General features: G+C 69.1%; 55 protein-coding genes (2 of these 55 running past the window's edge). 24 read left to right on the top strand and 31 right to left on the bottom strand.

Features of this window, described 5'->3' with window-relative positions; genetic code table 11:
* The 3 genes in view from AC07NI_RS02920 to AC07NI_RS02930 are tightly spaced (each overlapping or abutting the next) and all read right to left on the bottom strand, a layout consistent with a single transcriptional unit that may run on beyond the window.
* Positions 1 to 825 carry the 5' portion of an LptF/LptG family permease gene (locus AC07NI_RS02920; protein ID WP_494616053.1) on the bottom strand. Its footprint begins 237 nt before the window's first position, so the window shows 825 of its 1,062 coding nt (coding positions 1–825); it begins with the start codon at positions 823 to 825; its stop codon lies off the left edge, out of view.
* Entirely contained in the window at positions 822 to 2,042 is a 1,221-nt protein-coding gene (locus tag AC07NI_RS02925; RefSeq protein ID WP_494616057.1) for an LptF/LptG family permease, read from the bottom strand. The genes AC07NI_RS02920 and AC07NI_RS02925 overlap by 4 nt, the downstream gene beginning before the upstream one ends.
* Complete coding sequence (locus tag AC07NI_RS02930; RefSeq protein WP_494616060.1) at positions 2,039 to 2,470, bottom strand: HIT family protein; 432 nt, start codon at positions 2,468 to 2,470, stop codon at positions 2,039 to 2,041. Before AC07NI_RS02930 ends, AC07NI_RS02925 begins: the two co-directional genes overlap by 4 nt.
* 92 nt (positions 2,471 to 2,562) lie before the next feature.
* Between AC07NI_RS02930 and AC07NI_RS02935 the strand changes: the two genes are divergently transcribed.
* The gene (locus AC07NI_RS02935; RefSeq protein WP_494618222.1) at positions 2,563 to 3,030 is read left to right on the top strand and encodes a DUF2141 domain-containing protein; all 468 of its coding nucleotides are present in this window, start codon (positions 2,563 to 2,565) and stop codon (positions 3,028 to 3,030) included.
* Here AC07NI_RS02935 and AC07NI_RS02940 read toward each other — a convergent pair.
* Complete coding sequence (locus AC07NI_RS02940; protein ID WP_494616063.1) at positions 3,027 to 3,926, bottom strand: metallophosphoesterase family protein; 900 nt, start codon at positions 3,924 to 3,926, stop codon at positions 3,027 to 3,029. The genes AC07NI_RS02935 and AC07NI_RS02940 overlap by 4 nt on opposite strands.
* A 158-nt stretch (positions 3,927 to 4,084) precedes the next feature.
* Here AC07NI_RS02940 and AC07NI_RS02945 point away from each other — a divergent pair, with 158 nt between their 5' ends.
* The 3 genes from AC07NI_RS02945 to AC07NI_RS02955 are packed head-to-tail and all read left to right on the top strand — an operon-like array spanning position 4,085 to position 6,932.
* A complete protein-coding gene (locus tag AC07NI_RS02945; protein ID WP_494616066.1) occupies positions 4,085 to 5,143 on the top strand; it encodes a CDP-alcohol phosphatidyltransferase family protein in 1,059 nt (352 codons plus the stop codon).
* Entirely contained in the window at positions 5,062 to 6,054 is a 993-nt protein-coding gene (locus tag AC07NI_RS02950; protein ID WP_494616069.1) for a diacylglycerol/lipid kinase family protein, read from the top strand. Before AC07NI_RS02945 ends, AC07NI_RS02950 begins: the two co-directional genes overlap by 82 nt.
* Positions 6,051 to 6,932 carry a hypothetical protein gene (locus AC07NI_RS02955; protein WP_494616072.1) on the top strand — a complete coding sequence of 294 codons (882 nt, stop codon included), beginning with the start codon at positions 6,051 to 6,053 and terminating at the stop codon, positions 6,930 to 6,932. The genes AC07NI_RS02950 and AC07NI_RS02955 overlap by 4 nt, the downstream gene beginning before the upstream one ends.
* A gap of 65 nt (positions 6,933 to 6,997) precedes the next feature.
* Here the strand turns inward: AC07NI_RS02955 and spt are convergent, their stop codons facing one another.
* The 7 genes from spt to lptC form a co-directional block, all read right to left on the bottom strand.
* Positions 6,998 to 8,212, bottom strand: coding sequence for a serine palmitoyltransferase (gene spt, locus AC07NI_RS02960; RefSeq protein ID WP_494616075.1), 1,215 nt, complete (start codon positions 8,210 to 8,212; stop codon positions 6,998 to 7,000).
* Positions 8,213 to 8,215: 3 nt separating this feature from the next.
* The gene (locus AC07NI_RS02965) at positions 8,216 to 8,467 is read right to left on the bottom strand and encodes an acyl carrier protein (RefSeq protein WP_013079816.1); all 252 of its coding nucleotides are present in this window, start codon (positions 8,465 to 8,467) and stop codon (positions 8,216 to 8,218) included.
* A 77-nt stretch (positions 8,468 to 8,544) separates the two neighbouring features.
* A complete protein-coding gene (gene cerR / locus AC07NI_RS02970) occupies positions 8,545 to 9,486 on the bottom strand; it encodes a ceramide reductase (RefSeq protein WP_494616078.1) in 942 nt (313 codons plus the stop codon).
* Position 9,487: 1 nt separating this feature from the next.
* On the bottom strand, positions 9,488 to 11,206 hold the full coding sequence (locus AC07NI_RS02975) for a fatty acyl-AMP ligase (RefSeq protein ID WP_494616082.1): 1,719 nt from the start codon (positions 11,204 to 11,206) through the stop codon (positions 9,488 to 9,490).
* Positions 11,169 to 12,551, bottom strand: coding sequence for a lipopolysaccharide biosynthesis protein (locus AC07NI_RS02980; protein ID WP_494616087.1), 1,383 nt, complete (start codon positions 12,549 to 12,551; stop codon positions 11,169 to 11,171). Before AC07NI_RS02980 ends, AC07NI_RS02975 begins: the two co-directional genes overlap by 38 nt.
* Positions 12,548 to 13,672, bottom strand: coding sequence for a CDP-glycerol glycerophosphotransferase family protein (locus AC07NI_RS02985; protein WP_494616090.1), 1,125 nt, complete (start codon positions 13,670 to 13,672; stop codon positions 12,548 to 12,550). The genes AC07NI_RS02980 and AC07NI_RS02985 overlap by 4 nt, the downstream gene beginning before the upstream one ends.
* Before the next feature lies 1 nt (position 13,673).
* Positions 13,674 to 14,306 (bottom strand): LPS export ABC transporter periplasmic protein LptC, encoded by a 633-nt coding sequence (lptC, locus tag AC07NI_RS02990; protein ID WP_494616091.1) that lies wholly within the window; start codon positions 14,304 to 14,306, stop codon positions 13,674 to 13,676.
* A gap of 153 nt (positions 14,307 to 14,459) precedes the next feature.
* Between lptC and AC07NI_RS02995 the strand changes: the two genes are divergently transcribed.
* Genes AC07NI_RS02995 through AC07NI_RS03005 form a run of 3 tightly spaced genes read left to right on the top strand, consistent with a single transcriptional unit; the run spans position 14,460 to position 17,478 of the window.
* Entirely contained in the window at positions 14,460 to 15,524 is a 1,065-nt protein-coding gene (locus AC07NI_RS02995; protein ID WP_494616095.1) for an LLM class flavin-dependent oxidoreductase, read from the top strand.
* On the top strand, positions 15,521 to 16,144 hold the full coding sequence (locus AC07NI_RS03000) for a cysteine hydrolase family protein (protein ID WP_494616098.1): 624 nt from the start codon (positions 15,521 to 15,523) through the stop codon (positions 16,142 to 16,144). The genes AC07NI_RS02995 and AC07NI_RS03000 overlap by 4 nt, the downstream gene beginning before the upstream one ends.
* On the top strand, positions 16,144 to 17,478 hold the full coding sequence (locus tag AC07NI_RS03005; RefSeq protein ID WP_494616101.1) for a zinc-binding metallopeptidase family protein: 1,335 nt from the start codon (positions 16,144 to 16,146) through the stop codon (positions 17,476 to 17,478). Before AC07NI_RS03000 ends, AC07NI_RS03005 begins: the two co-directional genes overlap by 1 nt.
* Here the strand turns inward: AC07NI_RS03005 and AC07NI_RS03010 are convergent.
* Entirely contained in the window at positions 17,451 to 18,803 is a 1,353-nt protein-coding gene (locus AC07NI_RS03010; RefSeq protein WP_494616103.1) for a DsbA family protein, read from the bottom strand. The genes AC07NI_RS03005 and AC07NI_RS03010 overlap by 28 nt on opposite strands.
* 88 nt (positions 18,804 to 18,891) lie before the next feature.
* Here AC07NI_RS03010 and AC07NI_RS03015 point away from each other — a divergent pair, with 88 nt between their 5' ends.
* The gene (locus tag AC07NI_RS03015) at positions 18,892 to 20,544 is read left to right on the top strand and encodes a sulfatase-like hydrolase/transferase (protein WP_494616106.1); all 1,653 of its coding nucleotides are present in this window, start codon (positions 18,892 to 18,894) and stop codon (positions 20,542 to 20,544) included.
* Complete coding sequence (locus tag AC07NI_RS03020; protein WP_494616108.1) at positions 20,532 to 21,542, top strand: formylglycine-generating enzyme family protein; 1,011 nt, start codon at positions 20,532 to 20,534, stop codon at positions 21,540 to 21,542. The genes AC07NI_RS03015 and AC07NI_RS03020 overlap by 13 nt, the downstream gene beginning before the upstream one ends.
* Here AC07NI_RS03020 and AC07NI_RS03025 read toward each other — a convergent pair.
* On the bottom strand, positions 21,539 to 21,955 hold the full coding sequence (locus tag AC07NI_RS03025; RefSeq protein WP_494616110.1) for a DUF1330 domain-containing protein: 417 nt from the start codon (positions 21,953 to 21,955) through the stop codon (positions 21,539 to 21,541). The two genes, AC07NI_RS03020 and AC07NI_RS03025, sit on opposite strands and share 4 nt — an antisense overlap.
* On the bottom strand, positions 21,952 to 22,872 hold the full coding sequence (locus AC07NI_RS03030; RefSeq protein WP_494616113.1) for a haloalkane dehalogenase: 921 nt from the start codon (positions 22,870 to 22,872) through the stop codon (positions 21,952 to 21,954). Before AC07NI_RS03030 ends, AC07NI_RS03025 begins: the two co-directional genes overlap by 4 nt.
* 90 nt (positions 22,873 to 22,962) lie before the next feature.
* On the opposite strand from AC07NI_RS03030, the gene AC07NI_RS03035 reads away from it, so the two are divergent.
* The 3 genes from AC07NI_RS03035 to egtB all read left to right on the top strand — a co-directional run bounded on the left by AC07NI_RS03035 (position 22,963) and on the right by egtB (position 27,228).
* Entirely contained in the window at positions 22,963 to 24,060 is a 1,098-nt protein-coding gene (locus AC07NI_RS03035; protein WP_494616117.1) for an MBL fold metallo-hydrolase, read from the top strand.
* Between the two features lie 59 nt (positions 24,061 to 24,119).
* Positions 24,120 to 24,749: a TetR/AcrR family transcriptional regulator gene (locus AC07NI_RS03040; RefSeq protein WP_494616119.1), complete on the top strand. Its 630-nt coding sequence runs from the start codon at positions 24,120 to 24,122 to the stop codon at positions 24,747 to 24,749.
* A gap of 313 nt (positions 24,750 to 25,062) precedes the next feature.
* A complete protein-coding gene (egtB, locus tag AC07NI_RS03045) occupies positions 25,063 to 27,228 on the top strand; it encodes an ergothioneine biosynthesis protein EgtB (protein ID WP_494616123.1) in 2,166 nt (721 codons plus the stop codon).
* A gap of 117 nt (positions 27,229 to 27,345) precedes the next feature.
* Here egtB and AC07NI_RS03050 read toward each other — a convergent pair whose 3' ends face one another.
* Together AC07NI_RS03050 and AC07NI_RS03055 are read right to left on the bottom strand one after the other, a co-directional pair.
* Positions 27,346 to 27,552, bottom strand: coding sequence for a con-10 family general stress protein (locus tag AC07NI_RS03050; protein WP_354070737.1), 207 nt, complete (start codon positions 27,550 to 27,552; stop codon positions 27,346 to 27,348).
* 41 nt (positions 27,553 to 27,593) lie between these two features.
* The gene (locus AC07NI_RS03055; protein WP_494616128.1) at positions 27,594 to 27,725 is read right to left on the bottom strand and encodes a hypothetical protein; all 132 of its coding nucleotides are present in this window, start codon (positions 27,723 to 27,725) and stop codon (positions 27,594 to 27,596) included.
* 118 nt (positions 27,726 to 27,843) lie between these two features.
* Here AC07NI_RS03055 and AC07NI_RS03060 point away from each other — a divergent pair, with 118 nt between their 5' ends.
* A complete protein-coding gene (locus AC07NI_RS03060) occupies positions 27,844 to 28,512 on the top strand; it encodes a DUF1345 domain-containing protein (RefSeq protein WP_494616132.1) in 669 nt (222 codons plus the stop codon).
* Here AC07NI_RS03060 and AC07NI_RS03065 read toward each other — a convergent pair.
* The 5 genes from AC07NI_RS03065 to AC07NI_RS03085 form a co-directional block, all read right to left on the bottom strand.
* Positions 28,509 to 29,321 carry an EF-hand domain-containing protein gene (locus AC07NI_RS03065; RefSeq protein ID WP_494616135.1) on the bottom strand — a complete coding sequence of 271 codons (813 nt, stop codon included), beginning with the start codon at positions 29,319 to 29,321 and terminating at the stop codon, positions 28,509 to 28,511. The genes AC07NI_RS03060 and AC07NI_RS03065 overlap by 4 nt on opposite strands.
* 115 nt (positions 29,322 to 29,436) lie before the next feature.
* Entirely contained in the window at positions 29,437 to 30,858 is a 1,422-nt protein-coding gene (locus AC07NI_RS03070) for an ATP-binding protein (RefSeq protein ID WP_494616140.1), read from the bottom strand.
* Positions 30,855 to 31,619, bottom strand: coding sequence for a response regulator (locus AC07NI_RS03075; RefSeq protein ID WP_494616144.1), 765 nt, complete (start codon positions 31,617 to 31,619; stop codon positions 30,855 to 30,857). The genes AC07NI_RS03070 and AC07NI_RS03075 overlap by 4 nt, the downstream gene beginning before the upstream one ends.
* Positions 31,620 to 31,793: 174 nt before the next feature.
* Entirely contained in the window at positions 31,794 to 32,504 is a 711-nt protein-coding gene (locus AC07NI_RS03080; RefSeq protein WP_494616150.1) for an MBL fold metallo-hydrolase, read from the bottom strand.
* 81 nt (positions 32,505 to 32,585) lie between these two features.
* A complete protein-coding gene (locus AC07NI_RS03085; RefSeq protein ID WP_494616152.1) occupies positions 32,586 to 34,169 on the bottom strand; it encodes an amino acid permease in 1,584 nt (527 codons plus the stop codon).
* Positions 34,170 to 34,350: 181 nt separating this feature from the next.
* Here AC07NI_RS03085 and hrpB point away from each other — a divergent pair, with 181 nt between their 5' ends.
* Complete coding sequence (gene hrpB, locus AC07NI_RS03090; RefSeq protein ID WP_494616156.1) at positions 34,351 to 36,792, top strand: ATP-dependent helicase HrpB; 2,442 nt, start codon at positions 34,351 to 34,353, stop codon at positions 36,790 to 36,792.
* On the opposite strand, the gene AC07NI_RS03095 is transcribed toward hrpB, so the two are convergent.
* The 4 genes from AC07NI_RS03095 to AC07NI_RS03110 are packed head-to-tail and all read right to left on the bottom strand — an operon-like array spanning position 36,789 to position 40,925.
* Positions 36,789 to 37,748: a DUF4424 domain-containing protein gene (locus tag AC07NI_RS03095; protein ID WP_494616159.1), complete on the bottom strand. Its 960-nt coding sequence runs from the start codon at positions 37,746 to 37,748 to the stop codon at positions 36,789 to 36,791. The two genes, hrpB and AC07NI_RS03095, sit on opposite strands and share 4 nt — an antisense overlap.
* Before the next feature lie 5 nt (positions 37,749 to 37,753).
* Positions 37,754 to 38,557 carry a TrmH family RNA methyltransferase gene (locus AC07NI_RS03100; RefSeq protein WP_494618225.1) on the bottom strand — a complete coding sequence of 268 codons (804 nt, stop codon included), beginning with the start codon at positions 38,555 to 38,557 and terminating at the stop codon, positions 37,754 to 37,756.
* A 2-nt stretch (positions 38,558 to 38,559) separates the two neighbouring features.
* Entirely contained in the window at positions 38,560 to 39,471 is a 912-nt protein-coding gene (locus tag AC07NI_RS03105) for an RsmD family RNA methyltransferase (RefSeq protein WP_494616163.1), read from the bottom strand.
* Between the two features lie 17 nt (positions 39,472 to 39,488).
* Entirely contained in the window at positions 39,489 to 40,925 is a 1,437-nt protein-coding gene (locus AC07NI_RS03110; protein ID WP_494616167.1) for a glycosyltransferase, read from the bottom strand.
* A 200-nt stretch (positions 40,926 to 41,125) separates the two neighbouring features.
* Between AC07NI_RS03110 and AC07NI_RS03115 the strand changes: the two genes are divergently transcribed.
* From AC07NI_RS03115 to AC07NI_RS03130, 4 genes are read left to right on the top strand one after another with little or no spacing between them, the layout of a single operon-like run.
* Positions 41,126 to 41,761, top strand: a complete 636-nt coding sequence (locus AC07NI_RS03115; RefSeq protein WP_494616172.1) for a TetR/AcrR family transcriptional regulator — start codon at positions 41,126 to 41,128, stop codon at positions 41,759 to 41,761.
* Between the two features lie 4 nt (positions 41,762 to 41,765).
* Positions 41,766 to 42,572, top strand: coding sequence for an ABC transporter substrate-binding protein (locus tag AC07NI_RS03120; RefSeq protein ID WP_494616177.1), 807 nt, complete (start codon positions 41,766 to 41,768; stop codon positions 42,570 to 42,572).
* Positions 42,515 to 43,555: a FecCD family ABC transporter permease gene (locus tag AC07NI_RS03125; RefSeq protein ID WP_494618227.1), complete on the top strand. Its 1,041-nt coding sequence runs from the start codon at positions 42,515 to 42,517 to the stop codon at positions 43,553 to 43,555. The genes AC07NI_RS03120 and AC07NI_RS03125 overlap by 58 nt, the downstream gene beginning before the upstream one ends.
* The gene (locus tag AC07NI_RS03130; protein WP_494616182.1) at positions 43,552 to 44,307 is read left to right on the top strand and encodes an ABC transporter ATP-binding protein; all 756 of its coding nucleotides are present in this window, start codon (positions 43,552 to 43,554) and stop codon (positions 44,305 to 44,307) included. The genes AC07NI_RS03125 and AC07NI_RS03130 overlap by 4 nt, the downstream gene beginning before the upstream one ends.
* On the opposite strand, the gene AC07NI_RS03135 is transcribed toward AC07NI_RS03130, so the two are convergent.
* On the bottom strand, positions 44,304 to 46,406 hold the full coding sequence (locus AC07NI_RS03135; protein WP_494618229.1) for a lytic transglycosylase domain-containing protein: 2,103 nt from the start codon (positions 46,404 to 46,406) through the stop codon (positions 44,304 to 44,306). The two genes, AC07NI_RS03130 and AC07NI_RS03135, sit on opposite strands and share 4 nt — an antisense overlap.
* Before the next feature lie 246 nt (positions 46,407 to 46,652).
* Between AC07NI_RS03135 and dapA the strand changes: the two genes are divergently transcribed.
* Both dapA and smpB read left to right on the top strand, forming a co-directional pair.
* Positions 46,653 to 47,537, top strand: a complete 885-nt coding sequence (gene dapA / locus AC07NI_RS03140; protein WP_494616188.1) for a 4-hydroxy-tetrahydrodipicolinate synthase — start codon at positions 46,653 to 46,655, stop codon at positions 47,535 to 47,537.
* On the top strand, positions 47,537 to 47,998 hold the full coding sequence (gene smpB / locus AC07NI_RS03145; protein ID WP_291873358.1) for an SsrA-binding protein SmpB: 462 nt from the start codon (positions 47,537 to 47,539) through the stop codon (positions 47,996 to 47,998). The genes dapA and smpB overlap by 1 nt, the downstream gene beginning before the upstream one ends.
* Before the next feature lie 6 nt (positions 47,999 to 48,004).
* Here the strand turns inward: smpB and AC07NI_RS03150 are convergent, their stop codons facing one another.
* From AC07NI_RS03150 to AC07NI_RS03170, 5 genes are all read right to left on the bottom strand, one after another.
* Positions 48,005 to 48,121, bottom strand: a complete 117-nt coding sequence (locus AC07NI_RS03150) for a hypothetical protein (protein WP_494616191.1) — start codon at positions 48,119 to 48,121, stop codon at positions 48,005 to 48,007.
* Positions 48,122 to 48,229: 108 nt separating this feature from the next.
* Entirely contained in the window at positions 48,230 to 48,415 is a 186-nt protein-coding gene (locus AC07NI_RS03155; protein ID WP_494616195.1) for a hypothetical protein, read from the bottom strand.
* A gap of 127 nt (positions 48,416 to 48,542) precedes the next feature.
* Complete coding sequence (locus AC07NI_RS03160; RefSeq protein ID WP_494616198.1) at positions 48,543 to 49,541, bottom strand: DUF2891 domain-containing protein; 999 nt, start codon at positions 49,539 to 49,541, stop codon at positions 48,543 to 48,545.
* Positions 49,538 to 50,494: a DUF979 domain-containing protein gene (locus AC07NI_RS03165; RefSeq protein WP_494616201.1), complete on the bottom strand. Its 957-nt coding sequence runs from the start codon at positions 50,492 to 50,494 to the stop codon at positions 49,538 to 49,540. The genes AC07NI_RS03160 and AC07NI_RS03165 overlap by 4 nt, the downstream gene beginning before the upstream one ends.
* Positions 50,491 to 51,150 carry a DUF969 domain-containing protein gene (locus AC07NI_RS03170; protein ID WP_494616203.1) on the bottom strand — a complete coding sequence of 220 codons (660 nt, stop codon included), beginning with the start codon at positions 51,148 to 51,150 and terminating at the stop codon, positions 50,491 to 50,493. Before AC07NI_RS03170 ends, AC07NI_RS03165 begins: the two co-directional genes overlap by 4 nt.
* A gap of 142 nt (positions 51,151 to 51,292) precedes the next feature.
* Between AC07NI_RS03170 and AC07NI_RS03175 the strand changes: the two genes are divergently transcribed.
* The 4 genes from AC07NI_RS03175 to AC07NI_RS03190 all read left to right on the top strand — a co-directional run.
* Positions 51,293 to 52,069 carry a class II aldolase/adducin family protein gene (locus tag AC07NI_RS03175; RefSeq protein WP_494616206.1) on the top strand — a complete coding sequence of 259 codons (777 nt, stop codon included), beginning with the start codon at positions 51,293 to 51,295 and terminating at the stop codon, positions 52,067 to 52,069.
* Between the two features lie 98 nt (positions 52,070 to 52,167).
* A complete protein-coding gene (locus tag AC07NI_RS03180; protein ID WP_494616209.1) occupies positions 52,168 to 52,857 on the top strand; it encodes a hypothetical protein in 690 nt (229 codons plus the stop codon).
* A gap of 114 nt (positions 52,858 to 52,971) precedes the next feature.
* A complete protein-coding gene (locus AC07NI_RS03185; RefSeq protein WP_494616211.1) occupies positions 52,972 to 54,111 on the top strand; it encodes an efflux RND transporter periplasmic adaptor subunit in 1,140 nt (379 codons plus the stop codon).
* On the top strand, positions 54,111 to 55,176 hold the 5' end (the start) of the coding sequence (locus tag AC07NI_RS03190; RefSeq protein ID WP_494616213.1) for an efflux RND transporter permease subunit. Its footprint extends 2,078 nt past the window's final position; the window shows 1,066 of its 3,144 coding nt (coding positions 1–1,066); it begins with the start codon at positions 54,111 to 54,113; its stop codon lies off the right edge, out of view. Before AC07NI_RS03185 ends, AC07NI_RS03190 begins: the two co-directional genes overlap by 1 nt.

The raw sequence follows: 55,176 nt of genomic DNA on the forward strand, positions 1-55,176 counted from the left end.
GAACGGACCGGCGAAGGCCGCGTGGAAGTGGGTGCGGTAGAAGCTTTCCGGCCTGTCGGAGCCGCCGTTCTCCAGCGCTCGTTGGGCCGAGGCCGCGGTGGGCACGGCGTCGTCGCCGAACAGGCTCTGGACGTCCCGGGGCCGCAGGGCGGCGGGCCAGTTGGTCGAGGCCGCGGTCGAGGCCTGGGCCAGGTCGCCAGCGAAGCGGGTGGTCTTGGGCTGTTCCAGCGTCCAGCTGTGGTTGGCGTAGACGGCCTTGGTCGCCTCGACCTTCTCGACCAGGATGCCTTTGGGATCGCGGCGGAAGATGGTGACGTTGGCGATCTGGCGGCCGTCGGCGCTGGCGCTGGCCCCAATCACAAGGTCGGCGCCGGAGCGGAAGGTGCGGGGCGGGACGACCTTGCGCTCGGCGACGGGGGTCGTGTTCTTCCACCAGTCGGCCAGGGCCGGGTCGGCGCGCGGGGCCAGGTACTGGCCGCACAGGGCGTCCAGTAGCATCACGAAGATGGCGGCCGGCATGGCCATGCCGATGATCCGATAGCCCGAGACACCGGTGGCGCGCATGGCGACGATGGCGCTCTCGCGGGCCAGTTGCGAGAAAGCGAACAGGCCGCCGGCCAGGACGGCGATCGGTGCGATCTGCTCGAACAGGCGCGGCAGGCGCATGTAGGCGTAGTACGCCACGCCGCCCATGCCGAGGCCCCGGTCGAGGATGTCGTTGGTCACGTCCAGCAGGTCCAGGATCTGCAGGATGGACATCAGGATCAGCGCCGCGCCGAGGATGCGGGTCGCGACGGTCTTCAGGACGTAGAGCTGCAGTCTCATGCGGCTTGTCGCTTCTTCGGCAGGGGCAGGGCGTGGATCACGCGGGTGACCAGCTTGTTGATGCGGCGCACGGTGCGCGACACCGGCGTGTCGCCCGGCCGGGTGCGGCTGCCCATGAACAGCCAGACGCCTAGCCCCGCGAAGATCGCGAAAGGAACCCAGACGGCCGGGAGGGTGGGCAGCTTGCCGGACGAGGCCATGCTCTGGCCCAGCAGCAGCGAGTGCTGGAAGGCCAGCAGCAGGATGCCGGCCATGACCAGGCCCGGCGCGCGGTTGCCGCGCTTGGAGGCCAGGCCCAGCGGGAAGGCCAGCATGGGGAGGAACGGCAGGAACGCGGCGCGAGCCAGGCGGCCGTAGAACTCGGCCATCAGCGTGGCCTTGGACACCACCGGATTGGGCGAGTGGGCCTGGCGGTAGAGCTCGCCCATGGTCAGTTCGCGCTCGTCGCCGCCGCGCGCGCGCAGCAGCACGGCCGCGGCGGAGAGCGGCGTCTGGGTGGTCAGGCTGCTGAAGGCCAGATTGCGATAGGCGCCGGCCGAGTCATGGCCGATCCGCCGGCCGCTCTTCAGATCCATGGTGATGGTCTTGCCGCCCGGATCTATCTTCAGGTCGGCCGTGGAGGCGGTGATGATCTCTTCCTGGCCGTGGCTATCCAGGCGGCGGATGAACACCCGCGTCAGGCGCTGGCCGGCCAGGTCGGCGCTGTCGGCGGTCATCAGCGAGCCCTTGTCGTCGATGAAGGCCCCACCCGCCAGCCTCCCGTTCCAGCCGGCGTTGATCGCCGCGTGCATGACCGCGCGATAGGCGTAGCGGCTGTAGGGCTGCATGTAGCCGAACACGCCCAGGCTGAAGATGCTGAGGAACAAGCCCACGGCCAGGAACGGGGCGGCGATGCGCTCCAGCGACTGGCCGCTGGCCAGCAGGGCGTCGATCTCCGAGCCGTCCGACAGCTTGGTGATGACGATGAACAGGGCGACGAAGAAGGCCACCGGCAGGGCCAGGCCCAGATAGTGCGGGATCAGGTTGGCGGCCAGTTGGGCGACGTAGCCGAAGCGAGCGCTGCTCTGCGACAGGGCGTCCAGCAGGCGCAGGACGCGCTCCAGCAGCAGGGCCACGACCGTGACGCCCAGGCATCCGACCAGCGGCCAGAACAACAGGCGCAGCAGGTAGCGGTCGACGAGCCGCACCGGGCCGGTGGTCATGTCCTTGGCGCTCACGCCCAGGCCTCGGCGAAGCGTTGCGTCAAGCGCTCGAGGCTCTCGGGCGACAGCTCCACGGCCGTTCCCAAGGCCGGGGCGGCGGGCCAGCCGGCGTCGGGGAAGAGGATACCCTCGTTCTCGCGCGCGCCCGCATAGCGAGGCAGCACGTGGAAATGGACGTCTTTGTCGACCATCATCAGCATCAGATAGTTGATCTTCTCGTAGTCGACTTGCGCCTTCAGCAGGCGTTCAATGCCGGCCACGGCGACCTGCAGGTCGGCGAAGGCGGCGGGACTCACCTCGGAGAACGCCTGGACCGCTTCCTTGCACACCAGGACCAAAGACCCAAATGTCGGTTGCTTCGGACGGACCAGAATCAGCCAGTGATCGGTCTCCGCGATCTTGGAGGCCGGGTAGCCGAACGCCAGCGCTGTGGGATTGGTCATGAGAAAGCCGGAACTTCAGGCTGATATCGCCTGCGGGTAACAATAGGGATGCGGCAGTTTAGATGAAAGCATGTTCCGTTCTCATCGGCGCGATGTTGTTGGCGTCCGCGACGGTGGGGATCGCCCATGCCCAGGGCGTGGCGCGCCCCCTGACGGACAAGGAGTGCGTCGGCCGCAAGACCGCGACCCGTCTGAACGTCCAGGTCGGGGCTCTGCGCTCGGACGCCGGATCGGTGGTCATCGTGGTCTATCCCGGTGATCCCAGCCGCTTCCTGGCCCCGCGTGGCAAGGTCGAGCGGGCGAAGATCAAGACCTCGGCCCCGATGAGCCAGGCCTGTTTCTGGCTGCCGTCGGCGACTGACGCCTATGCGGTGATGGTCTATCACGACACCGATAGCGACGGTGACCTGGACCGCAGCCCGCAAGGTATGCCGATCGAGGGCTACGGCTTTTCCAACGACGCCCCGACCAAGTTCGCGTCCCCGTCGTTCGACGCGGTGCGCTTCGGCGTGAAGCCGGGCGAGACGACGATCCGGATCAAGGTGCGCTATCCGCGCTAGGCGACGTCCACCAGGCTGAGGCGGCCCAGCTCGACCAGGCCCGGCTGGCTGGCCTCGACACCCCGCACGACGATCCGGACATGATGGCCGCCATCCGGCTTGGCTTCGACTTCCAGCATGTGCCAGCGGGCCGGTGAGTGGCCGCGCGGACCCACGGAGGCGGACGACACGCCCAGCACCGGGATCGTCGCGCCGTCGGGGCCGGGGAGGGCGCCGAACTGGCCCTCATGGGCATGGCCGTAGATCACGACGTCGGCCCCGTGCCTGGCCAGCACCGCGCGCAGGGCCTCCTGGTCGTCCAGCGCCTTGCGCCGCGAGACCGCGCCTTTCTGGGGCGCGTGATGCAGCACGACGAGTCGGAAGAGGTCCTTGTAGGCTGGATCGGCCAGCATCGCGTCCAGGCGCTGCAGTTGCGCCTCGCCCAGGCGGCCCGTGGCCAGCAGCGGAGCGGTTGGCCAGCCAGAGCACAGGTTGAAGATCGCTACCGGGCCGCGCACCCGCACCTGCGGGAATTGGGTCTCACCTTTGTCGCCCAGCCAGGGCGCCCAAGGCGCGAAGCGTTCGTCGCCGCCCGAGCCCGCCAGAGCGTCGTGGTTGCCGGGGCTGACGGTGAAGCCGCTGGAGGGACCCAAGGATTCCAGCCACTTGGTCGCGGCGGCGATTTCCGTACGCGAAGCAAAGTTGGTGAGATCGCCGCTGATCACCACATGATCGGGGCTAGCGGCTTGCACGTCGGCGATCAGGGCCGCCAGCACTTGGGGCTGGTGGACCTTGCGCTTCTTGCGCCAGGCGATGCGGCTGAGCAGCCGCTTGGTGAAGACGTCCTTCCACCCGAACGCGCCTGGCGGCGGCGGCAGGTGGGGGTCGGAGAGGTGGGCGATGCGGTATATGGACAAGACGGTTCGGGTCGTTCTGGTCGAAGCAGCCGAAGCTGCTTATCAATCGGCTTGGGTTTCAAGGGGTATATCTGTCTTTGAGTAGCGAAATTCAAAACGTCGCACCGGCTGGTCCGCGTGCCTTGACTGCCGGCGAGAGCCGGGCGCGCATCTGGGGCATGACCTCGAGCGAGCGCCTGTCGCGCATCTATCGGCGCGTGGGCCTGGTCGAGACCCCGGCCGTGGACCTGTCGCACGCGGTGGTGGCGGTCGACGCCGGCTGGGTGTTCGACGAGTCGCTGATCAAGGCCCTGGCCGGTCGCGAGGGCGCGGTGCTGGTCGACGACGCCGGTCGCGCCGTGGCCGTCCACGCGCCGGCCGAGCTGGCCTATGCCGCCACCGAGGCGCTGCACGCCGGGCAGGACCCGTCGGGCCTGGACCCGCGCCTGACCCGCCTGAGCGCGCTGGAACTGGGCTCGGCGTATAACAGCGCCCTGCGCAAGCGCGAGCCGCCGGTGCTGGAGCGCCTGACGCCCGAGACGGTGCGCGCCGTCGAAGCTCGCCTGTTCCAGGGCTCGTACAAGGGCGTCACCGACCTCGTCACCAAATACGTCTGGCCGACGCCGGCGCGGATCGTCACCCGCTGGTGCGCCATCGCCAAGATGACCCCCAACCAGGTGACCGGCATCGGCTTCCTGCTGGTGCTCGCGGCGATGTACCTGTTCTGGACCGGCCATTTCGGCTGGGGCCTGGTCTGCGCCTGGATCATGACCTTCCTCGACACCGTCGATGGCAAGCTGGCCCGCGTGACCCTGACCTCGTCCAAGTGGGGCAATGTCTTCGACCACGGCATCGACCTGGTGCACCCGCCCTTCTGGTGGTGGGCGTGGTTCGTCGGCGTCTATGCCGTCGGCCAATCGATCCCCTATGCCGAGATCAGCCTGGCCATCGTCATCGCCGGCTATGTGCTGCAGCGCGTGGAGGAGGGGATCTTCCTGTCCCTCTTCAAACTGGAAGTGCACGCCTGGCGGCCGTTCGACAGCTTCTTCCGCCTGATCACGGCCCGCCGAAACCCGAACCTGATCCTTTTGACGGGCTCTGCGCTCGTGGGTCGTCCCGATGTCGGCTTCACGCTGGTGGCGATTTGGACCGGGCTGTGCTTGATCGTGCATGCCGTCCAGATTCTTCAGGGTCTGGTCGCGCCGAAGGGATCCATCCAATCTTGGCTGTCGAAATGACGCGCATTGGGGTTGTCCGCAATCCGAAGAGCCATGGCAACCGGGTGCATCCGCCCGGTCCGCCGCCCGCGGGCGTGCGGCTGGTCGAGCCCTTTGGTCGCGACGCCCTGCGCGCCGAGCTGGAAAACTTCGCCCGCGACGGCCTCGATCTGCTGATCATCGACGGCGGCGACGGCACGGTCCGCGACGTCATCAGCCTGCTGCCGCACACCTTCGGCGAGGACCTGCCGCTGTTGGCGGTGCTGCCGTCGGGCAAGACCAATGTCCTGGCCATCGACCTGGGCGCGCCCAACGACTGGCGGCTCGAGGAAGTCCTGATCGCCGCCCGCCAGGTCGATCCGCGCATCAAGGAGCGGCCGCCGCTCCGGGTGAGCTGGGCCGATGACCGGCCGTGCATGCAGGGCTTCTTCTTCGGCGTCGGGGCCATGGTGAAGGCCACCAACCTGGCCCAGAAGGCCCACAAGGTCGGGTTCTTCCATAACCTGGCCGTGGCCGTGACGATCGTGACGGCGGCCGCGGGCGCCGTCTTCGGCGGGGCCAAGGCCGAGTGGCGCGAAGGCGTGCCGGCCCGGCTGTCCATCGACGGCCAGGAACAGCCCGGCGACGAGCGCTTCGCCATCGTGGCCACCGCGCTCAAGCGCCTGCCGTTCGGCCTCAAGCCCTTCGGCGCGCCGCGCGAGGGGTTCAAGCTGCTGGACGTCGACGCCCCGCCGCGCCGCCTGCTGAAGGCGCTGCCGATGGTGCTGAGCGGCAAGTCCGAGCCGGCCCTGGAAGGCCTGGGCTATCGCCGCCGCGACCCGCACCAGATCGCTCTGGCCGGCGGCGCGCCGTTCGTGCTGGACGGCGAAGTCTATGAGGGCGGCGACCTGACCATCGGTCTTGGGCCGTCTTTGCGGTTCCTGGTCGGATGAGCAGCCTTCGCGACCTCGTCGCGGCCGAGCTCTCCACGCCGACCCCCGCGCCGATCACCGCCTTCGCCGAGCACCTGACGACGATCTTTCCCGGCGCCCAGGCGGTGCTGTTCTACGGCTCGATCCTGCGGACGGGGGATCTGTCCGGCGTGCTGGACTACTACGTCCTGACCGAGCGGCCGCCGGTCGGCTGGCGCGGGGTCTTCACGCGCATCCTCTGGCCGGACGTCAGCTATCACGAGCTGGAGCACGACGGTCAGGTGTTGCGGGCCAAGGTCGCCTCGATGACCCTGAGCCAGTTCCGCAAGACCACCAGCGGCGGCGACTACGACACCACGCTGTGGGCTCGCTTCGTTCAGCCCTGCGCCTTGATCTGGGCCGCGTCGAGCGCGCGCGAGACGGTGATCGACGCGGTCACCGACGCCTGCCGCACGGCCGCCCGCTACGCCCGCGCCCTGGGCCCCGTCGACGGCGCGCCGCTCGACCTGTGGACCGCGCTGTTCCGCGAGACCTACAAGGCCGAGCTGCGGGTCGAGAAGGCCGGCCGCGAGGTCTCGATCCTGACCTTCGACCCGCAGCGCTACGACCACGTCATGGAAGCCGTCTGGAACGACGAGGGCAGGGTGATGGGCGAGGGTCAGCGGGCCCGCGTGCGCCGTGAGTGGCTGCCCCGCAAGTTGCTGGGCAAGCCGTTGAACGCCGCGCGGCTGATCAAGGCGTCCTTCACCTTCCAAGGCGCGGCCCGCTATGCCGCTTGGAAGATCGAGCGTCACACCGGCGTGCCGGTCGAAGTGACGCCGTGGCGCGAACGCCATCCCGTCCTGGCGGCGCCCGGCGTGCTGCTGAAGGTCTGGAAGAGCCGCCGCAAGGCGGCCTAGGCTCCACAAACAAAAACGCCCGGACCGCGAGGTCCGGGCGTCTTCGTATCAGAATGACAGCGTTCTCAGGCGCGGGCGCGCTTAAGAGGCTCGATGACGCCCAAGGCCGCGCCGATTTCGGCGAAGGCGCTGAGGACGGCGTCGATCTGCTCGTCGGTGTGGGCGGCGCTGACGCTGGCGCGCAGCAGCGGACGGCTGTCCGGCGTGGCGGGCGGCAGGGCCAGGTTCAGGTAGACGCCGGCCTGCAGCAGGCCGTTCCACATGGCGATGGCGCGTTCCTGGTCCGGGATGGTCGTGGCGACCACCGGGCTGGCCGTCGGGCCGGTGTGGAAGCCCATGGCGGTCAGACCGTCGTACAGGCGCTTGGCGTTGCGGTTCAGGCGGTCGCGCAGCTCGGGCTGTTCCACCATGCGGCGCAGGGCGGTCACGGTCGAGGCGACCACGGCGGGCGGCAGCGAGGCGGTGAACATGTACGGACGGCAGACGACGCGCATGACGTCGAAGTCATCCATGTCCGAGACGCAGAAGCCGCCGATGGCCCCCAGGCTCTTGGAGAAGGTGCCGACAATGAAGTCGACGTCGGCTTCGACGCCGGCCGCTTCGGCCAGACCGCGGCCCGTGGCGCCCAGCACGCCCATCGAGTGGGCTTCGTCGACCAGAAGGTAGCCGCCCAGCTCGCGCTTCACGGCGGCGATTTCCTTCAGCGGCGCGACGTCGCCGATCATCGAATAGACGCCTTCGACGACGATCAGGCGCTCGCCCGGCGCATCGCCCAGGCGACGCAGGCGCTTGGCCAGGTCTTCGGGGTCGTTGTGGCGGAAGCGGATGACCTCGGCGTGGCCCAGACGCGAGCCATCGTAGATCGAGGCGTGGCTGTCGGCGTCGAGGATCAGGTGGTCGCCGCGACCCACCAGGGTCGACAGCACGCCCAGATTGGCCTGGTAGCCGGTCGTGAAGACCATGGCGTGCTTGCGGCCGTAGAACTTGGCCAGTTCGGTTTCCAGTTCGACGTGAGCTTCGAACGAACCGTTGGCGATGCGCGAGCCGGTCGTGCCGGTGCCGCGCTCCTGGACGGCCTTCACCGAGGCGTCGATCGCCTGCTGGTCGAAGGTCAGGCCCAGATAGTTGTTGGTGCCCAGCAGGATGGTCTTGCGGCCCTCGACGACGCCCTCGGTCGGCGAGGTCACGGCGTCGAAGCGAACCTTGAACGGGTCGGCGCCCGCGCTCTGGATGGCCTTGTACGCATCGCGATAGGCCAGGTGCTTATCGAATAGCCCCATTAGTTAAGCCCTAGTCCGGAGATCATTGATCAGTTTGGAAAGATCACCGGCGGTCTCGACAGAGGCCAGGCGATCAAGAGGAATGGAGATGTCGAAGGTGTCTTCGAGCTCCATGATGATGTTCATCAGGGCTAGAGAGTCCACGGCGAGGTCACGGCCGATATGCGACTCTGCACGCACCTCGACAGGCCGTCCCAGAACCTTGCTCGCCGCCACCCCGATCTCGCGCAAGCTGAGATCCGTCACCGTTTCCATTCTAAATCAAACCTCCGGGAGCCCCACCCGTGACACTACTGTAACGGCTAGTCTGTCAGATTTCCGCCATATTTGAACTAGGCGGTGATGTTTTTGGGTAACCACCCTTGTTCTCGATACCAATCGACGGTGTGCAAGAAGCCATCGACCAGCCCGAACACGCTGGGTACTCCCTCCGACATCGGAGCGCTAGATAGTGACCAATCGTTGTGAAGCAACTCCCTAGCCTTGCCTAAACCGAACACCGAGGGGTTGTTCGAGGCGAAAGACCAAGCATCCGCTAGGATTCCGCCCAGCAGCAGGGCGCTATCGGGCAACCTGACCAGGCGAGGCGTGCGGTTCATCGCCGAACCCGCCGAAGTCATGATTTCTGACCAAGTGTAACCGTCGCGCCGCACATCCGCCAGCTCTACAAGGCTCGAAACCGGCCTGCGGCAGAAGGCGACCAGCTTGGCCGCGGCGTCCTGGACGTGGATCATGGCGATCCGTGATTCCGGCGACAGCACCGGCAGAACCGGGCTTTTGGCCGCCAGCTCGAACAGCGCCAGGGTCTCGGTGTCGCCCGGACCGTAGATGGCGGGCGGCCGCACGATCAGGGCCGAGGGATAGGCTTCGCGCACCGCGTCCTCGCCCGCGCGCTTGCTGGCGGCGTAGTTCGACAGCTGCGGTTCGCGAGCGGCAAGGCTGGAAACCAGGATGAACCGGGCCCCGGCGGCCTTGGCGGCCAGAGCAGCGGCCTTGGCCCCGTCGCGGTTGACGACGTCGAAGCCGTCCAGCGAGGGAGCCTTGATCAGGCCGGCCACGTGGATGACGACCTCGGCGCCGTTGCACAGGCGGTCCAGCGCGCCGGGCGTCTTCAGGTCGCCGGCGACGACCTCGATCTCGAGATCGCGCCACAGCGGGTGGATCGGGTCGCGACGGACCAGCACGCGGGGTTGCCAGCCGTCCTGGGCCAGGGCGCGGACCAGATGGCGGCCCAGGAAGCCCGTGGCTCCGGTGACGGCGACGACCCCGGCCATGTTACTCGCCGTAAGCGCCGGCCAGGTAGGCCGTCTTGGCCTTCGAGCGGCTCAGCTTGCCCGACGAGGTCTGGGGCAGGGCGTGGGCCCCGACCAGCTTCACCTTGGCCTCGACGCCGTGACGGGTGCGCAGAAGGGTGGCGACCTGCTCGACCATGGCCACGCGGGTGTCGGCGTCGCCGCCGCGCGCCTGGACCAGGACCACGATCTGGTCTTCCGGCTCGGCCGGGATCGAGAAGGCGCAGACGTCGCCGCTGCGCAGGCCGTCGATCTCGTGATCGGCGGTCCATTCCAGGTCCTGCGGCCAGATGTTGCGGCCGTTGAGGATGATCAGGTCCTTGGCGCGGCCGGTGATGACGATCTCGCCCTCGATCTTGAAGCCGATGTCGCCTGTGTCCAGCCAGCCGTCGGCCGACAGCACCCGAGCGCTCTCTTCCGGATTGGCGAAGTAGGCGCTCATGATCGAGGGGCCCTTGGCGAAGATGCGGCCGACGCCGCGCTCGGGCAGCACCGCGCCGCTCTCGTCGCGGACTTCCAGGAAGTGGTGGGGCAAGGCCGGGCCGCAGCGGGCGAAATCGCGGGCGCGGTCCGAACCTTCCGGCGCATCGACGGCCAGGTTGTCACGCTCCAGGCGCTCGACGTCCAGGGTCTCGGCGCGCAGGCCCTTGCCCACCGGGGCCATGGAGAGGGCCAGGGTCGCTTCGGCCATGCCGTAGCTGGCGACGAAGGCCTTGGGCGAGAAGCCGGCCGGCTCGAAGGCCTCGACGAAGGCCTTCAGCGGCGGCATGCGGATCATGTCGCCGCCCAGGCCGGCGTTGCGCCAGCGCGAGAGGTCGTAGGCGTCCAGTGGCTGGCCCTGCACGCGGCGAGCGCACAGCTCGTAGCCGAAGGTCGGGCTGTAGGCGATCGTCGCGCCGTTGCGGCCGATCAGGTCGATCCACAGCAGCGGGCGGCGGACGAAGGCACCGGTGGGCAGCAGGTCGACCGTCATCTGGCAGGACAGCGGGGCCAGCAGGAAGCCGATCAGGCCCATGTCGTGATAGAGCGGCAGCCACGAGATGGCGCGGTCGCTCGGCTCGACCTGCAGGCCGTCGCGGGTGATGGCCACGCAGTTGGCCATCAGGGCCTTGTGCAGCACCAGGACGCCGGTCGGGGTGCGCGTGCTGCCCGACGAGAACTGCAGGTAGCAGGGGTTTTCCGGGGCGATGGTCGGCAGCTGCGCACCGCCGTCTTCCGGCAGGTCGGCCAGGACGCCGGCGAACTCCAGGCCGGCGGCCTCGCCGATTTCGGCCACCCAGTCCTTCAGGCCCACGGGGCCGATCAGGATCCTGGCCTTGGCCGAGGTGGCCAGGTTCTTGATCTGCTCGATATAGGCCGCGCGGCCGCCCAGCGGGGTCGGCAGGGCCATCGGCGCGGGCAGCAGGCCGGCATATTGGCAGGCGAAGAAGGCGCGGACGAAGTCACCGTCGGTCTCGGCCAGCAGGGCCACGCTGTCGCCGACCTTGGCCCCCGTGGCCAGCAGACGACGGGCCAGGACCAGGGCCTCCTCGCGCAGCTTGGCGTAGGGCAGGGCTTCGACCAGTTCGCCGCGCAGCGAATAGAGGTTGATCCCCGTCTCGCCGGTCGCGGCGAAATCGAGAGCCTGGGTCAGGGTCGGGAAGTCGGCGAACCGAACGGTGCGGTCAGACGCCGTGGGGGTGATCATAGGATAGTCTTTCATCGTCTTTGTCGGTGCGCGCGGAGCTTTCTTCCGCCGCGAGTCGGGCGAGCCTGTGACGCGCCATGAAATACATGCCCACGGCCATCGCCAAAGCGGACGCAACCAGCGCGGCGCCCGCGCCGGTCAGGCCGTAGGTGTTGATGAGGGGAACGAGGGCCGCCAGATAGGCGACAACCACCACCAGGCGCACGGCCAGGGCCGCGCCGGCGGCGCGCATGGAGACCAGCATCGGCTCCAGCGGCAGCGACAGGATGGCGATGGCCGCGGCGGCCACCTGCCAGTTCATCACCCCGGCGGCCGCGCCGAAGGCCTTGCCCATCACGACCTCGAGGATCCAACGGCCGGCGACCAGGCTGACCAGCAGCAGCACGGCCGCCGCGCCGCCGCCGATCAGGCCGATCTGCACGGCCAGCTTGGTCATGGCCTGCTGGCCGCCCGTGGTGCGCATCTTGGCCAGTTCGGGATAGAGGGCCGGCACCATCAGGCGGGCCGGTTTGGCCATGCCGTCGGCCACCTGCTTGCCGATCCGCCAGTAGGCGGCCTGGACGGGGCCCAGCATTGCGCCGACCACCAGGGTCAGCACGTGGGTGAAGCCGACGTCGATGGTGCTGGAGAAGTTGGTGGCCATGGCGAAGCGCCAGACGCCCGGCAGCCCCTTGGAGGTCGGCCCCATCAGGGTGAAGCCCTTCAAGAGGCCGCGCTGGTTCAGGTCCCAGGCCGCGATGGCGGCGATGTAGAAGAACGAGGCGAAGGTGCCGGCCGCCCAGGCGGCCAGGAACCATTGGATCGGCGCGTCGGTCAGGGCGCAGATCGCGCAGCCGATCATCCGCACGAACGAGCTGACCGCCTGCTGGGCGGCCAGGTAGCGGAAGCGGTCGAACAGGCGCAGCAGTCCGACGCCGGTGGCCGAGGTCATCACCCCGATCGACAGAGCGTAGAGCGCGCCATAGCCGCTCGTGCCCGCCGGCCATTGCAGCTCGCGCCAGAAGAACCAGGAGCCCAGGACGCCCAGGGCCACGCCCAGCACGCCGCTGATCCCATCCAGCAGCAGCGACAGGCGCAGCACTTGGTGGAACTTGGGCCGATCGTTCTCCTGGGCCGGGGCGGTGCCGTAGGTGATCAGGGTCTGCCAGGACTGGAAGTGCGCCACCTCGCCCAGGAACTGGGCGAAGGCGTTGATCAACACGACCACCCCCATGGCTTCCTTGCCCAGGCTCCGGGCCGTCAGGGCGATATAGGCCAGGCCGACGAAGGCGTTGACGATCCGGCCGCTCAGCAACTCGCCGGCGTTGTGCAGGACGTGCTTCAGGGGGCTCTTGGGGGCAGGTGCGGGTGCGTCGGTCATGCCACGCGCTCCAGCTTGTCGACGATGGCGCGGGCCGCGCGCACCGAAGCCGGGACGTTGCTGATGTCGAACGTCTCCTCGATGCCCCAGACCTGGGCCTCGCGGTAGTTGTCGTGGGTGGCGAAGGCCTCGTCCAGGCCCTCGCCCAGGCGCTCGATGTTCTCCAGCACCGGGCCGTACAGCCAGTGGTGGAAGCTGGGATCGCCGCACCAGGACGCGTCGCTGCTGTTGAGGAACAGGCACGGCTTGGGCGTGCGCAGGAACTCGTAGATCTGGCTGGAGACGTCACCCAGATAAAGGTCGGCCGCCTTGGTGTAGGTCATGTCCGCCGCAGCCGGGCCGCCCAGGTCGACATGGATGCGCGGATGCTCGGCGAAAGCCTTGAACGCCGCGCGCTCCTCGGTGGAGGCGGTCTCGAACAGGCGGATGTGCGGGGCGAAGATCAGGTTGTAGCGATCGTCGGTCGCGAAGAACTCCAGCACCTGCTTGCCCCACTTGGGCCAGGAGCCCAGCGTGGCGTGGAAGTGCGGGTTGTACAGCACCACCGGACCGGGCCGGTCGAATTGCGGCACGGCGCGCTGGGGCAGGTCGTCGACCAGGTCGAACTTGGGGTAGCCGACCATGGCGCAGGTGTCGTCGGTGACCCAGCCCTCGTGCAGCATGCGGTCGCGCTGCTTGCGGCCGGCGGCCATGACCAGGTCGAAGACCTTCAGGCGCGGCTCGAACGGCCCTTCGCGATCGCCGGCGCCGTGCTGGGTGTAGACCAGCAGCGGGTGGCGGACCCCCAGGCGGCGGAGCAGGGCGGTGGTGCGTTCGGGGGTGATCACCGCGTCGTAGCGCGCCAGGCGACGGGCGTTGGCGATCAGCATCGGGGCCTTGGGCGGCGCGCCGTTGCTGAACCGGCGCAGCCAGGCCGGCGGCAGCAAGACGAACTCGATCGCCGCCCCGCCCAGCTCGGCGACCAGGCCTTCGGCGTATTCGAGCAGGTCAGGCGTGGTCGTGGCGATCTCGACCTTGATGGCCGGCCAGCGTCTGGCCATGGCGACGGCCACCGACAGGCTGTGCCAGACCTGATGGTGTTGCGCGATGTAGAGGAAGCAGACGCGTTTGGCGGTGGCCACGTCAGGGCTTGCGCTCCAGCCGGGTGTGGACGCGGCCTTGCAGCTTCACCCGGTCACCCTTGTCGGTGACGCTGTAGGCGTTGGCCTGCGTGCTGCCCTTGGGACCGCTGCCGGCGATGCCGGCGTCGCCGCTGACCTCGCCCGTCTTCATGTTGATCAGGGCGCGCGGCGCGTCGAAGTCGTAGCCCTCGGCGCTGGTGATCTTGACCTCGTCGGTCAGCAGCAGGGTGTTCTCGGCCTCGCGATAGAGACCGGACTTGGCGACCGCCTGGCTGGAATTGGGCTGGCCGTAGCCGCGCACCAGGACGGGCGAGACCAGGCGGACCAGGTTCTCGTCCTTGGGATCGCGCTCGGCGCTGGCGGCGGTGATCAGGAACGGGCGGCCGTCCTTGAGCACGCCGGTGAAGCGCGGCTTGTCCAGCACCAGCGGCGAGGCGGCGGCCTGGGTCAGCAGCTTGTTCGAGGCGAAGCTGTTCCAGGCGGCCTGGGCGATCACGGCGGCGCTGACGCCGACGGCGAACACGGCCAGCACGAGGCGCAGCCGCCGGACCGGCTTGCGGCGGCGGTTGCGGGCGCGTTCAGCGGCGCTTTCGGTCGGGGGGACGGCGGAGGCGCCATCGGTCTGGGTGAGCATTTGGGGAATGGATAGTCCCAGGTCGCCGTTCGCCCAAGACCTTTGTTTTCCGCAGAAGGCCCGTCGCGCACATATGTCGCGTGCAGATGGCGCCGGCGGGCGCTGCGTCAAGTGCGGTTGTTTGGGTCGCCGAAGCGCGTGATGATCCCCGCCATGTTCGATCGCCCCGCCCAGCACAAGGATTTCGGCGTCTTCCTGCCGGTGGCCAACGGCGGCTGGATCGTGTCCAAGACCACGCCCGTGCTGGACGGTCTCTACGCCCAGAACCGCGCCGCGGCGGTGGCCGCCGACCAGGCGGGGCTGGATTTCGTGATGTCGATGGGCAAGTTCCGCGGCTTCGGCGGCGAGACCGACCACTGGGGGACCTCGCTCGAGTCGGTGACCCTGATGGCCGCCATCGCCGAGGCCACGACGAACGTCCGCATCTGGGCCACGGTCCATCCATTGCTGCAGAACCCGGCGGTGGCCGCCAAGATGATCGCGACCCTCGACCATGTCAGCGGCGGCCGGGCCGGGCTGAACATCGTCGCCGGGGCCTACAAGGCCGAGTTCGACCAGATGAGCGCCTGGGACGATTCGCTGTCCCACGACGACCGCTACGCCCTGGCAGAGGAGTGGACGACCATCGTTAAGCGCCTGTGGGTCGAGGACAGCGTCGACTTCGCCGGCGAGTACTTCACGATGAAGGACTGCCAGTCCAAGCCCAAGCCCCTGGCCAAGCCGCGTCCCGAGCTGATTTGCGCGGGCATGTCCGATCGCGGCTTCCAGTTCTCGGTGCGCCACGCAGACGCCTGCTTCATCGGCGGCCGCTCGCGGGCCGATCACCGCGACGCCTCGCGCCGGGCCAAGCAGATGGCGGCCGAGCTGGGCAAAAGCGTCCGCACCTATGCCATGTGCACGATCATCCACGCCGAGACCAACGTGGGGGCGCAGGCCCTGGCCCAGCGCTACGCCGAGGGCGCGGACATGGGGGCGATCCTGTCGATGCTGTCCAGCTGGGGCGTGCCGGCCGACAGGCTGCAGGGCGCGGCCGAGAAGCAGGGGGCGTTCATGACCGAGACCATGATCGGTTCGCCCGCCACGTGCCGCGAGCAGGTGGAAAGCTTCATGACCGAGTGCGAGCTTGACGGCCTGATGCTGATCTTCCCCGACTATGTGGAGGGCCTGGCCATGTTCGGCTCCGAAATCCTGCCCAGCCTGCGGACGGCCTTCGCATGAACCTCGAGCATTGGATCGCCGCCGACCGCACGGCGCTGGTGATCGTCGACATGCAGGTCGATTTCGCTTCGCCTGAAGGCTTGAGCGGTCAGTGGGGCCTCGATCTCTCGACCGTACCGGCGGCCCTGGCGGCGGCGCAGCGCTTGGCCGACACGGCGCGGGCGGCGGACGTTCCGGTGGTCTTCGTGGGCCTGTTCACGACGCCGGAAACCGACTCAGACGTCTGGGACGAGCGGATGCGCCGGCGCGGCGCCGATCCCGAGGCCAGCCCCGCGCTGTGCCGCATCGGCGCGCCGGGCAGCGACTTCGTCGGACCTCAGCCCGAGCCGGGCGAACCTGTGTTCCGCAAGACGCGGTACAGCCCGTTCTGGGATACCGACATCGACGCGTGGCTGAAGGCGATGGAGGTCGACACCCTGGTGATCGCCGGCCTGACCACCGAGTGCTGTGTCGCCGACACGGCCAAGGACGCCTTCAACCTCGACTACCACGTGTTCGTCGCCGCCGACGCCTGCGCGGCCTACGAGCCCGACCTGCACGCGGCGGCGCTGAAGATGCTGGACCTGAACACCGCAATCCTGACCGACACGGCCAGCGTTGCCGCCGCCTGGGACGTCTGATGGTCAGCCAAGCTGATCGCGAGGCCATCGCCGCCGCCATCGACGAGAACGAGCTCACCGAACTGGCCCTGACCATGGGCAACATCCCCAGCCGTTCGGGCCAGGAGCGCGAGGCGGGACAGTTCGTCCACGACTGGATGGCGCGCGAGGGCTTCTCGCCGCGCAAGGTCGGGGCGACCGAGGATCGCTTCAACGTCATTGGGACCTATGGCGGCCTGGGCGCCGGCAAGAACCTGCTGTTCACCGCCCATCTCGACACCGAGAGCCCGACCCGCGACCCCGACCTCGACGTCCACAAATACAGCCCCGCCACCCTGGCCGATCCGGAGTGGGAGCGCTGTTGGCTGGAGGACGGCGAGCTGCGCGGCTATCCCATCGCCAATGATCGCGGCCCGATGAGCTGCTTCCTGATCGCCGCCAAGGCCCTGAAGACCGCTGGCTACGGCCTGGCGGGCAAGATGTACCTGACCGCCTGTCCCGGCGAGATCGGGCCCGAGCCGATCGAGGAGCATCGCGGGATCGCGTATCTCGGCAAGGACATCGGCGCCCACTACCTGTTCCACCACGGCGGCGTCGCGCCCGACTACGCCATCGCCGCCGAGGGCTGCGACTTCGGCTGGACCAGCGTCGGCTGCGGCTATGCGGTGTTCCGGCTAAGGCTCTGGGGCGAGGGGACTTTCACCCCATTACTGCGTCACCCAGAAACGTCGAGCGATCACCCGAACCCGATCTACCGTGTCGGCAAGCTGACCGACGCGATCCACGCCTGGACCCGCGAATGGGAGGCCAAGAGCCGCTACGAGAGCGCCGGCGGCATCGCCGAGCCCAAGGTCCAACTGTGCGCCATCCGAGGCGGCGTGCCGTTCCAGTTCGGCGACGGGACCGAGGTGGTCAGCCTCTACCTGGAAGTCGGCCTCAACCCGCGCCAGAAGGCCGCCGACGTCCAGCACGCCCTGGAAGCCATGGCTCGGGCGGCTCGTGTCGGTCGGGTCGAGATCGAGCCGGTCGTCGTGCGCCATGGCTTCGAGGCCGACGCCGCCGAGGTCGCGCCGCTGGTCGGGGCGGTGGACGCCGCCACGCGCTTGGGTCTGGGCCAGTCTGTCGCCCGCGCCAATCCTGTCTATTCGAGCATGTGGCGCGACCACAACGTCTTCAACATGCACCGCGTGCCGGCCATCACCACGGGCCCGAAGCGCTGGAGGCCGACGCCGAAGGACCTGGCCGACAGCGCTCTGATCTACGCCCTGACGGCGCTGGAGATCTGTGGCCGGGCCGAGCTGACCGAGGCCGCCAAGGGTTCGTCGGTTTATCCGGACAATCCGTTCGGCCCATAAGCGAAATTTGGGGCCTTCGTCGGCTTGATCGCCGCGCGGATGTCGTCCTCCAGCATCCACAGCCGGTCCTGGCCCCAGTGCGCCTCCTGGCCGCTGACCCGGAAGCTGGGCGCGCCCCACAGGCCGGCGTCCAGTAGGGCGGCGCGGTTGAGCTCCACGCGGTCGCGCCAGCTGTCGTCGGCGAGCGCCGTGGCGGTCTGGGCGTCGTTGAGGCCGGCGCGGCGGGCGGCGGCGTAGAGGCCGGCGTCCTCGGCCAGGGCCAGGCCGTCGGCGAAGGCGGCCTTCAGGCCCGACTCGGCGAAGTCCTCGCCCAGGCCCAGGTCGATCGCATGGTGCAGCACCGCCAACGCCCGCTCGGCGCCAGCGCCGACGGGGTCGACGATCTTGCCGAACGGTAGGGAGAGGCGCTCGGCCTCGCGCTTGCAGTCCAGGGCGATGTAGAGGGTCTTCACGCGCGGCACGGCCAGACCCCGCATGACCATCGGCAGGATCGGCCGCAGCTTCAGTCGGGCGTTATGCGCCTGGGCCAGTTGGCGGATACGCGGCAGGACCAGCCAGGAATAGGGACTGCGGAACGAGAACCAAGCCTCGATCGTCGGGCCGGGCAGGCCGGTCGAGGGGTCCAGGACCGGCTCCAGAGGCGGGACCAGCGGCGGCGTTCCTAGCTCGCGGTCCAGGCCCCGGGCGGCGAGGCGGGCTTCCAGGTGACCCAGGCGGTCGACACCCCAGAACCACTCGCCCTCGAAGTGGAACATGCCGCCCAGATAGTGACCCAGCTGGGCGCGGCGGTCTTCGCTGAAGCGCAGCAGGTCGGCGCAGAGGTCGGGGTCCTGGCCGCTGGCCCAGGCGGCCATGCCGGCCAGGGTCTTGGTGTCGCCCGACCACAGGGCCGCGCCGGCCGCCGAGGCCACGTCCTCGAACCGTCCGCGCTCCAGCGAGTCGGCCAGGACGACCTGCAGCCGCTGTACGTCCTCGTCTGAGGGCAGCTTGGCTTGGGTGGGGAAGCCCAGGCCCCGGGCGCGAGCCAGGCGGGCGGCGTCGCGCAGGCCGTAGGCGCGCAGGCGCTCGCGGTCGGGGGCGGCCGAGTCCTCGGGCGGCGGGACGAGATACGGATCGACTTCAACCCCGTAGCGGGCCCGCAGGCGCGGCAGCATCTGCACGGCCAGGTGCGAATAGGGATCGTCGGCCTGATGGAAATAGCGGACGGTCGTGCGTTCGCCGCGCAAGCGGGCGGAGAAGGCGGCCATGTCCCGGGCCATCCGGCGACGGGCCGGGCTGGTCAGGGCGGTGGTCACGCTACGCATGATCTGGGTACGCAGGGACATGAGGCGCCTCCGGTGAGCTGGGCTATGACATCTAGCGGCACGATGAATGTCAATATATGCTCCGCCGAACGATAAAAGGGAGGCGCGTATGAAGGCCTGGAAGTGGTTGGCGGGGATCGTCGTGGTGCTGGTCGCGGCCGGCGCGGCGGCGTGGCATTTCCGCTTCGACCTGATCATCATGATCGCGCGCGCCAAGCAGCCGAAGATCGAGGCCAACCACGCGGTGACCTGGGCGCAAGGGCCGGTCGCGCCCCCGGCCGGCCAGCGGCCGCCGAACGTGGTGTTCATCCTGGCCGACGACCTCGGCTACAACGACATCACCCTGAACGGCGGCGGCGTCGCGGGCGGGACGGTGCCCACCCCGGCCATCGACTCCATCGCCCACCAGGGCGTCACCTTCGCCAACGGCTATGCCGGCAACGCCACCTGCGCCCCGTCGCGCGCGGCGATCATGACCGGCCGCTACGCCACCCGCTTCGGTTTCGAGTTCACGCCCGCGCCGGTGGCCTTCTCACGCGTGGTCGGCGGCCATCAGGGCGACCCGCTGCATCCCACGCACTTCAACAAGGACGAGGTGAAGAACGCGCCCAAGGACGACAGCACCGAGGCGGTGCCCTCGACCGAGATCACCATCGCCGAGGCGCTGAAGACCCGCGGCTACCACACGGTCCATCTGGGCAAATGGCACCTGGGCGGGGTCAAGGGCTCGCGGCCCGAGGACCAGGGCTTCGACGAGAGCCTGGGCTTCATGGCCGGCGCCTCGCTGTTCGCGCCGGTCGGCGACAAGTCGGTCGAGGAGTCGCGCCAGGACTGGGACCCGATCGACAAGTTCCTGTGGGGCGCTCTGCCGTATGCCGTGCAGTACAACGGCAGCAAGATGTTCCACCCGTCCAGCTACATGACCGACTACCTGACGGACGAGGCGATCAAGTCGATCGACGCCAACAAGAACCGGCCGTTCTTCCTGTACCTGGCCTACAACGCCGTCCACACGCCGTTGCAGGCTCCGAAGGCCGACTATGACGCCCTGAGCCAGATCAAGGATCACCGCCTGCGGGTCTATGCCGCCATGGTCCGCAACCTGGACCGCAACATCGGCCGGGTGCTGCAGACGCTGAAGGACAAGGGCCTGGACGACAACACCCTGGTGATCTTCACCTCCGACAACGGCGGCGCGAACTATATCGGCCTGCCCGACATCAACCAGCCGTATCGCGGCTGGAAGGCGACCTTCTTCGAGGGGGGCATCCACGTGCCGTTCCTGCTGCGCTGGCCCGGCCAACTGCCGGCGGGCGCGGTCTATCGCAGCCCTGTCGGCCACGTGGACATCTTCGCCACCGCCGCCGGCGCGGCCGGCGCGACCCCGCCCAAGGACCGGGTGATCGACGGCGTCGACCTCGTGCCATTCGTGAAAGGCAAGGCCGCCGGCGATCCGCACAAGGCCATGTACTGGCGCTCGGGCCGCTACAAGACGGTGATGGCCGGCGGCTGGAAGCTGCAGGTCGCCCAGGAGCCGAACAAGGTCTGGCTGTTCGACCTGAACACCGACCCGACCGAGCGCCACGATCTCTCCAAGACCCGGCCCGACAAGGTGCGGGAGCTGCAGGCGACCCTGGCCCAACTGGACGGCCAGATGGCCAAGCCGGCTTGGCCCTCGCTGATCTCCGGCGCCTTCTATATCGACCATCCGGGCGGCCAGAAGGTGAAGGCCAGCGACGAGTACGTCTATTGGGACAACTGAAGGCCCTTCCGGTTCTGGCGTTCCTGGCGCTGGCGGCGTGCAAGCCGGCTCCGAAAGCCTGCCTGACGGGTCTGCCGATCGCCGATCCCGCCCATCGCACGGCCGGCATGGTTCGGCTGGCGGGCGGCGACTTCGCCATGGGCGCGGCGGCGATGCGGGCGGAGGAGGGGCCTCCGCAGGTCGTCAAGGTCGCGCCGTTCTGGATCGACCGTACGGAAGTCACCAACGCGGCCTTCGCGCGGTTCGTCGAGGCCACGGGCTACCGCACCCTGGCCGAACGACCGCTCGACCCCGCGCGCTACGCCCAGTTGTCGGCGGCGCAGCGGCGTCCGGCCTCGCTTGTCTTCGTGGGGGCGAAGGCGGCGAGGTCGGACGATCCCTCGCAATGGTGGCGGGTGATCCCCGGCGCCGACTGGCGTCATCCGGAAGGGCCGCGCTCGTCCATCAAGGGTCGCGAGGCCTGGCCGGTGGTCCACATCGCCTGGGAGGACGCCATGGCCTACGCCAAGTGGCTGGGCCGCGATCTGCCGACCGAGGCCGAGTGGGAATACGCCGCGCGCGGCGGGCTGGTCGGCAAGCGCTACGCCTGGGGCGACCAGCCTCAGGACCCCCAGCACCCGCGCGCCAACACCTGGCAGGGCGTGTTCCCCGCCCAGGACCTGGGGACCGACGGCTATAAGGCCCAGCCCGCGCCGGTCGGCTGCTATCCGCCCAACGGCTATGGCCTCGTGGACATGGCTGGCAATGTCTGGGAGTGGACCAGGGACTGGTTCAAGCCGGGCCTGGAGCCCGCCAACGTCATCGAGACCGGCGGCCCGCCGCAGGTGCGCGCCCTCGATCCCGATGAGCCGAGCACGCCCAAGCACGTGATCAAGGGCGGCTCGTTCCTGTGCGCCGACGACTTCTGCTTCCGCTACCGCCCGGCGGCCCGGACGCCCGGACCGCCGGACAGCGGAGCCTCACACATCGGGTTCCGGACGGTCTATCGCGAGCGCTAGAAGCCCGGACCCGGCTTGGTGCGGATGTTCAGCTGCCCGGCCAGGCCCGCCTTGCGGTGGTGCTCGATGGCGTGCATCTCGGCCGACAGGGCCATCTTCTGGAAGGCGGCCAGGGACGGGTATTCGGCCAGGGCGACCGCGTCCCAAATCTCCTCGACCTCGCCGATCATCAGGCCGGTGACCGGGCCGCTGTAGCGGATCTGGCCGCCCAGTTCCCGGACCAGCTTGGCCACCTCGACGCCGTAGCGGTTGTAAGCGTCGCGGCCTGAAAGCTCAGGCTCGGCGCCGTCCTCGTACTCGGCCTTCTCCCGGAACTTCAGCAGGTTGACCATCACGAACGGTCCGTCTTCGGCGCCGCCGAAGAATTCCTGGAACTGCTCGGGCGAGGGGAAGACGTGATTGACGACGTTCATTCGGCGAGCTCCTTCTCCGGCAGCTTGGCGACCAGGCCGTCCAGCAGGGCGGCGATTTCCGATGGGCTGTCCTCCTGGATGAAGTGTCCGCCCTTCAGCGTGGTATGGGCCACGTTCCGCGCGCCCGGCACGCGCGACTGGAACGCCGCCTCGCCGCCACGGGTGATCGGGTCGGCGTCGCTGAAGGCGGTGACGAACGGCTTGGCGAACTGCTCCAGCACCGACCAGGCGGCCTTGTTCTCGGCGACCGAGGCGTGCTCGGGCGTGATCGGCACCAGGGCCGGGAAGATCCGCGCGCCGGCCTTGTAGGTCTCGTCGGGATAGGGCGCGTCATAGGCCGCGCGCTCTGCGTCGGAGAGGTCGCGCGCCGTGCCGCCATTGAGGATGAAGCCGATCGGCAGCTCCGGCGCGTTCTGGCTGAAGTTCAGCCAGGCCTCGAAGCCGGCGCTATTGCCCGACCCGACCGGCAAGCCGGTGTTGGACACCACCACGGCCGCGAAACGCTCGGGGAAGGCCGCTACCAGGCGCAGGCCGATCAGGCCGCCCCAGTCCTGGCAGAACAGCACGATGTCGGTCAGCTCGTTGCGGACCAGCCAGTCGCTCATCCAGGCCACGTGGCGCTCGTAGCTGTAGTCGTCGCGCTGGGCCGGCTTGTCCGAGCGGCCGAAGCCGACGAGGTCCGGCGCGATCGCCCGGCGGCCGCGCGCCGACAGGTCGGTGATCACCTTGCGGTACAGATAGGCCCAAGACGGCTCGCCGTGCATCAGCAGGATCGGGCGCTGGTCCTTGGGGCCTTCATCGACGTGGTGGATGCGCAGGGTCGTGCCGTCGGCGTCCACCACGGGGGTGTAGCGCGGGGCGAAGGCCCAGTCGGCCAGGCCCTCGAACCGTTCGTCCGGCGTACGCAACACGTCCATCGTCATCTCCCGTCACCGTGGTCCGGCGGATTTATATTGACATTATGAGTGTCATTATGAAGCCTCCGGGTCAAGTTCTGGGAGGGACGCATGCGTAAGGTTTGGATCGGGCTGGGCGCCGTGGCGGGCGTGGTCGCCATCGCGTTGGGCCTGGCATGGCTGTTCCGGGAGCGCATCGCCGAGGCGGGGATGCGCAAGGTCTATGAGACGGCGCTGGCGACCGATCCCCTGGCCGAGCTGCCGGACGGCCTGCATGTCGGGCTCTGCGGCTCCGGCGCGCCGATGCCCGACCCCAACCGGGCGGGGCCCTGCGTGGCGGTCGTGGCGGGCAAGGACCTGTTCGTCGTCGACTCCGGCTCGGGCTCGACACGCAACCTGCTGCTGATGAACCTGCCGCCGCCCCGACTGACGGCGGCCTTCGTCACCCATTACCACTCCGACCACATCGCCGATCTCGGCGAGCTGATGCTGCAGCGCTGGGGCGGCGGGGCGACGCATTCGCCGTTGCCGCTCTATGGGCCTCCAGGCCTGACCGAGGTCGTGAAGGGCTTCCAGGACGCCTACACGCTGGATCGCGGCTACCGGATCGCCCACCACGGCGAGGCGGTCATGCCGCCCTCGGGCTTCGGCGGCGTCGCGCACGAGTTCACGGCCGATCCGAACGGACCCGACCTGCTGGTGCTGGAAAAGCTGGGCCTGAAGATCTGGGCCTTCCCGGTCAAGCACGACCCGGTCCACCCGGCCGTTGCCTATCGTTTCGAGTACAAGGGCCGCACCGCAGTGATCAGCGGCGACACCGGGCCCTCCGACCGCCTGGTCCGGGCGTCCAAGGGCGTCGACCTGCTGGTCCACGAGGGCCTGTCGCCGAATCTGGTGGCCATCCAGCAGGACGTGGCGGAGAAGGCCGGGCGGACTAACTACGCCCACATCTTCCACGACATCCTCAGCTACCACACAGCGCCCGAGACCGTGGCCGGCGAGGCCAAGACGGCCGGGGTCAAGGCAGTGCTGTTCTACCACATCATCCCGCCGCTGCCGGTCCGCGCCCTGGAGGGGCCATTCCTGGGCCGCTCGCGCGAGATCTTCGGCGGGCCGATGAAGGTGGGCCGCGACGGTGACTTCGCCAGCCTGCCGGCGGGCTCGTCCGAGATCAAATGGTCCAACCGGCTCGACCTTCTTAAGCTTTGAGGTGGTGGTCGGGGCTCCACGGGTTTAAGCAAGGGCCCTTGGTGGGAGGGCCGAAGGCCGTGAGTTCCGTCGTGCGTAATCTTCGTTCGGGAGCGGACGCCAATCCTGAGGTGGCGATCGACGGCCGTCGCAAGCGCTCGCAGGACAGTCGCGCCCGCATCGTCCAGGCCATGCTGGAGCTGGTGCGCGAAGGCGACGTCTCGCCCGCGGCCGAACTGGTCGCCGCTCGCGCCGACGTGGGCCTGCGCACCGTCTTCCGCCACTTCAACGATCTGGACAGCCTGTATCGCGAGATGTCGGCGGTGATCGAGACCGAGCTGATGGCCCTGGTCCACACGCCGTTCAAGGGCGAGACCTGGCGCGAGCGGGTGCTGGAACTGGTCGAGCGCCGGGGCTGGGCCTACGAGAAGATCGGGCCTTTCAAGCGCGCTTCCGAGGTGCATCGCCACCAGTCGCCGGCCCTGGCCGTCGATAACGCCAAGATGGTGCAGATCTCGCGCGAGATCCTGCGCATGCAGCTGCCGCCGGAACTGGCCAAGGATCGCGTGCGCTTCGAGGCCATGGACCTGCTGCTCAGTTTCGACGCCTGGCACCGGTTGCGCCGCGACCAGGACCTGTCGCCTAAGCGCGCCACCGAGGTGCTGCAAGGCGTGCTGAGCGGCCTGCTGGACGCGCCGCTGAAGGAGTAGATCTAAGGGAAGGGGAGTTGCGCCGGTCGAGGCTGCTCAATTCCCCGACCGGCAGGCGCACCAACCGTAAGGGGCTAGTTGGCGTCCTCCGTTTGGTAGACGTCTCCGAAGGCGACTGCCCTCCAGCTTTGCCGTCAAAAAATTCGCGCGTTTGGGGTGGCCACGTTCAAGCTTGCGGACAGGCTACTGCCATAGCGTGGCAGCAGCCGGGGTCCCATGCGGTTGTCATGACGGGGTGGAACACCGAAGTTCTCGGAACGTTGACGTCGACTGGGGCCTGGCCCAGCACCGCTTCAAGCTCGCAGGAGCCACCATGATCCCGGACGAACAGCCCGCGATGGATTTCGCCGACGCCTCGGCCGACGTCCTGACCAATCTCTATCGCCAGGTCCGGCGCCGCACCGAGGTGCTGGCCGCGCCGCTGTCGCCCGAGGACCAGTCGGCCCAGTCGATGCCTGACGCCAGCCCGACCAAGTGGCACCGGGGGCATACGACCTGGTTCTTCGAGACCTTCCTGCTGACGCCGTTCCTGTCCGGCTACACGGTGCATGACGAGCGCTTCGGCTATCTGTTCAACTCGTATTACGAGGCTGTCGGCCCCCGGCAGCCCCGTCCGCAGCGCGGCCTGCTGACCCGGCCGTCGGCGCAAGAGGTCGGCGCCTATCGCGCCCATGTCGACGCGGCCATGGTCCGCCTGCTGGCCGGCCCGCTGACGCCGGACATCCGCGAGCGGCTCGAGCTGGGCTTGAACCACGAGGAGCAGCATCAGGAGCTGATCCTGATGGACATCCTGCACCTCTTCGCCCAGTCGCCGCTGAGCCCCGCCTATCAGGCCGGTCCCGTGACGCCGCGTCCGGACGCCGGTCCGCAGCGCTTCCATCGCTTCGCCGGCGGCCTCGTCGAGATCGGCGCCTGCGAGACGGGCTTCGCCTTCGACAACGAGCGGCCACGCCACAAGACCTATGTCGCGCCGTTCCGCCTGTCCGACCGTCTGGTGACCAACGGCGAGTGGCTGGCCTTCATCGAGGCCGGCGGCTACGGCCGCGCCGACCTGTGGCTCTCCGAAGGCTGGGCCAAGGTCAATGAAGAGGGCTGGGACGCTCCCGGCTACTGGCGGCGCGACGAGACCGGCGCCTGGACCACTATGACCCTGCGTGGCCGCCACCCGGTCGATCCGAACGCGCCGGTCGTGCATGTCAGCTATTACGAGGCCGCCGCCTACGCCGCCTGGGCCGGCCGTCGCCTGCCGACCGAGGCCGAGTGGGAGGCGGCCGCCACGGCCACCGGCGCCCCGTCGGCCCTGCGCCAGCTATGCGGCGCGGCCTGGCAGTGGACCGCCAGCGCCTACAGCGCCTATCCGGGCTTCAAGCCGGGGCCGGGCGCGCTGGGCGAGTACAACGGCAAGTTCATGGTCAGCCAGATGGTGCTGCGCGGCGGCTGCGAGGCGACGCCACCCGGCCATGCGCGCGCTACCTACCGCAATTTCTTCACGCCCGGCAGCCGCTGGATGTTCGGCGGCGTGCGCCTGGCCGACGACGACCGGCTGGTCGAGGTCAAGCCGGGCGACCGGTTCCTAGACGAGGTGGTGTCGGGTCTGTCGGCCACGCCCAAGACCCTGTCGGCCAAGTACTTCTACGACGCCGAGGGCTCGCGCCTGTTCGAGGCGATCTGCGAGCTGCCGGAGTACTACCTGACCCGCACCGAGACGGCGCTGCTGCGCCAGATCGCGCCGGAGATCGCCGCCCGCATCCCCGACAACGCGGTGCTGGTCGAGTTCGGCAGCGGGGCCAGCACCAAGACCCGCATCGTGCTGGACGCCGCCCCGCAGATCGCCGTTTACGCGCCGATCGACATCAGCCCCTCGGCCCTGGACGAGGCCGCCGCCAGCCTGCGCCAGGACTATCCGGACCTGGCGGTGGCGCCGCTGGTTGAGGACTTCACCCAGGCCATCAACCTGCCCGAAGGCGCCAAGGGCCACACGCCCGTGGGCTTCTTCCCCGGCTCGACGATCGGGAATTTCGCGCCCGACGAGGCTGAGGCCCTGCTGCGCCAGGCTCGCGGCCTGCTGGGCGAAGGTTCTCTGTTCATCGTCGGGGCCGACGTCGCCAAGGATCCGGCGGTGCTGATCCCGGCCTATGACGACGCCCAGGGCGTGACGGCGGCGTTCAACCGCAACGTCCTCGTTCACATCAACCGCGAGCTGGGCGGCAATTTCGATCCCGCCGCCTTCACCCACAAGGCGGTGTGGAATGCCGAGGAGAGCCGGATCGAGATGCATCTGGAAAGCACGCGCGACCAGATCGTCATGGTCGGCGACTACGGCTTCCGGTTCGCCGCCGGCGAGACCATCCACACCGAGAACTCGCACAAGTACCGGCCCGAGGCCTTCGAGGCGATCGCTCAGCGCGCGGGCTGGACCGTGGTCCAGCGCTGGGTCAGCGAGGACCCGACCTTCGCGGTCTACGCGCTCACCGCCTGACGGGCAGCGCGTAACGCCGGTTCCGAGAATTCGGGACCGGTCCTCTCTAAACATACGAAAACGCGCCGGTTCCGGAAATTCGGAACCGGCGCGTCAAGTTCGTGGGTCGGTCAACTTCTACAGTACGCGTTCGCCGGGGCGACCGCCGCGTGAAGAAGATCCGCCTTTGCGGCCGGCGTTGGCCGCGAGATCCCGATCCTTGGCGAAGCTGCGCTTTTCACTGGGCACGCTAGCTCCGCCCTTCCTGGCGATCTCCCGGCGGCGTTCCGGATCCATGGCGGCGAAACCGCGACGACCGCGGGGACGTTCGCTATCGGTGTCCATGTGGGGCTCCTTAGTCTGGTCACAGGCGGCACGAGCAAGGGTCAGGCGTCGTAGGGACGGTCGTCCCCTGGATCGACCGGCGGCGAGGTGGGGGGCTCCTCGACGGGGACGACACCGGGCTCGTACTCGGGCGGTTTGGGCTCGGGCGGAGGCGGGGTGTCTGGGTCGGTCACTGGCGTCGTTTCCTGCGCGTTCCGGTGAAGTAACCAGCGAACGGGCTTTCGGTTCACCGTGAGTTCGCACTAATTACGCCGCACAGGGACAAGCGCCCGTTTGAGGAGTCGCCGGAGAATGGCCCGCAAGACCAAACACATGGTCGATCGCGCCGCGTCGCACTGGCGTCTAGCCGCCGCGCAAGGCGTCGGAATCGCTGTGTGGATGACGGCGAAATATTTGGGCGCGCCGCATGCCGCGCACCTTCTGCTGGGCTGGGACGCGGCGGCGCTGGTCTATCTGCTGACCACGTGGGCGCTGTTTCTGAAGGCCGACGAGGCCGAGGTCCGCTCGCGCGCCGCCCAGGAGGACGAGGGCGTTCCGGTGCTGCTGCTGATCGTCCTGGCCGCCATCGCCGCCAGCCTGTGGGCGGTGGTCGATGCGATGATCGCCGCCAAGTATTCCGGAAGCGACACCAAGGCCTTCGTGACCGTCTGCGCGGGCATGACCCTGGTGCTGTCGTGGCTGGTGCTGCAGTCAGCCTTCGTCCTGCACTACGCCCACCGCAACTTCGGCGACGGCTCGGCCAAGCCGGGCATCCAGTTCCCGGGCGAGCCGCCGACCAGCTACATGGACTTCGCCTATCTGGCCTTCAGCGTCGGGGCGACCTTCCAGGTCTCGGACAACAGCATCCTGACCTCGAAGCTGCGCAAACTGGTGACCGCCCACGCGGCGGCCGCCTATTTCTACAACACCGCCATCCTGGCGCTGGGCATCAACATCATCGCCAGCCTGGTCGGCGGCTAGCCGCGCGGCATCCCGCCGCCGCCACCGCCGCGACGACCGCCGCCGCCGCCGCGTCCACGACCGCCCATCTGACCGCCCTGACGACCGCCCTTGCCGGCGCCAGGGCGCAGGCCGCTCTGGATCGGGGTCTTGGGCAGTTCGGCCAGCTTCAGCAGGCCGTCCTTGTCGGTGTCGAGCAGGGCAAAGCGCGTCTTGGCCGCCTTGATCGCCTCGTCCTTGGTGATGCGGCGGTCGAAGTCGCCGTCGGCCGCCATGACCGGTTCCGGCTCGGCGATCAGGCCAAACAGCGAGGCGCCCTGCAGGACGTTGGTCGTCTCCTTGCGCCGGCCCACGGCCATCTGGTCCTCGCGGTCGTCAGGCCCGTCCTGACCGCCGCCCAGACCTCGGGGGCCGCGCCGCATCGAGCCCGGCGCCGCGCCGCCGACGATCTCGGGGGCGATGTGCTGCTCGTAGGCGGCGACCTCGAAGCCGTCGATGACCCCGTTGTGGTCGGCGTCGACCACGCCGAAGAAGCGCACGGCGTCGGCCACGAACTCGTCGCGGGTCAGTGAGCCGTCATGATTGGCGTCGGCGCCGGCGAACCAGTCGGCGATCGGGTAAGGGGCGCCGGGCGGGGCGCGGAAGGGTTCGCCGGCCGGGCTGATGAACAGCTGCGGCAGGTTGGACATCTGCGGCGCGCCGCCTTCGCCGGGCGGACCGCCCCGTCCGCCAGGACCGCGATGACCTTCGGGACGCTCCGGCGGCGCGCTGGCGCAGGCGGCCAGGGTGGCGGCGACAACGGCAGTCAGGCCAAGCGAGCGAAGCATCATCCGAGAAATCTCCATCCAGCCAAGCTTTGAAGCCGAGCCGGATGTCTCGGCGATGTCAGGCCCGGCGTCCGGGCTTGCGGCGCCGCAACAAATCCGTCCGTTTCCGCCGTAATTGCTAGGCGGGCAGGCGAACGCAGGCCCGCAGGCCGCCGCCGGGACGGTTGGCCAGGGTGACGTCGCCGCCGTGGGCGCGGGCCAGGGAGCGGACGACCGCCAGACCCAGGCCGTTGCCGCCCGTCTCGCGGTTGCGCGAGGGCTCGCCGCGATAGAAGGGCTCGAACACCCGCTCCAGCTCGCCGGCGGGGATGCCGGGGCCGTCGTCGTCGACCTCGATGATCGCCATGTGGTCCTCGGCATAGACCCGGCCACGGGCCCGCACGCCGTATTTCAGGGCGTTCTCGACGAGGTTGGCGACCAGGCGCTTCAGGGCCACGGGATCGCCCTCGATCACGGTCTTCTCGGTCCGCTCGACAATGGCGTCGCCGCCCGTCTCGGCGGCCTCGTCGATGACGCTCTCGACCAGGGAAGAGAGCTCCAGCTTGGTGCGCTCGGCCGGACGCTGGGTGTCGCGCACGAAGCCCAGGGTGGCGGCGATCATCGCCTCCATCTGGTCGATGTCGGCGGCCAGCTTGGGCCGGATGTCGTCGGGCACGGCCTCGATGCGGAACTTCAGGCGAGTCAGCGGCGTGCGCAGGTCGTGGGCGATCGCCCCGACCATGGCGGTGCGGTCCTCGACGTAACGGCGCAGGCGCTCCTGCATCATGTTGAAGGCCGCGGCGGCGGCGACCACCTCGCCGGAGCCGGTGATGCTGAGCGGCGGGGTGCGCGGGTCCTTGCCCAGGCGCTCGGCGGCGTCGGCGAAGGCGGTGATCGGCTGGGCCAGGCGGCGGGCGAACAGCCACGCCAGCGGCGTCACGGCGATTACCGACAGCAAGAGGATCAGCAGCACGCGCTGCTGCCAGCTGTCGAAGCGGAAGGTCGGCTTGGGCTCGACCACCAGCCAGCGGCCGTCGCTCTGACGCACGCCCAGCTTGAAGTCGCCAAAGATCAGCGGCTCGTCGCCGCCCTTGCCGCGCGCCTCGGGGGGGCCGCCGGGGCCTCCAGAGCCGCCGCCTTCGCGGGCGAACGGCTCTCGGGGGCCGGGACCGCGCGGCGGCCCATCGGGCTTGGGCGGCGTCACCGGCGTGCGGCGCACGAAAAAGCGCGGACCGTTGTCGATCTGCAGCTCGATGCGGTTCACTGGCACGCCGACCGCGCGGCTGATGTCGGTCTTGAAGTCGAGGCGGCGCGGAGTGTCCTGGCCCATCGGATGCAGGGTGACGCGCTGCTTGACCACCAGCAGGCGGCCGTCGCGCGGCTGCACCGGCTGGCCGGACATCAGGGCCCGGGCGATCTCGGTGGACCGATAGAATTCGGGCGGCGGCGGCGGCAGGGTGAAGATGACCGCGATGGCGATCAGCTGGGCCGCCACCAGGGTGACGATCACCAGCCCCAGGGCCTGGACGAACAGCGGCGCGCCGCGCCGGAAAAGGGTCATGGGGTGCGGACGACCTTGGCGGTGAACATATAGCCTTCGCTGCGGATCGTGCGGATCAGCTCGCTGCCGCCACCGTCATCCAGCTTGCGGCGCAGACGGCTGATCTGGACGTCTATGGCGCGGTCATAGGCGTCGCTGTCGCGGCCGCGGGCCAGGTCCAGCAGCTGGTCGCGGGTCAGCACCCGCTGGGGCCGCTCGACGAAGGCGCGCAGCAGCGAGAACTCGCCGCTGGAGAGGTTGACCACCACCGACTGCGGCGAGCGCAGTTCGCGGCGGACCAGGTCCAGGCGCCAGCCGGCGAACTCGCAGGCCGCGCCCATGGCGTCGTCGACCGTGCGCGGCTCCTGGCGGCGGCGCAGCACGGCGCGGACGCGGGCCAGCAGCTCGCGCGGATTGCAGGGCTTGGGCAGGTAGTCGTCGGCGCCGAGCTCCAGGCCGACGATGCGGTCGGTGTCCTCGCCCATGGCCGAGAGCATGATGATGGCCGGGCCGTCATTGGCCGACGACAGGCGGCGGCAGATGGCCAGGCCGTCCTCGCCGGGCAGCATGATGTCCAGCACGATCAGGTCGATCGGACCGCGCGCCAGCACCTGTTCCATGGTGCGGGCGTCCTGGGCCGTCTCGACGGCGTAGCCGTGGCGGCTGAGGAAATCCGAGACGACGTCGCGGATGCCCGGATCGTCATCGACGATCAGGATGCGTGGAGCGGCCCCTCTCTGGGTGTCGGCGTCGCTCTGGACAGTGCTTTGGACGTTTTCCATGCGATTTTCCTGTCACGTCCCCGTCACGCTCAGATTTCACGCCTGCAACAGCGACGCAACCCGGTCATGCGATCCAGTGTCGCACCGGCCGCTGACGAGTTGCCGGCGTCCGGGACCCGGTCCGCGCTTTCCCCCCTTGAACGGGCCGGGTCCCGACGAGCTTTTCAAGCCCAATCAGCCCGGCGAGTGGTTCTTCGGAGCCTGATAGCTCTCGCCTTGCGCCTGCATCGCCGCGACAACGCGATCGGCGACGAACGGATTGTTGCGGCGCTCGGCCCCGAAGGTCGACATCGGCCCGTGGCCCGGCACGAAGCGGACGTCCTCGCCCAGCGGCCAAAGCTTCTGGGTGATCGAGTCGATCAGGTCCTCGTGGTTGCCGCGCGGGAAGTCGGTGCGGCCGATCGAGCCCTGGAACAGCACGTCGCCGACCTGGGCGAACTTGGTCTCGCGGTGGAAGAACACCACGTGGCCGGGCGTGTGGCCGGGGCAGTGGAAGACCTCGAACTCGGTCTCGCCCAGGGTGACGGTGTCGCCGTCGGTCAGCCAGCGGTCGGTGACGAAGATCCGCGCCTCGGGCATGCCGTATGTCTCGCCGGACTGCTGGATCTGGTCGATCCAGAACTGGTCGTCCTGGTGCGGGCCCTCGATCGGCACGCCGGTGCGGACCTTCAGCTCTGCCGCGCCGCCAGCATGGTCCATGTGGCCGTGGGTGATCCAGATCTTCTCAAGCGTCAGGCCCTTGTCGGCCAGAGCCTTGAGCAGCCGATCGACCTCGCCGCCCGGATCGATGACGGCGGCCTTCATGGTCTTGGTGCACCAGACGATCGTGCAGTTCTGCTGCAGCGGCGTGACCGGCGCGATCACGGCGGCGATGGGCATCGTCATGAGGCCTAGCTCCAAAAGAAAAGGGCGGGAGCCGAAGCGCCCGCCCTCTTTGACCTAAAGCCTAGTGGCCGCAGATCAAGATCATTCCGCGCCGGGCAGGCCGGTGGGCGGAGCGTCGTCGTCCAGTTCGTGGACTTCGCCGCGCAGGCCGCGACCGACGTGGCTCTTGCGGAAGCCGTAGGCGAAGTAGATCACCAAGCCCAGCGCGCCCCAGACGGGCAGGACCATCATCGCTTCGAACGGCAGGTTGAAGTAGAGCACCGCGCAGCCGATCAGGGCGATCGGAGCCACGACCCAGACGAACGGCGTCTTGAACGGACGGTGACGGTCCGGATCCTTCTTGCGCAGCACCATCACCGCGATCGCCACCATGAAGAAGGCGAACAGGGTGCCCGAGTTCGAGATGTCGGCCAGCTGACCGACCGGGAAGAACGCGGCAGCCAGGGCGACGAACACGCCCGTGAAGATGGTCACGATGTGCGGCGTCTTGAACTTCGGGTGGATGGTCGCAAGCTTCTCCGGCAGCAGGCCGTCGCGGGCCATGACGAAGAAGATGCGGGTCTGGCCGTAGATCATCATCAGGATGACCGAGGGCAGGGCCAGGTTGGCGGCCAGGCCCAGCAGGTTGCCCAGGACCGGGAAGTTGATCTGGCGCAGGACGTGGGCCAAGGCCTCGTTCGAGCAGACCAGGGCTTCCTTGTTGGCGGCCAGGGCGCAGGCGGCGGTGAAGGCGGCCGAGCCGGGCTGAACGGCCGAACCGTCCGCGCCGAGCACCGGTTGAGCGCCGACGGCGCCGATCGCGCCGGCCGCGACCAGCAGATAGAAGACCGTGCAGAGGGCCAGCGAGCCGATCAGGCCGATCGGGACGTTGCGTTGCGGGTTCTTGGTCTCTTCGGCGGCCGTCGAGACGGCGTCGAAGCCCACGTAGGCGAAGAAGATCGAAGCGGCGGCGCCGACCACGCCCATGCCGGTGGTGCCGGCCGGGCCGAACCAGCCGTTCGGGGTGAAGGGCGAGAAGTTGCCGGTCTTCAGGACCGGCAGCGCCATGACGATGAACACGGTCAGGGCGGTGACCTTGATGGCCACCAGCACGGCGTTGACGCGGGCGCTTTCGGTGGTGCCGAGGACCAGCAGGGCGGTCACGGCCAGGGCCACGATGATGGCCGGGACGTTGACGATGCCGTGGCTGAAGTCCGCCGCCGGCATGAAGCCGTTCATCGACCAGGTCGGGCCTTGTCGGAACAGATCAGGCCAGTGGAACCCTAAGGCGTTCTCGATTAGCCCGAGGAAGTAGCCGGACCAGCCGGCGGACACAGCGCTGGCGGCGACCGCGTATTCCAGGATCAGCGCCCAGCCGACCATCCAGGCCAGCAGTTCGCCCATGACGGCGTAGGAGTAGGTGTAGGCGGAGCCCGAGACGGGAACCATCGAGGCCAGTTCGGAGTAGCAGAGCGCGGCGAAGGCGCAGACGGCGCCGGCGATCACGAAGCTCCAGACCATGCCGGGGCCGGCCTTCTGGGCGGCGGCGGCGGTCAGAACGAAGATCCCGGTACCGATGATCGCGCCGACACCCAGCAGCGTCAGCTGCACGGGACCAAGCGAGCGGTGAAGGGATTTTTTCTCAGCCGTCGCTAGGATCGCATCAAGCGATTTAACGCGCCACATAGTTCCTCCTGGGTAGGCAAGACTCCCCCCGGGGGTCGCCTTTTGAAAAATTTTGCGGACCGTGACCCGTTTATGAGCATGGGGTCAAGGTGGAGCCGCGGATGCGCGTAAATGTTCTCCCGCGTCCTGACTAGTCCAGCGATGCTTGGCGGCGTGGGCCCCGACCGCTAAAGCGGGCGCGATGTTGCCCATTTTCGAGGCCCTTCCGGCGCTGAAAGGCGCCCTTGCCGAACGGGAGACCGCCGTTCTCGTCGCGCCGCCCGGCGCGGGCAAGACCACGGCCGTGCCCTTGGCGCTTCTGGAAGAATCGTGGGTCCAGGGTCGCAAGATCATCGTGCTGGAGCCGCGCCGCCTGGCCGCACGCGCCGCCGCGTCGCGCATGGCGGCGAATCTGGGCGAAGCCGTGGGCGAGACGGTCGGCTTCCGGGTGCGCCTGCAGTCGAAGGTTTCGGCCAAAACGCGCATCGAGGTGGTCACCGAAGGCGTCTTTACCCGGATGATTCTCGACGATCCGGGCCTGGACGGCGTCGCCGCCGTGCTGTTCGACGAGTTCCATGAGCGCAGCCTGGACGCCGACCTCGGCCTGGCCTTCGCCCGCGACGTCCAGAGCGTGCTGCGCGACGACCTGCGCCTGCTGATCATGTCGGCCACCCTGGATGGGGCCCGTATCTCTTCGCTGCTGAACGACGCGCCGGTGGTCGAGAGCGAAGGCCGGATGTTCCCGGTCGACACCCGCTATCTGGGCCGCGACGAGCGCCAGCGGCTGGAAGAGCGCGTCGGCCGCGCCGTCGAGCGGGCCCTGGCCGAGGAGACGGGCTCGATCCTGGTCTTCCTGCCAGGCCAGGGCGAAATCCGCCGGGCCGAGAGCTGGCTGAACGAGCGCCTGCGCCGGCCGGATGTCGATGTCGCCCCGCTGTACGGTGCCTTGGAGCCAGCCGTGCAGGACCGCGCCATCTCCGCTGCGCCCGCCGGCCGCCGCAAGGTGGTGCTGGCCACCTCGATCGCCGAGACCAGCCTGACCATCGAGGGCGTCCGCGTCGTGATCGACGCCGGCCAGGCCCGCGTGCCGCGCTACGATCCGGCCTCGGGCATCACGCGGCTGGAGACCGTCCGTGTCAGCCGCGCCGCCGCCGACCAGCGTCGCGGCCGCGCCGGCCGCACCGAGCCCGGCGTCTGCTACCGCCTGTGGGACGAGCCCGAGACCCGGTCGCTGCCGGCCTTCGCGCGGCCCGAGATCCTAGAGGCCGACCTGTCGCGCCTGGCGCTGGATCTGGCCCGTTGGGGCGCGCGCGATCCGGCCGGCCTGACCTTCCTGGACCCGCCGCCGGCCGCCGCCTTCGCCGAGGCGCGCACCTTGCTGACCCGCATCCAGGCGTTGGACGGGCAGGGGGACCTAACGGCCCACGGCAAGGCCCTGGCCGAGATGCCGCTGCCGCCGCGCCTGGCGCACATGGTCGTCCGCGCCGCCGCCTCGGGCCAGGCTCGCGAAGCCGCCGAGGTCGCCGCCGTGCTGACCGAGCAAGGGCTGGGCGGCAAGGATATCGATCTGCGCCGGCGGCTGGAAAACCTGCACCGCGACCGCTCGCCGAGAAGCCGCGACGCCATGGCGCTGGTCGAGCGCTGGAGCCGCGCAGCCGGCCGCGCCTCCGGCGCGAAGAAACTCGAGACCGGCCTGATGCTGGCCGAGGCCTATCCCGAGCGGGTGGCCAAGGCGCGCGGCAAGCCCGGCGAGTTCCAGCTGGCCGGCGGGCGTGGCGTCTATCTGGAACCGACCGATCCCCTTGCCCGCGAGGCCTGGCTGGCCGTCGGCGAGCTGGGCGGCGGCGACAGTCGTGACCGCATCCTGCTGGCCGCCGCCGTCGAGGAGGCCGATCTGCGCGAGACCTTCGCCGAGCGCCTGGTCGCCGAGGACCGCTTGGAGACCGCCGGCGGCAAGGTCCGCGCCAAGCGCCTGCTGCGTCTGGGCCGGCTGGTGCTGGAAGAGCGGCTGATCGAGAACCCCGACCCGGCCATGATCGCCGGCGCGCTGATGGACCAGGTCCGCGCCGACGGCCTCTCAGGCCTGCGGCTGGGGCAGGGGATCGAGAGCTTCCGCAGCCGGGTCGCCTTCCTGAGGGCGTTGGATGAAGCGGCTTGGCCCGACCTGTCGGACGCGGCGCTGATCGCCCGTCTCGACGAATGGTTGGAGCCGCTGCTGCACGGCCGCTCGTCCCTGGCCAGCGTCGACGAGAACAGCTTGGATGGCGCGATCCGGTCGCTGGTGCCGTGGGACCTGCAGCGACAGATCGACCAGATGCTGCCGGCGCGCTTCCAGGCTCCGACCGGCACCACCGTGGCTATCGACTACGCCGCCGAGGCCGGCCCGCGCATCGACATCCGCGTGCAGGAACTGTTCGGCCTGACCGAGCACCCCAGCATCGCCGGCGGCAAGGTCCCGCTGGTGCTGTCGCTGTTGTCGCCCGGCCACAAGCCGATCCAGATCACCCGCGACCTGCCCGGTTTCTGGAAGGGCTCGTGGCGCGAGGTGAAGGTCGAGATGAAGGGGCGCTATCCCCGCCACGTCTGGCCGGACGACCCCGCCAACACCGCGCCGACGACGCGGGCGAAGCCGCGCGGGACCTAGTCGCCGTACGGCTTCAAGAACAGGATCGACAGGTCCTTTTCCGGCCGCCAGTTGGTCTTGCGCATCTCGAAGCGGGTGGGGCCGGTCTTACGGACGCCGTCGCCGCAGAAGCTGACCAGAGTGCTGGCCGCGCCCTTGTCGACCGTCAGCCGGAAGTCGCCGATCGGCTTCTTCCAGTTGCCGCCGGTGACCAGGACGTACTCGATCCAGTGCTCAGTGTAGCGCGGGCTTTCGCCATTGCGGACGCTACGGGCCACGGTGGTCTGGATCGAGGGATCGACGCAGTACTTCTTGGCCGTCTCCTGGTCGCTGTCCTTGCCCAGTCCCAGCATCGTGCCGACCGTGGCCCCGACCGAGGGCGTGTAGCGGTGCTGGATGGTCACTGGCTTGTCGGCCGGGAAGGTCTGCATCCAGTGATAGGTCGAGCGTAGCACCCAGACCGTTTCACCCTCTTCGTCGATCAAACCGAGCTTCAGCGCCTCGTCGCGCTTGGCCTTGGGCAGTTTCTCGATCGCCGCCGAGGCCGCGCCCTGGTGCACGGCCAGGGGGATGTGGTTGGCGACCAGCCAGGCGGTGCGGTCGACGCCGTCGACTAGCGCCTTTTGCTCAAGCTCGGTCTTGACCGGTTTGCCGTCGGCGGTGGTGGCGAAGGCCAGGATGTTGGCGGGTGCGTCGACCGGGACCGAGACGTCGCTCTTGAACATGTCGGGCCCGCCCAGGTCCGGCATCGGGAAGGCCACGCGGATGGTGACGTCGCGGCCGCTGGTGTTGAGGAAGCTGTAGGTGACCCGCACGGCCTCCTGCGAGATGAAGAGGTCTTCGGACCGCATCTCGATGGCGTCGTTTTTGGTGATCACCAGGCCGCCGGCCGCCAGTTCGGCCGACGTGTCGTTGGCGAGAGCCGGAGCCGAAAGCGTCAGGGCCAGCAGTGCGCCGGTCAGCGGTCTCGGCTTCATTGTCTCTACCCCGTGACCGTGTAGATCATGATCCCCGTGGCCACCGACAGGTTCAGGCTGTCGGCGCGGCCGCGCATCGGGATCTTGACGTTCACGTCGCAAGCGGCGGCCAGTTCGGGTGGCAGGCCCTGCTGCTCGTTGCCCATCAGGATCAGCGACGGCTTCACGTAGTCGGCGGACTTGTGGTCGACCGTGGCGGTCAGCAGGGTGCCGACCACGCTGCCGGGCCAGGTCTCGCGCCAGGCCAGGAACTCGGGAATGGTGGCCTTGGCGATCTTCACCGCGAAGATCGAGCCCATGGTCGCGCGCACGCCCTCGACCGAGTAGGGGTCGACGCAGTCGCCGACCAGGATCACCCCGCCGCAGCCGGCCGCGTCGGCGGTGCGGATCACGGTGCCCAGGTTGCCGGGATCGCGGACGGCCTGCATGGCCACCCAGCACGGGGCGCTCTCGGGCACGATGGCCGACAGCGGCGTGTAGACCTGTTTGAACACGGCCACGACCGCTTGGGGGTTATCGCGACGCGAGACCTTCTCGAGGATCTCGCGGTTGACCTCGATGACCTCGCCCCCGGCCTTCAGGCACGCGGCGACAGCCTTCTTCAGCATCGGATGGTCGGCCGCGTCGGGGCCATACATGACGATCTTGGGCGCGTGGCCGCAGTCGATCGCCTCGATGACGATCTTCAGGCCCTCGGCCAGGAACAGGCCGCTCTCCTCGCGCTCCTTGCGCATGTGCAGCGCGCGGACGGCCTTGACGGTGTTGTTGGTCAGGGAGGTGACGGTCTTTGCTTGGTTGGGGGCGTTCATCATCAGGCCTCCGACGACCAGCGGGCGAAGAACGACAGGCCGATCTGGCGGTCGCCCTTTTCCTCGACCAGGGACAGCTCGCCCCAGTCGATGACGCCGCCCCGGCCTTCCAGCTCCTGGGCCAGCAGGCCCGACATCGCCGCGCCCGAGACGCGGGCGGCATAGGCGTTCATCAGCAGGAACGAGGCGTCGTCGCTGAGCAGGGCGGCGCAGTCCTTGGTCAGGGCCGAGAGGTCCTCGAACAGGCGCCAGACTTCGCCGTCGGCGCCGCGGCCGAACTTCGGCGGATCCAGGATGATGCCGTCATATTTGTTGCCGCGCCGGACCTCGCGGGCCACGAACTTGCGGGCGTCCTCGACGATCCAGCGGATCGGCTTGTCGGCCAGGCCGGCGAAGGCGGCGTTCTCGCGCGCGAAGCCGACCGACTTCTTGGAGGCGTCCACGTGGGTGACGGCCGCGCCGGCGGCGGCGCAGACCAGCGAGGCCACGCCGGTATAGCCGAACAGGTTCAGGATCTTGGGCTGCGGCCCGGAGCCGGCGCACAGCGCGCGGACGCGCTCGTCCTGCCAGGCCCAGTTGGCGGCCTGCTCGGGGAAGAAGGCGAGGTGGCGGAAGGGTGTGAACTGGCCGTGGAACTTGGCGCCGCCCCACCCTAAGTCGAACTTCTCGATCGGCTTGCCCTTGAAGCGCCAGCGGCCGGCCTCGTCCTCGTCGGTGGGATCGAAGACGGCGTCGGCGTTGTCCCAGACCTTCTGGTCCAGGCGCGGGGCCCAGAAGCACTGCGGCTCGGGGCGCACGACGGTGTAGCGACCGTAGCGCTCCAGCTTCTTGCCGTGGCCGCTGTCCAGCAAGGCGTAGTCGGCCCAGCCGGTGGTGCGCATGACGAGAGGGGTGGGAGCGATCTTCGGTGCCATCGCCCGCCCATACCGCTTTAGGGGGCGGGTGGTCCAGAGCGAGGGGCGTGCTGGGTCTTGTCCCAACGATACGGCGCGGTGACGAACTGGTAGAGCGCTTTGACCGCCGCCAGGCTCTGCAGCAGCCAATAGCCGGCCATGCCGAAGAGGTGCAGCGACTTGGGTGGGGCGCCCGTCCGCATCATACCGCGCGCGCCGGCGATGGCGGCCGAGCTCCAGCCCAGGACGTAGAGCAGGAAATCCCACGGTGGGATGCTGAACCGGAAGTCGGGCGCGAAATCGATCGCCGCCAGCACGATCGCCACGGCCATCACCGGTCCATGCAGATGCGAGGAGGCCACCGACTGGGCCAGGGTCAGCACCAGGGCCACGGCGTTGCGCGGCTGGCGCGGGACCGGGCCGCGCAGACTGACCGCCAGGGTTTGCATATGCCCCTTGATCCAGCGGGCTCGCTGCGGAAGCCACTGTCCCCAGGTGGTCGGGGCTGTCTCCCAGGTCGGGCGTTCGATCACGCCCAGCCCGTAGCCTGCGGCGGCGAGGCGGAAGCCGATGTCCGCATCCTCCGTCACATTGTACGGGTCCCAGCCGCCGATCTCGCGCAGGACGGCCGTCTTGAAGTGGTTGCTGGTACCGCCCAGCGGAAAGGCCAGGCCCCAGCGGGCCAGGGCGGGCAGCAGCACCTCGAAATGGGCGGCGTATTCCAGCCTGAACTGCGACGGCAGGAACAGCGAAAAGCCCGGGTCCTCGATCCGCAGTGGCGCTTGCAGGCAGGCCAGGCGCGCATCCGAGGCGGCGAACCGGGCGGCGGCTTCGCGCAGTTGGCCCGGATCGGGCATGTCCTCGGCGTCGTAGATCACCACCAGCTCGCCACGAGCCCGATCCAGCGCGTGGTTGCAGGCGCGTGGCTTGGTCTTGGGCGCGCCGGGCGGCACGACCAGCACCTGGACGAAGGCTGGCAGGTCCAGGGCGCGCGCGGCCGCCTGGGTGATGTCGTCGTCGGCCTCCAGCACGATCAGCGCCTGCAGGCGATCGCGCGGATAGTCCAGCGCCGCCAGGTTCTGGACCAGCTCGGCCAGGACCTCGGCCTCGCGATAGAGCGGGGCGATGATGGTGTAGGTCGGCAGGTCCGCGTCGGCGAGCGGCGGTGCGAGAACCGGCGGCAACGGCGTGCAGGCCGCCGCCAGCCGCGTCAGCCCGCCCAGCAGGAAGACGGCGAAGAACAGGTGATGCACCAGCGTCAGGGCGCCGGATGGCGACAGCGCCACGCCGATCGCGGCCAGCAGGCCCGCCAAGGCGACGCAGGTCGCCTGCAACGGCGACAGCGTCCGATGCGCGCCATCGCGCCCTGTGGAGGCGGTGGTCGCCGGCTCGATCCGTCCTACGCCCAGCCCTTCGGACACAGGTCCGCACGCCGGCGCGAACGCCGGTTCCAGCCGTCTGTCTTCCCGCGCCATGGATGCCCCTGGTACGCCGCTCGCCCTCAACGGCGCCGATAAACGAATCTCAACCATGAAGTGTCAAATGGTAAAAATGCGCGTTTTGCGACGCGCCCTCGCGCGCGCGAGGCCGGATTCTCCTTCCACGCACGTTCTTGCGACGGCTGGGTGATTCCCGTTTAGTGTCGGACCGGGGAATTGCAGGGGAAGCCAAGTCCGTGACGGTCGTTCTGAAGAAGCCTCACAAGTCCGCCCGAAAGCCCAAGGGCGACGGGCACTTGCGTCGGGGCGAGATCCTGGCGGCGGCCGAGAAGATCTTCATCGCCGAAGGTTATGCCGGCGCGACGATCCGCAAGATCGCCGACGCGGTGGGAGTGTCGTCGACGGCGCTCTACATGCACTTCCGCGACAAGGACCAGATCCTGCTGGAGATCAGCAACGACGCCATCGAGCGTTTGCTGGAGCTGAACACCGAGATCGCGGCCCAGCCGATCGACCCGGTGTCGCGCGTGCGGGTGATGCTGGAGGCGTACATGCAGTTCGCCTTGGACAACCCCAACACCTATCAGCTGGTGTTCTGCGCCACGGGCGAGCACGTCTCGCCGGACAAGACCGCCGACGTGCTGGCGCTGGGCGATCGCTGCTTCGAGAAGTTCAGCGAGCCGGTGCACCAGATCGCCGCCCAAGGACGCCTCCGCTCAGGCTCGGCCGTGCAGGCCGCCGAGGTGCTGTGGAGCGGCTGCCACGGCCTGGTGTCGCTGCTGATCACCAAGCCCTCGCGCGGCTGGTCCGACGCCGACCAGCTGATGAAGGTCATGCTGGACGGCCTGCTGTACGGCCTGGTCACGGACTGATTTCATGAGCGCCGCCAAGGCCTTGTGCGCGCTTCTGGCGGCGATGGCGCTTGTCCCGGGGGCTGCGCTGGCGGGGCCGCGCGTGATGTCGCTGGACTCCTGCGCCGACCAGTATGTGCTGGCCTTGGCCCCGCGCGAGACCATCGTCGGCCTCTCGCACCGCGCCGTCTCGCCAGACAGCTACATGCGCGCTTCGGCCGGTGGCTTGCCGCTGCGCCGAGCGACGTTCGAGAGCTTGGTGGCGGCCAAGCCCGATGTGGTTGTGCGTCTGTGGGGCGGCGATGCGCGGCTCTCCAAAGCTCTGCAAGGCAAAGGTGTTGCGACCGTGGCGCTGGACGACGCCGCCGACTTCGAGGGCGTGCGCGGCAATATCCGTAAAGTGGCCACGGCGCTGGACCGCAAGCCGCAGGGCGAGGCGCTGATCGCGCGGATGGACGCCAAGCTGGCGCGCGCGGCCGGGGCAGGGAAGGGGCGTTCGGCGCTGTACCTGACGCCTGGCGGCTATACGGCGGGCACCAACACCCTGGTCGACGCGATGCTGAAGGCGGCCGGCTACGCCAACGCCACCACCAGCCCGTACTTCGCGCCAGTGTCGTTGGAGCGGCTGGTCATGACCCCGCCGGCAGCGGTGGTGCTGGGCCTGTTCGACTTGGCGCGCGCCGGCTCGGATCGCTGGGGGCCGGGACGCCACGCGGCGCTGCGAGGAGCGATCAAGACTCGCACCGTCGTTGACCTGCCAGCCAAGGTGGTCGGCTGCGCCGGCTGGTTCGCCGCCGACGGCTCCCTGGCCCTGGCGGAGGCGGCGCGATGAGCCTGCTGCGCCTATGTCTGTTGATGGCGCTCGTTCTGGCGCTGGCGGCGGTCGTGGCCGTGTCGCTGGGCGAGACGCCATTCACCCTGGCGCAATACGCTCAGGCGTTGAGCCATCCGGCCTCGCCGCCGGGCGAGGTGCTGTGGACCATCCGTGCGCCGCGTGTCGCCGTCGCCGCTCTGGTCGGCGCGGCTCTGGGCCTGTCGGGCGCGACCATGCAGGGGCTGCTGCGCAATCCTCTGGCCGACCCTGGTGTGTTGGGCGTCTCGGCGGTGTCGGGCTTGGGCGCGGCCGTGGCGATCTCGGCGGGCCTGGCCGTGCTGCCCGGCGCGATCGAGCTGTCGGCCCTGGTCGGGGCCCTGGTCGCTGGAGCCATGGTCGTGGTGCTGACCGCGCGGTTCCGCGAGCCCGAGGTGTTGATCCTGTTCGGCGTGGCCCTGTCGGCGTTTGGCGGAGCGCTGACGGCGCTGGTCTTCAACCTCTCGCCCTCGCCGGTGGCGACGGCCGAGATCCTGGCCTGGCTGATGGGCTCGGTCGAGAACCGCGACTGGCATGACGCTGCTCGCGCGCTGGTCCCGATGGCGATCGGCGCGGCGCTTTGCATCCGCGCCGGACAGGGGCTGCGGATGCTGACCCTGGGTGAGGAGGCCGCGCGGATGTCGGGCCTGCCGATGGCGCGCCTGCGGGTCTTTGCCGTGGCCGGCTCGGCCTTGCTGACCGGCGCGGGCGTGGCGGCGGCCGGGGTGATCGGCTTCGTGGGCCTGGCCGCGCCGCATCTCGTGCGCGCGCTGGTCAAGGACGACCCCAAGCGCATCCTGTGGCCCTCGGCCCTGGCTGGCGCGCTGCTGCTGGTGCTGGCGGATCTCGCCGCCCGCCTGATCCCGACCGAGCAGGAGCTGAAGCTGGGCGTGGTCACGGCCCTGTTCGGCGCGCCGGCTTTCGCCCTGCTGGCCTGGCGGGCTTCGCGGAGCTGGCGGTCGTGAGCGCGCTCTGGACTCTGGATGGCGTCACCGCCCGGCAAGGCCGCAAGACCGTGCTGGAGGCCATGTCCCTGACCGTGGCCGCCGGCGAGGTGGTCGGCGTCGTGGGCCCCAACGGCGCGGGCAAGACCAGCCTGCTGCGCGCGGGGCTGGGCCTGCTGCCGATGACGGCCGGCGAGGCGCGGCTTTCGGGCAAGGCCCTGGCCGAGCTGAAACCCGACGATCGCGCCAAGCTGGTCGGCTACCTGCCGCAGGACCGCCGCGTGGCCTGGAACTTGCCGGCCCGCATGGTCGCCGCCCTGGGTGCGACCGACCTCGCCGACGAAGCGGCCGACGCCCTGGCGTTGGAATACCTGACCCGCGTCGGCGCGGCTGATCTGGCCGATCGCGGCGTGCTCGACATGTCCGGCGGCGAGCGGGCGAGGGTGCTGCTGGCGCGCCTGCTGGCCACCCGCGCGCCGTTGCTGGTCGCCGACGAGCCGGTGGCGGGCCTCGATCCCGACGCCCAGCTGCTGACGCTGGACCTGCTGCGCGCCGAGGCCGCCAAGGGCGCGGGCGTGGTGGTGACCTTGCACGACCTCACCCTGGCCGCCCGGTCCTGCGACCGCATTGTCGTGGTCGATCACGGCCGCATCGTCGCCGAGGGGCCGCCGCGCGAGGCGCTGTCACGTGACACCCTCGGCCGCGTGTTCCGGCTGGACGGCGAGCTGATCGAGACTGAGGCCGGGCCGGTTCTGGCGGCCCGCCGGGCTTAAGGCTGGGTGACCGCCGTGTCCGCCGACGCCACCGACGGCGAGTACACATAGCCGCCGCGCTTCAGGTCAGATGACAGGGTCAGCGGGCTGACGCCGCCGTTGAGACGGGCGCGGTAGACCATGGTCGTCTCCAGGGTCCGCATCACGTAGTTGCGGGTCTCGGAGAACGGGATGCACTCGATGAAGTCGAGCGGGTCGGTGGTCGCGCCGCGCGGGTCGCCGCACAGGCCCGCCCACTGGGCTGGGCGGCCCGGACCGGCATTGTAGGCGGCGGCGGCCATGATGTACGAGCCGCTGAAGCTACGGACCATGTCGCCCAGATACACCGAGCCTAGGCGCATGTTGTACGGCGCGTCGCCCAGCCGTTCGACGGAATGGGCCTCGCCCAGCTTGCGCGCGACGATCGAGGCGGTGGCCGGCATCAGCTGCATCATGCCGCGCGCGCCCACGCCCGACCGGGCGGCCGGGTCGAAGTTACTTTCCTGGCGCGAGATCGAATAGACGAAGGCCGTCTCGGCCGCCCCCGGGCCCGGGGTGAAGTGGTGGTCCAGCAGCGGATAGCCGCGCTCGGGCAGGATGAAGCCGCGCTGGGCGGCCGTGCGCACCGCGCGCATGGCCAGGTCCTGGTCGCCATAGCCGCGGGCCAAGTCGACCAGCAGGGCGCTTTCCTCGGCGTTGGGCAGGGTGTCGTCGATATAGAGCACCAGGCTGCGGAACAGGTCGCGATTGCCGGTGTCGGCTAGGATGCGCGCGGCGCGGATCTGCTCGCGGCCGTAGAAGCGGGCGCGGTCGGCCTGGGTGATGACCGGATCACGCTCCAGCCGCAGCTCCTTCAGCCCTGCCTTCTCGGCGGCCAACTGGCCGTAGAAGGTGGTGATGTGGCGCGCGCCCTCGGCGTAGAAGGTCTGGGCGGCGATCGGGTCGCCTTGCGCCTCGGCCGCGCGGCCCTGCCAGTAGAGGGCCCGGCCCCGGGTGATCGGCGAGGCGCCGACGGCGGCGATCTGGGCGAAGTGGGCGGCGGCCGCGTCCGGGTTGCGCAGGCGGGTCAGGGCGATCCAGCCGGCGTAGAACTCGCTCTCGGCGATGTCGGCCGGGGCCAGGGCCTGGGTGTTGTCGGCGGCCGCATAGGCGCCGGTGCTGTTGCCGGCCTTCAGGGCCGAGACGATCAGCTGCTTGCGCTCCTTCCAGATGACGGTCGAGGCTTCCTCGGTCGGCGGGGCCGGGAAGTTGACCACCATCGGCAGGGCCAGGGTGTCCATGCCGGCGCGGCGCAGATAGGCCGCGCGCTCGAACACCACGCCCGGCGAGGCCTGCAGGTCGGGCGTCAGGCCGTTGTAGAGCGTGTTGGCGTTGGCCGAGTTCGACCGATAGGCCATGCGCACGCGCGCCGTGGCCTGGCCGGTCTCCGACAGCATGGCGACCATGTCGCGGGCGGCCGGGCCTTGCTGGCCGTACAGCAGGATGTCGGCGCGGCGGTTGTAGTCGTCGGCCGTCAGCATGCCGCCGAAGCGGGCGATCATGCTGCGCTGGGCGTCGGCCTCGAATACCTTGTCGCGGAAGGTGCGGCGAATGAGGTTGGTGGCGTCCTGGGTGCGGCCCGTGGCCTGCCAGGCGCTGGCTAGGGCCATGGCGCCCTCGGCCGTCGCCGGCTGGGCGCCGCCGAACCAGGCGATGATGCGGGCAGGATCGAGGCCCGAGGTGGAGAGGGCCTTCTCGGCGGCGGCGTCGCGGCGCGCGCCGCGCGGCCAGCCGGCCAGGTCGCGGCGAGCGGCGTCCAACTCGAAGAAGCTCAGCGCCTCGGCGTTGCTGTCGACCAGGGCCCACTGGGCGATCTTCTTGGCGACCGGGTCCTGCAGGCTGTCCATGGCCATGCGCGCGCCCGAGACGTCGCCGCGCTTGGCGGCCGCCAGGGCGGTCTGCAGATTGGCGCTGTCGGTGTCGGACAGCGCGCCCGGGACGGCGGTAGGCGGGGTGGTGATCAGGCCGGGCTGGCTCGAATACGAGGTCGCATAGCCCGAGGTCGTCTGGGCGTCCGCCGCCCCGACCACGGCCACGATGCAAGCTCCACCGAGCAGAATCCGACGCACCACTGAAGCCAAAACGCTCTCCATCAACCGGCCCCGAGGAGCCTTGTACTCGAATCTCACCCGAGGCCCTATGCGACGATTCAGGCCTCAATAGGGTTTAAAGTCCGGTTGCCGGGCTTGACCGGCGGGGCTTCCCCCCTCAAATCCCGCTCCTGCCTCGAAGCGCCCATTGCGGGACGACGGGGCAGGGACATATTGTCCGCCCCCATCGTCCTGCCGCAACACACGCGGCGCCATCCTCACGGCAATTTGCAAGTCATGGTCCAGTCTCACTTCAAGGGCGTCATCCCGGCCCTCGTCACGCCGTTCCGCGACGGTGAGGTGGACGAAAAAGCGTTCGTGGCCCTGGTCGAGCGCCAGATCTCGGGCGGCGTCCACGGCCTGGTGCCGGTCGGCACCACCGGCGAGACCTCGACCCTGTCGCACGACGAGCACAAGCGCGTCGTCGAGCTGTGCGTGAAGACCGCCGCCGGCCGCGTGCCGGTGATCGCGGGCGCGGGCAGCAACTCGACCGCCGAGGCCGTCGAGCTGGCCGCCCACGCCAAGGCCGTCGGCGCCGACGCCTGCCTGGTGGTGACGCCTTACTACAATCGCCCAAGCCAAGAGGGCATGTACCAGCACTACAAGGCGATCAACGACGCCGTGGAGCTGCCGGTGTTCGTCTACAACGTGCCGGGCCGCACGGGCGTCGACATCTCCAACGAGACCCTGGCGCGCCTCTCGAAGCTGCCCAACATCGTCGGCATCAAGGACGCCACGGGCGACCTGACCCGCATCAGCATGCAGCGCCTGCTGTGCGGTCCCGACTGGGTGCTGCTGACCGGCGATGACCCGTCGGCCCTGGGCTACATGGCCCACGGCGGCCACGGCGTGATCTCGGTGACCTCGAACGTCGCCCCGGACGCCTGCGCCGCCTTCATGAACGCCTGCATGGCCGGCCAGTGGGAAACCGCCCTCTATTGGCAGGATCGCCTGGTGCGCCTGCACAAGGCGCTGTTCTTGGACAGCTCGCCGGCCCCCACCAAGTTCGCCATGGCCCAGCTGGGCCTGTGCTCGGATGAGGCGCGCCTGCCGATCACCACCTGCGCCGAAGCCGTGCGTCCGACCATCCTGGAAGCCATGCGCGAGGCTGGTCTGCAGTAATGACGAAGCCGATCGCGGAGAACCGGCGCGCCCGGTACGACTACTTCATCGAGGAGGTCTTCGAGGCCGGCATCATGCTGACCGGCACCGAGGTGAAGTCACTGCGCGTCGGCCGGGCCAATATCGCCGAATCCTACGCGTCGGTCGAAGGGCGTGAGATCAAGCTGATCAACGCCGACATCCCGCCCTACGGCCACGCCAACCGCTTCAACCACGAGCCGCGCCGGCACCGGAAGCTGCTGCTGCATCGCAAGCAGATCGACAAGCTGATCGGCGCGGTCCAGCGCGACGGCCGGACGATGATCCCGCTGAAGCTCTATTGGAACGACAAGGGCCTGGCCAAGCTGGAGATCGGCCTGGCGAAGGGCAAGAAGAACCACGACAAGCGCGAGACCGAAGCGGCCCGCGACTGGCAGCGTGACAAGGCCCGCCTGATGAAGAGCGGCGGGCGCGACGACTGATCGTCTCTAGTGAAGCCCCATCGCGGCGAAGCCGATGGCGAGGCCTAGCGCGAAGGCTCCGGCGCTGACGATCAGGAAGGTCCGGACCTCGGTCCGCAGCTGGTTGCGTGTCGTTTGGGCCATGACGTGGCTCCGGCAAACCGCGCCTCCCAAGGCGCGACAAATCAGTCCCTGATGAAATGTTAGCCCTAACAGGGGCGGAACATTGTCAAGGATTGTAAAGGTGTGCGCCTACGCGGCTGCCGGGAGTTCGTACACTCGCGAGCGCACCCCGCGCTCGAACAGCGCGCCGCACATGTCGAGGGCGCGCTTGTAGGCGGTTTCGCGGTTGTCGAAGAGGCCGGCGGGGCGGCCATTCTCGGAGACGACCCAGCCGTCGGTTTCAGGGGCGATCTCGATACGGGCGGCGTCGGGCATGACGACAACTCCCTGGATGCGACTCGCGCCCTTCGCTGAGGCGCGAGAACTTCCTTAACGCGAGCTGCTTCGGGTTCATTGTCAAGGAATGTAAACAGTGGGCGGACAGTCCCGCCGCGCCCATCGTCTAGCCGTTCTCCAGCGCCAGCAGGGCGAAGGTGGCCAGCCAGTGCTCGCCCATATAGTCGCCGGCGATGTGCGGGATGGCCGCCGCCAGGTGGGCGAGGGCGGCGTTGACCGCCAGCTGCTTGGCCGGATCCTCCTCGGGCATGGCCACGGCCAGCAGCCGCCAGCACCAGGCGCGCGACAGGTTCAGGCCGTCCAGGTGGGCGATCTTGCCGTCGCTGCGATCGCTGACCCGGGCGGGCGAGAACAGGGTGGCGGGCTGCTTTTCGGCCAGGTCCGGCAGGAAGCGCGGGAACCACACGTCGAAGCTCTCGCGCGGCAGCAGGCGGCGCATGGCCTCGGCCTCGATCAGGGCGGGCGAGAGGAAGTCGTCGCCTGACGGCTCCCAGCCCTGGCAGGCGGCGTCCTGGCCGTACCAGAGGAGGGCCCGGTTCTGCATCAGGTCGAAGAAGGCCTGGTCGTCGGTCATCACCGCATATTCGGTGGCCAGGACCAGGGCGAAGGCGGTGTTGTAGTGGGTGCCCGTGCGGACCGGATAGTCGGCGATCGGCAGGAAGGCGTCGAAGCGCGCCTTGAAGGCGGCGGCCAGCGGCGCGTGGACGTCGGCCCAGGGGCGCTGCCTGTGACGCAGCAGTTCGGCCTGCAGCATCAGGCTCCAGGCCCAGCCGTAGGGACGCTCGAAGCCGCGGCTTTCGGGACGCTGCACATAGGCCGTCTCGACGCCGACCTTCTCGTGGGTGAAGGCGTCGTCGAACAGGGCGATGATCTGGTCGGCCTCCGGCATCTCCGGGCGCAGACGCAGCAGGGTGGCCAGCAGCCAGTAGCCATGCACGCACGAGTGCCAGTCGAAGCTGCCGTAGAAGATCGGGTGCAGCTCACGCGGCGAGCGGACGTCGTCCGGCCCCGCCATCACGTGGTCCAGCTTGTTCGGATACTCGCGGGTCAGGTGGCCCAGGGCGATCTTGGCGAAGCGCGAGGCGGTGGAGCGGGCGAGGCTCATTTGTGAAAAGCCAGGGCGTTCATCAGGACCACATTGACGATCAGCATCAGGAGCGCGGTCGGCGCCTGGGCGCGGATCACGGCGTAGCGGTCCTTCAACTGTAGGAGCGCGGCCGGCACAAGGTTGAAATTGGCGGCCAGGGGCGTCAGCAGCGTGCCGCAGAAGCCCGACAACATGCCGATGGCGCAGACCACGGCCGGATCGCCGCCGAAACGACCGATGACCAGGGGCAGGGCGATGCCGCCGGTCATCACCGGGAAGGCGGCAAAGGCGTTGCCCATCATCACCGTGAACACGGCCATGCCCAGGCAATAGGCGGCGACGGCGGCGAAGCGGCTGTCGACCGGGGTGATCATCACCGCCAGCTCGCCGATGGTCTTGCCGACGCCGGCGAGGGCGAAGACCGCGCCGAGGGCGGCCAGCATCTGCGGCAGCAGGGCGGCCCAGCCGACCAGGTCCATCAGCCGGCGGCCTTCCTGCAAGGGCGCGGAAGCCGGCTGGCGGAACATCACCTGGGCCAGGATCGCCGCGACCACTGCGGCCAGGGCCAGCGAGACCAGCGTCGCCTGCTTGGGATCGACCACGGGCGCGCCGTGCAGCGTCAGGCGCTTGAACACCAGGGTCCCGAGCAGCACCAGCACCGGGATGACCAGGGCGGGGATGAACAGGCGCGCGCCATAGGTCGCCGCCAGGCTTTCGCGCTCGGCGGGCGAGGTGGTCTTAGGGACGCCGACGCCCAGCTGGCCGGTCCCGGCGATCAGCGCCAGGCCCACCGCCAGGAAGCCGTTGCCCAGGTCGCCGAAGTGGTCGCCGAACAGGAAGCTCAAGGCGAACAGGCCCCAGAAGGCGGCGTTGCCGAAGCGCTTGGTGTTCTCGCGATCGAAGGCGCTGAGCACGGCGAAGGCGCCGAACGTCAGGCCGGCCAGCAGGTAGACGAGGGGCAGGCCGATCATTGCTCGACCTCGGGTTTGGCCAGGGCGCGATCGAACAGCAGCAGCCGCGCGCCGTGGATGAAGAAGGCGGCGATGGCCGACGGAATGGCCCACATGGAGAGGTGCAGCGGTTCGACCGTGATGCCGCTCTGGTCCAGGAAGCCGACGATCAGCAGGATCGAGCCGATGGCCAGGAAGATGTCCTCGCCGAAGAACAGTCCGACATTGTCGGTGGCCGCACTCATGGCTTTCACCTTTTCGCGGTTGTCGTCGGACAGCGGCTCGGCCACGGCCTCGGCCATGGGGGCGACCAGCGGGCGGACGGTCTGGGCTTGGCCGGCGACCGTGGTCAGGCCTAGCGCCGCCGTCAGTTGGCGGATCAGGAGGTAGGCGATCAGGACCCGCCCGGCCGTTGCGGCCGCCAGGCTCTGGATCGTCCGGCGCGCCTGCTCCTTGAGGCCGGCGCGCTCCAGCACGCCGATGGCCGGCAGCACAAGCCAGGCGACGGTGACGTAGCGGTTGGTGTTGAAGGCCTTGCCGAAGGCGGCCAGCACCTCCAGGGGCGCAAGGCCGGCCGCCAGCCCCGAGGTCAGGGCGGCGGCGATGACGACCAGCAGCGGATTGAAGCGCAGGGCGAAGCCCAGCACGATCACCGCCACGCCCAGCAGCGTCAGCATCGGTCTCGATTCCCCCTGTTCGCGGGGACGGTCCGACGCCGGCGCGCGGTTGGCAAGCGGGCGCCGTCGCCAAAGGGCCTCTTGACGCTGGAACGCCCCGGCGCGACGCTAAGTCAACAATGATAACCTAGGGAGGCTCACCATGGCCGACGGTGCTCTGCCCATCACGTCCCTCAAGGGTAAGGTCAGCGAAGCCGAATGGCAGGCGCGGGTCGATCTCGCCGCCCTCTATCGTCTCGTGGCCCTGCACGGGTGGGATGACATGATCTTCACCCACATCTCGGCCCGCGTGCCGGGACCCGAGCATCACTTCCTGATCAACCCGTACGGCATGTTCTTCGGCGAGATGACCGCCTCGTGCCTGGTGAAGGTCGATCTGGAAGGCAACGTCATCGACAAGACGCCCTACTTCATCAATCCGGCGGGCTTCACGATCCACTCGGCCATCCACGCCGCGCGCGAGGACGCCCATTTCGTCATGCACCTGCACAGCGATCAGGGCGTGGCGGTGTCGGCGCACGCCGAGGGCCTGCTGCCGCTGACCCAGCACGCGCTAATCGTCTTGCCTCAGCTCGCCTATCACGACTATGAAGGCATTGCTCTCAACTTGGACGAGCGGGAACGGCTGGTGGCCGACCTGGGCGAGACCAAGAGGCTGATGATGCTGCGCAACCACGGCACGCTGTCGGTGGGCAGCACGGCTGCCGAGTGCTGGTTGGGGATGTTCTTCCTGGAGCGGGCGTGCGCGCAGCAGGTGATGGCGCTTTCGATCGGTCGCGACAACGTCCTGCTGGCGCCGGAAGGGGCCCAGGACGAGGTGCGCAAGCAGACCGGCATGGGCATGGGCATGATCGGCGGCCTGGCTTGGCCAGGCTGCCTGCGCAAGCTGGACCGCGAGCTGCCTGGCTACGCGGACTAGGCGCCTATTTCGTAGTCATGAGAGCCGTCGCGGTCCTGGCGATCGCGGCGGCTTTTTCATGCCTGGGCGCCGGCCCAGCGTTGGCCGGGGCTTGGCCAATGGCGCCGGGCCGCACCCAGGCGATCGCCAAGTACGAGCGGTCCGACGCCAGGCAGGGTTACGACCCGGACGGCGTCCTCGTCGCCATCGACCCGCGCCGGGACGAGAACCTGTCGGTCTTCGTCGAGCATGGCCTGACGCCGCGCCTGACCCTGCAGGCCAAGGCCGGCGTCACGCGTGGCCACGACAAGTGGGTGGAATACTCCGGACGCGGACCGATCGAGCTGGGCCTGCGCTGGACGGCGTATAAGGACGACCGCTCGTCCCTAGCCGTCTATCTCGGCGCGGGCGAGGCTGGGGTCGGCCGCAACGCCGGCTACGCCGCGCCAGGGCAGGGGAGCCTGGATCTGGAGGCGCGCGTGCTCTACGGCCGCTCGGCGACATGGAAGGGCTGCGAGGTGTTCGTCGATCTGGAGGCCGCGCGGCTGAAGCGCCAGGGCTTGGCCGACGAAACGCGTCTCGACGCCACGCTCGGCGTGCGGCCGGCCAAGCATTGGCTGGTCCTGGCCCAGACCTATGCCGGCCAGGCCGACCGTCGCCCTGTCCGCTCGCGCTGGGTGAAGAACGAACTGTCCGTCGTCCGCGCGTTCGGACCCTGGAGCGCGCAGCTGGGCTGGCGCGACACCGTCACAGGGCGAGAGACCGCTCGGGATCGCGGCGTCGTACTCGGTGTGTGGCGAAGGCTATAGCTTGTTTCAGCTTTGCAACAGTCGGTCATCCGGCTGTCACTGGACGTCGCTTTAGGCTGCGGTCATATCTTCGCCGAAATCCGCCGACTCCTCCCGGCGCGCTGGAGCCGTTCTTTGATCCGTAGGCACTTCTTCCTCGTGGTGGCCCTGGTCGCCGTTGTCGTGATGCTGGTTGTGGGCGGCTTGAAGCTGGCTTTCGGCAACAAGGACCCCAACAAGGCTGGCGGCGGCGGTCGTGCGACCAACGTCTCGCAGATGGTGGTCGGCGAGCGTCCGTTCATCGACCGCATCGAAGTGCTGGGCGCGGCCAAGGGTCGTCAGTCCGTGACGATCACCTCCAACACGCCCGAACTGATCACGGCCGTGCACTTCACCGACGGCGAGAGCGTCCGCAAGGGCCAGGTGCTGGTCGAGCTGAAGGCGGATCAAGAAGACGCCGGCATCTCGGAAGCCAAGGCGCGTTTGGCCCAGGCCGAGCGCGACTACGCCCGCTGGAAGACCCTGGCCGACAAGGGCATCGCCCCGCGCGCCACGGCCGAGCAATATCTGGCCGCGCTGGACGTGGCCAAGGCCGCCGTCGGCACGGCCAACGCCCAGAAGCTGGACCGCGTGCTGCGCGCGCCGTTCGCGGGCCGCGTCGGTATCTCGGACGTTGCGCCGGGCATGCTGATCGCCGCCGGCACGCCGATCGTCAGCCTGGACGACGCCTCGATCATCCGCGTCGATTTCTCGGTGCCGGACCGCTACCTGTCGACCCTGCGCATCGGCCTGCCGATCGCCGCGCGTCCCGACGCCCTGCCGGGCGAGACCTTCCAGGGCAAGATCGCCCAGATCGACACCCGCATCGATCCGGCTACCCGCGCCCTCAAGGCCCGCGCCGAATTCCCGAACGCCAACGCCCGCCTGAAGCCGGGCATGCTGGTCAAGGTCTCGATCGACCAAGGCACGCGCAACGGCGTCGCCGTGCCGGAAGCCGCCGTGCAGTTCGAAGGCAACCAGGCCTCGGTGTTCCGCATCGCCAAGGGCCCCAAGGGCCTGATCGCCCGCCGCACCGATGTCGACACCGGCCTCAGCGAGGGTGGCTTCGTCGAGATCCGCGCCGGCCTGAAGAAGGGCGACAAGATCGTCGCCGACGGCCTGAACCGCATCCAGGACGGCGCCCCGATCGGCGGCGGCAAGGGTGGTAAGGGCGGCAAGGACGGCAAGAAGGGCGAAGAGCACGCCAAGGGCGGCGCCGACCGCAAGGCCGGCTGATGCTTTCCGACCTTTCTGTCCGTCGTCCCGTATTCGCCGCGGTCGCGGCGATCATCCTCTGCGTCATCGGCCTGGCGGCCTACACCTCGCTGCCGATCCGTGAGCTGCCCAGTGTCGATCCGCCTGTCGTGTCGGTCTCGACCAGCTATCGCGGCGCCTCGGCCGAAGTCATCGAAGAGCGCATCACCCAGGTGATCGAGCGCCAGGTGGCCGGCATCCAGGGCATCGACCGCGTGAACTCGAGCAGCCGTGACGGCCGCTCGCAGATCACCATCACCTTCAACCTCGACCGCGACCTCGACGCGGCCGCCAACGACGTGCGCGACGCCGTCAGCCGGGTCACGGCCAACCTGCCTGACCAGGCCGACCCGCCGCAGATTGCCAAGGCCAACGCCGACGCCTCGCCGATCATCATCCTGAACCTGACCTCGACCACGCTGGATCCGCTGCAGCTGGCCGACTACGCCGACCGCTATCTGGTCGAGCGGATGTCGACCATCGACGGCGTGGCCCAGGCCAACCTGTTCGGGGCCAAGATCTACGCCATGCGCATCTGGCTGGACGCCAACCAGATGGCCGCGCGCGGCATCTCGGTGGACGACGTCGAGACCGCGCTGAACAGCCAGAACCTGGAACTGCCGGCCGGCTCGCTGGAAAGCGACGCCAAGGACTTCACCATCCGCGTGGCCCGCAGCTACGCCAAGCCCGAGGACTTCGCGCGCCTGCCGCTGCGCCCGGCCGACGCCTCCGGCTTCGTGCTGCGCCTGGGCGACGTGGCCCGGATCGAGGAAGGCGCGGACGAGCGCCGCAAGTTGTTCCGCGGCAACGGCGTCGACCAGGTCGGCATCGGCCTGACCCGTCAGTCGCAGGCCAACGACGTCGCCATCTCCGAGGCCGTCCGCAAGGAAGTGGCCACCATCAACGAGAGCCTGCCGCCCGGCACCAAGATGGTCGTGGCCGTGGACAACTCGGTGTTCACCGCCGAGGCCATCCACGAAGTCTGGATCACCATGGGCATGTCGATCGGCCTCGTCGTGCTGGTCAACCTGATCTTCCTGGGCAGCT

This window comes from Caulobacter sp. GW821-FHT10E02, from assembly GCF_059415225.1.

Bases quoted from the DNA above. Each gene is read 5' to 3' on its own strand.
- AC07NI_RS02930 (WP_494616060.1), bottom strand. From the start codon at position 2,470: ATGACCAATCCCACAGCGCTGGCGTTCGGCTACCCGGCCTCCAAGATC.
- AC07NI_RS02935 (WP_494618222.1), top strand. From the start codon at position 2,563: ATGTTGTTGGCGTCCGCGACGGTGGGGATCGCCCATGCCCAGGGCGTG.
- AC07NI_RS02945 (WP_494616066.1), top strand. From the start codon at position 4,085: ATGACCTCGAGCGAGCGCCTGTCGCGCATCTATCGGCGCGTGGGCCTG.
- AC07NI_RS02955 (WP_494616072.1), top strand. From the start codon at position 6,051: ATGAGCAGCCTTCGCGACCTCGTCGCGGCCGAGCTCTCCACGCCGACC.
- spt (WP_494616075.1), bottom strand. From the start codon at position 8,212: ATGGGGCTATTCGATAAGCACCTGGCCTATCGCGATGCGTACAAGGCC.
- AC07NI_RS02965 (WP_013079816.1), bottom strand. From the start codon at position 8,467: ATGGAAACGGTGACGGATCTCAGCTTGCGCGAGATCGGGGTGGCGGCG.
- cerR (WP_494616078.1), bottom strand. From the start codon at position 9,486: ATGGCCGGGGTCGTCGCCGTCACCGGAGCCACGGGCTTCCTGGGCCGC.
- AC07NI_RS02975 (WP_494616082.1), bottom strand. From the start codon at position 11,206: ATGAAAGACTATCCTATGATCACCCCCACGGCGTCTGACCGCACCGTT.
- AC07NI_RS02980 (WP_494616087.1), bottom strand. From the start codon at position 12,551: ATGACCGACGCACCCGCACCTGCCCCCAAGAGCCCCCTGAAGCACGTC.
- lptC (WP_494616091.1), bottom strand. From the start codon at position 14,306: ATGCTCACCCAGACCGATGGCGCCTCCGCCGTCCCCCCGACCGAAAGC.
- AC07NI_RS02995 (WP_494616095.1), top strand. From the start codon at position 14,460: ATGTTCGATCGCCCCGCCCAGCACAAGGATTTCGGCGTCTTCCTGCCG.
- AC07NI_RS03000 (WP_494616098.1), top strand. From the start codon at position 15,521: ATGAACCTCGAGCATTGGATCGCCGCCGACCGCACGGCGCTGGTGATC.
- AC07NI_RS03005 (WP_494616101.1), top strand. From the start codon at position 16,144: ATGGTCAGCCAAGCTGATCGCGAGGCCATCGCCGCCGCCATCGACGAG.
- AC07NI_RS03010 (WP_494616103.1), bottom strand. From the start codon at position 18,803: ATGTCCCTGCGTACCCAGATCATGCGTAGCGTGACCACCGCCCTGACC.
- AC07NI_RS03015 (WP_494616106.1), top strand. From the start codon at position 18,892: ATGAAGGCCTGGAAGTGGTTGGCGGGGATCGTCGTGGTGCTGGTCGCG.
- AC07NI_RS03025 (WP_494616110.1), bottom strand. From the start codon at position 21,955: ATGAACGTCGTCAATCACGTCTTCCCCTCGCCCGAGCAGTTCCAGGAA.
- AC07NI_RS03030 (WP_494616113.1), bottom strand. From the start codon at position 22,872: ATGGACGTGTTGCGTACGCCGGACGAACGGTTCGAGGGCCTGGCCGAC.
- AC07NI_RS03035 (WP_494616117.1), top strand. From the start codon at position 22,963: ATGCGTAAGGTTTGGATCGGGCTGGGCGCCGTGGCGGGCGTGGTCGCC.
- egtB (WP_494616123.1), top strand. From the start codon at position 25,063: ATGATCCCGGACGAACAGCCCGCGATGGATTTCGCCGACGCCTCGGCC.
- AC07NI_RS03050 (WP_354070737.1), bottom strand. From the start codon at position 27,552: ATGGACACCGATAGCGAACGTCCCCGCGGTCGTCGCGGTTTCGCCGCC.
- AC07NI_RS03060 (WP_494616132.1), top strand. From the start codon at position 27,844: ATGGCCCGCAAGACCAAACACATGGTCGATCGCGCCGCGTCGCACTGG.
- AC07NI_RS03065 (WP_494616135.1), bottom strand. From the start codon at position 29,321: ATGATGCTTCGCTCGCTTGGCCTGACTGCCGTTGTCGCCGCCACCCTG.
- AC07NI_RS03070 (WP_494616140.1), bottom strand. From the start codon at position 30,858: ATGACCCTTTTCCGGCGCGGCGCGCCGCTGTTCGTCCAGGCCCTGGGG.
- AC07NI_RS03075 (WP_494616144.1), bottom strand. From the start codon at position 31,619: ATGGAAAACGTCCAAAGCACTGTCCAGAGCGACGCCGACACCCAGAGA.
- AC07NI_RS03080 (WP_494616150.1), bottom strand. From the start codon at position 32,504: ATGACGATGCCCATCGCCGCCGTGATCGCGCCGGTCACGCCGCTGCAG.
- AC07NI_RS03085 (WP_494616152.1), bottom strand. From the start codon at position 34,169: ATGTGGCGCGTTAAATCGCTTGATGCGATCCTAGCGACGGCTGAGAAA.
- hrpB (WP_494616156.1), top strand. From the start codon at position 34,351: ATGTTGCCCATTTTCGAGGCCCTTCCGGCGCTGAAAGGCGCCCTTGCC.
- AC07NI_RS03095 (WP_494616159.1), bottom strand. From the start codon at position 37,748: ATGAAGCCGAGACCGCTGACCGGCGCACTGCTGGCCCTGACGCTTTCG.
- AC07NI_RS03100 (WP_494618225.1), bottom strand. From the start codon at position 38,557: ATGAACGCCCCCAACCAAGCAAAGACCGTCACCTCCCTGACCAACAAC.
- AC07NI_RS03105 (WP_494616163.1), bottom strand. From the start codon at position 39,471: ATGGCACCGAAGATCGCTCCCACCCCTCTCGTCATGCGCACCACCGGC.
- AC07NI_RS03110 (WP_494616167.1), bottom strand. From the start codon at position 40,925: ATGGCGCGGGAAGACAGACGGCTGGAACCGGCGTTCGCGCCGGCGTGC.
- AC07NI_RS03120 (WP_494616177.1), top strand. From the start codon at position 41,766: ATGAGCGCCGCCAAGGCCTTGTGCGCGCTTCTGGCGGCGATGGCGCTT.
- dapA (WP_494616188.1), top strand. From the start codon at position 46,653: ATGGTCCAGTCTCACTTCAAGGGCGTCATCCCGGCCCTCGTCACGCCG.
- smpB (WP_291873358.1), top strand. From the start codon at position 47,537: ATGACGAAGCCGATCGCGGAGAACCGGCGCGCCCGGTACGACTACTTC.
- AC07NI_RS03150 (WP_494616191.1), bottom strand. From the start codon at position 48,121: ATGGCCCAAACGACACGCAACCAGCTGCGGACCGAGGTCCGGACCTTC.
- AC07NI_RS03155 (WP_494616195.1), bottom strand. From the start codon at position 48,415: ATGCCCGACGCCGCCCGTATCGAGATCGCCCCTGAAACCGACGGCTGG.
- AC07NI_RS03160 (WP_494616198.1), bottom strand. From the start codon at position 49,541: ATGAGCCTCGCCCGCTCCACCGCCTCGCGCTTCGCCAAGATCGCCCTG.
- AC07NI_RS03165 (WP_494616201.1), bottom strand. From the start codon at position 50,494: ATGATCGGCCTGCCCCTCGTCTACCTGCTGGCCGGCCTGACGTTCGGC.
- AC07NI_RS03170 (WP_494616203.1), bottom strand. From the start codon at position 51,150: ATGCTGACGCTGCTGGGCGTGGCGGTGATCGTGCTGGGCTTCGCCCTG.
- AC07NI_RS03175 (WP_494616206.1), top strand. From the start codon at position 51,293: ATGGCCGACGGTGCTCTGCCCATCACGTCCCTCAAGGGTAAGGTCAGC.
- AC07NI_RS03180 (WP_494616209.1), top strand. From the start codon at position 52,168: ATGGCGCCGGGCCGCACCCAGGCGATCGCCAAGTACGAGCGGTCCGAC.